Origin of the sequence: Acidovorax sp. JHL-9, assembly GCF_000426205.1 — a bacterium.
GTDB classification, from domain to species: domain Bacteria; phylum Pseudomonadota; class Gammaproteobacteria; order Burkholderiales; family Burkholderiaceae_C; genus Acidovorax; species Acidovorax soli.
The window spans coordinates 1-51,796 of record NZ_AUEX01000026.1 but is presented as its reverse complement, the minus strand read 5'-3'; the positions used below and the strand labels follow the sequence as shown (position 1 = coordinate 51,796).

Here is a 51,796-nt window from a genome sequence, read left to right as displayed (position 1 = left end):
GCCGCGCCCAGCTTGTCGGCCAGCGGGGTCATGACTTCGTCGAACTTTTCCTTGCTGCCCAGCGCCCGGCCTCCGGAGACGATGATCTTGGCGGCGGTCAGTTCGGGCCGGTCGCTCTTGGCGATTTCGCTGCCCATGAACTTGCTCTTGCCGGCATCGTTGGTGGCTGTGGTGGTTTCGACGGCGGCGCAGCCTCCGCTGGCAGCGGCGGCGTCAAAGCCGGTGGTGCGCACGGTGATGATCTTGATGCTGTCTGCGCTTTGCACGGTGGCGATGGCGTTGCCGGCGTAGATGGGGCGCTCGAAGGTGTCGGCAGCGATCACTTTGGTGATGTCGCTGATCTGGGCGACGTCGAGCTTGGCGGCCACGCGCGGGGCGACGTTCTTGCCGCCTGCGGTGGCGGGGAACAGGATGTGGCTGTAGTTGCTGGCGATGGCCAGCACTTGCGCTGCGACGTTTTCGGCCAGGCCGTGGGCCAGGCCTTCTGCGTCGTCATGGATGACCTTGGCGACGCCGGCAATCTGGCTGGCGGCTTGTGCGGCGGCGCCTGCGTTGTGGCCGGCCACCAGGATGTGGATGTCGCCACCGCAGGCGGCTGCGGCGGTGACGGTGTTGAGGGTGGCGCCCTTGATGGTGGCGTTGTCGTGTTCGGCAATAACGAGGGTGGTCATTTCTTGTGCTCCTTAGATGACTTTGGCTTCGTTCTTGAGTTTGTCGACCAGGGCGGCGACGTCGGCCACCTTGATGCCGGCTCCGCGTTTGGCGGGTTCGGCGACTTTCAGGGTCTTCAGGCGCGGGGCGACATCGACGCCGAGGTCTTCGGGTTTGACGGTGTCGAGCTGCTTTTTCTTGGCCTTCATGATGTTGGGCAAGGTGACGTAGCGCGGCTCGTTCAGGCGCAGGTCGGTGGTGATGACGGCGGGGAGCGTCAGGGCCAGGGTTTCCAGGCCGCCGTCCACTTCGCGGGTGACGCTGACCTTGTCGGCCGCAAGGTCGACCTTGCTGGCAAACGTGGCCTGGGGCAGGTCGGCCAGGGCTGCGAGCATCTGGCCGGTCTGGTTGGCGTCGTCGTCGATGGCTTGTTTGCCCAGGATGATGAGGCCCGGTTGTTCCTTGTCCACCAGGGCCTTGAGGAGTTTGGCCACGGCCAGGGGCTGCAGTTCTTCGTTCGTCTCCACCAGGATGGCGCGGTCGGCACCAATGGCCATGGCGGTGCGCAGGGTTTCCTGGCATTGCGCCACGCCGCAGCTGACGGCAATGACTTCAGCAACCAGGCCTTTTTCCTTCAGGCGCACCGCCTCTTCAACGGCAATTTCGTCAAACGGGTTCATGCTCATCTTCACGTTGGCAATGTCTACGCCCGTGCCGTCCGATTTGACGCGGACTTTCACGTTGTAGTCCACCACGCGTTTGACTGGGACCAGGACCTTCATTGCTGCGACTCCTCAATAGAGTTGGTTGAATTGACGTTTACGTTAAATGGAACATTCTATGCCGCACCGCAGCGAAATCGCTGCGACGGACAATGCAAAGGCATAAAAACGAACGATCGTGCTTTTATCGAATTATAGGCCAGGGAATCCACCCTTTGTCCAGCCCCTGTGTCACCTGCGGGTCGGGGCTCAGGCGACCGGGGTGGGGCGGGCCTCCGGCGCCGCGGGCCGGTCCTGTGGACTCAGGTGCACGACACGCTGCGGGAAAGGAATGTCGATCCGGTGCGCGCGCAGCGCCGCAAGAATGGCGCGGTTGATGTCCGAGCGCAGCCCCAGCGAGCCGTTTTCCGGGTCAGTGATCCAGAAGCCCACGGTGAACTCCAGGCCATCGACGCCAAAAGCCGACAGGGCCACCGCAGGCCCCGGCTCGCGCAGCACGCGCGGGTTGACCAGGGCCGCCTCGCCCAGCAGGCGCGTGACCAGATCGACATCGCTGTCGTAGGCCACGCTGACCACCGTGGACAGCCACACGCGCGGGTCGGCCAGCGAGAGGTTTTCCACCCGCTGCGTGATCAGCATCTCGTTGGGAACGATGGATTCGCGCCCCACGCCCGAACGGATGACCGTGTAGCGCCCCGTGATGTCGGTGATGCGGCCTTCGAAGCCATCGACGCGCACGTTGTCACCAATGCGCATGCTGCGCTCGGCCAGGATCACAAAGCCGCTCACATAGTTGGCCGCCAGCTTCTGCAGGCCAAAGCCGATGCCCACGCCCACGGCACCGCCCAGCACCGACAGGGCCGTGAGGTCGATGCCCACGGCAGACAGCGCCAGGATCAGGCCCAGAAACATCAGCAGGGCACGCGCGGCATTGCTGAACGCCTTGCGCACCGACAGCTCGCTGCCCGTGACCGAGCGCAGCAGGCGCGACTCGATCGCCGACGAGATCCACAGCGCCACGATCAGCACGGCGCAGGCCGTGACAACGCCTTCGATCATGGTGCGCACCGACAGCGTGGTGGCCCCCACCTTCCAGGTGATCTCGTCGAGTTGCTGCAGCACCAGCGGCAGCAGGCCCGTCACCCACAGCACCATGACCAGCCAGGCCAGCCAGGAAATGGTGCGCTCGATCGGGCGCACCCAGGTGGCCTGCGGAAAGGCCGCCTGCAGCACCTTGACCCCCACGCGGATCACCACCAGCGAGATCAGCACCGGAATGACCACCTTGAACGCTGCCAACGGCACCCATTGCGCCAGCACCGCCCGCGCCACATAACCGAGGCCCAGCAAGACCAGGGGGAACAGCACCCCATCCACCACCTTGCGGCCGAAAAGAACGGAGCGCTGCTCATTGCGGTGCAGCGCGCGGCGCACGGCAGACACCATGAGCCAGGCCAGCGCCACGCAAACGGCCAGCGTACCCAGCTCAATCAGAACAGTGGGCTGCGCAAAGGCCCGAAACCACTGCTGCACATCGTCGAAGATCGGCATGTCAGACTGCATGGGCATCAGGACTTCCAGGCGGGAGCACGTTTCTCGGCAAATGCCCGCGCACCCTCTTGCGCCGCCGCATCCATCATGTTGGCAGCCATGGCCTGGCCGGCCAGCTGGTAGGCCGCGTCCAGGCCCAGCTCGCGCTGCTGGTAGACCAACGCCTTGCCCATGGCCACGGCAGCGCGTGGTTTTTGCACAATGGATTGCACCAGTTTTTCCACCTCGTCATCCAGCGCCTCGGGCGCCACGACACGGTTCACCAGGCCCTGCGCGAGCGCCGTGGGGGCGTCGATGAAGTCGCCGGTAAGCAGCATTTCCATGGCGCGCTTGGCCGGCACATTGCGCACCAGCGGCACACTGGGTGTGGCACAGAACAGGCCGTAATGGATGCCGCTGGTGGCAAAGCTGGCATTGCTTGCCGCCACCGCCAGATCGCACTGCGCCACCAGCTGGCAACCCGCCGCGGTGGCCATGCCCTGCACCCGCGCAAGCACGGGCACCGGCAGCTTGTGGATGCTCAGCATCATGCGGCTGCATTGCGCAAAGAGCTGCTGGTACCAGGCCAGCTCGGGATGGGCCGCCATGTCCTTGAGATTGTGGCCGGCGCAAAACGCCTTGCCCGCGGCGGCCAGCACCACCACGCGGACGCTGTCATCCCGGGCCACGGCGTCCAGCGCCTGCTGCAGCGCGGCCAGCATCTCCGCGCCCAGCGCGTTGAAGCGTGCGGGGTCGTTCAGGGTCAGGGTCACCACGCCGCGCTTGTCGCGGGTGATCTGCAGCAGATCCATGGAATGCGTTGTCATGTCGATTTCCTCTCCTCGCTTAACGGGATGCGAAGGATAAAACTGGCGCGCGCTCAATCAGCGGACGCCGCGCAAGGGCCGCCCCGCCGCGCTGGCGCCGCCCCCCTTCCCGCCAGCGCAGCGCAGCGAGAGAAAGGGGAAGCCGCGCAGCGGCTCGGGGGGATGGTCACAAGTCCGCCAGCACACGCACATGGGCTTCCACGCTGCGCGCCAGGGGACCCATCACGTAGCCGCCCTCCAGGCACGAGACGATGCGGCCCTTGGCATAGCGCCGGGCGATGTCCATGATCCGGTGGGTGATCCAGGCGTAGTCGGCCTCGACCAGGCCCAGCTGGCCCATGTCGTCCTCGCGGTGGCCGTCAAAACCTGCGCTGATGAAGATCATCTCGGGCTTGAAGGCTTCCAGGCGCGGGATCCACATCATCTCGATGATTTCCCGGATATCCATGCCGCGCGTGTAGGCAGGCACCGGCACATTCACCATGTTGGGCGCCGGATTCTGGTCGCCGCTGTAGGGATAGAACGGGTGCTGGAAGATGCCCACCATGAGTGCACGCGGTTCGCCCGCCAGGATGTCTTCCGTGCCGTTGCCGTGGTGCACATCGAAGTCCACCACCGCCACGCGCTGCAGCTTGTAGCGCTGCAGTGCGTATTTGGCCGCCACCGCCACGTTGTTGAAAAAGCAGAAACCCATGGCCTTGTCGCGGCAGGCGTGGTGGCCTGGCGGGCGCACCGCGCAAAACGCGTTGCTGATTTCGCCGGCCATCACCGCATCGGTGGCGGCCAGGGCCGCGCCGGCGGCGCGCAACGCAGCCTTCCAGGTGTGCGCGTTGATCGAGGTGTCGGTATCGAGCTGCGAGTAGGCGGGGCCACCCGCCATCAGATCTTCGTTGAGCAGGTCCGACAGGCCACGCATGGCCGCCACATGGAGCCGGTTGTGCGCCAGCTCGATATCGGCCAGCGAAGCCTCGGGCGCTTCGTAGCGCTCCAGGGCATCGGCCACGCCGGTGATCAGCAGGCGGTCTTCGATGGCGTCCAGCCGCTCGGGGCATTCGGGATGCCCCGGCCCCATTTCGTGCTTCCGGCAATCGGGATGGGTGAAATAGCCTGTCTTGATCACAGTGAAATCCCCGTGTCGCTTTTTTCAGATAACGTGGCGCCATGCATGCACAGCTCAAAATCAAGTCTCTTCTGAACCAGCTTAACACGGTGATTGTGGGCAAAAGCGCCCAGGTACAGGACTGCGTGGCCTGCCTGCTGGCGGGCGGACATCTGCTCATCGAAGACGTGCCGGGCGTGGGCAAGACCACGCTGGCCCACGCGCTGGCGCGCACCTTTGGCCTGCAGTTCGCGCGCGTGCAGTTCACGGCCGACCTCATGCCCAGCGACCTCACGGGCGTGTCGGTGTACGAGCGCGGCAAGGAGGCCTTTGTCTTCCACCCCGGTCCGGTGTTCGCCCAGGTGCTGCTGGCCGACGAAATCAACCGTGCCAGCCCCAAGACGCAGAGCGCCCTGCTCGAAGCCATGGAAGAAAAGCAGGTGTCGGTGGAAGGCGAGACCCGCGCCCTGCCCCACCCGTTTTTCGTGATCGCCACGCAGAACCCGCACGACCAGCTGGGCACCTTTGCGCTGCCCGAGTCGCAGCTCGACCGCTTTCTGATGCGCATCTCCATCGGCTACCCCGACCGTGCCGCCGAGCGCCTGCTGCTGGCCGGCAGCGACCGGCGCGACCTGGTGGACAGCCTGCAGCCCCTGCTGGCGCAAGACGAGCTGGCGCAACTGCAGCGCCAGGTGCTGGCCGTGCACACCGCAGAGCCGCTGCTCAACTATGTCCAGGACCTGATTGCCGCCACCCGCACGGGCCGCTGGTTTCTGCAGGGGCTTTCGCCGCGCGCGGGCATTGCGCTGGTGCGCGCGGCCAAGGCCCAGGCGCTTATTGAAGGGCGCGACTATGTGGCGCCCGACGATGTGCAGGCCGTGCTGCCCCAGACCATTGCGCACCGCCTGGTGCCCGTGGGCGACGCGCGGCGCGGCGCGGTGGAGCAGGTGCGCGCCATGGTCGAGTCGGTGCCCCTGCCTTGAGCCTGCACGCCATGCCGCCCGCCTCCGCCGCAGATGCCCCTGCGCCCACGCTCGCCACGCCCTCCACACCCTCGCGCCTGGCCGGCCTGAACCCGCTGGCCCTGGCGCGGGCGCGCTTTCGGCGCTGGTGGGAGGCGCGCCTGCCGCTGTCCGACACCCTGGTCCTCACGCAGCGCAATGTGTACATCCTGCCCACCGGCGCGGGCTGGATGCTGGCCTGCACGCTGCTGGTGCTGTTGGTCGCGTCCATCAATTTCCAGCTCAACCTGGGTTACCTGCTGACCTTTCTGCTGGCCGGCAGCGCGGTGGCGGGCATGCACCTGAGCCACGCCACGCTGCGCGGCATCACGCTGCACCTGAAGGCGCCCGATGCGCACTTCCTGGGCGGCAGCACGGCGTTTGAAGTGCAGCTTTTCAGTGACCGGCGCACGCCGCGCCACGGCATTGCGCTGTCGGTGCACGGCGATGGCCAGCACACACACGACTGGGCGCTGACGGACGTGCCCGCGCAAGGCAGCGCCAGCGTGCAGGTGGCGTTCCGCCCCGCGCGCCGGGGCCTGCACCGCGTGCCCACCCTGGTGGCCGAAACCCGCTTTCCGCTGGGCACCTTCCGCGTCTGGAGCTACTGGCGCCCGGCCGCCCAGGTGCTGGTGTACCCCGCCCCCGAGGTGCCCGCGCCGCCGCTGCCGCCGGGCGCGCCGCGTGCCAGCGGCACGGGCAGCGCCAGCACCCAGGGCATTGGCGAATTCGACGGTGTGCGGGCCTACCGGCGCGGCGATCCGCTCAAGCTGGTGGTCTGGAAGAAGGCAGCCAAATCCCTGGCCACGGGCACGGACGACCTCGTCAGCCGCGACGCCCAGCAGGCCCAGCGCCACGAACTGTGGCTGGACCTGGCCCATGCCGCCCTGCCCGGCCACGAAGCGCGCATTTCGCGCCTGACGGCCTGGGTGCTGCAGGCCGACCGCCTGGGCATCGACTACGGCCTGCGCCTGCCAGGCGTGGAACTGGCCCCGGACACCGGCGCGGCCCACCGCCAGCGCTGCCTGGAGGCCCTGGCGCTGTGCTGACACCGGTTTTCAGAAAATACATCAAAACAGCCTGTAGCGCATATGGAAAAAGCGCTATCAGCTATTTCTTCAATCGCAAATGCCGGCAAGCTGTGCAGGCACCACGCCACACCCCATGACCCTGCGCCAGACCCTTGCCACCCTGCCACGCGACACGCGGGACACGCTGTTTCTGCTGCTGGTGATTGTCTGGGTGGTGGCCCCGCAAGTCGCCCACCTGCCGGTGTGGGCCAGCCTGATGGCGGGCGCCGTGCTGCTGTGGCGCGGCTGGCTGGCCTGGAGCGGCCGGCAGCTGCCGGGGCGCTGGGCCGTGGCCGGCTTGCTGGTGGTGGCGGTGGCCGGCACCCTGTTCACCCACCAAACCATCCTCGGGCGCGATGCCGGCGTGACGCTCATCGTGATGCTGCTGGCGCTCAAGACGCTGGAGCTGCATGCGCGGCGCGATGCCATGGTGGTCTTCTTCCTGGGCTTCTTCACGATGCTCAGCAACTTCTTTTTCTCGCAATCGCTGCCCACGGCCTTGGCCATGCTGGTGGCGCTGCTGGGGCTGCTCACGGCCCTGGTCAACGCCCACATGCCGGTAGGGCGCCCGCCGCTGGCGCACGCGTTTCGCCTGGCCGGCACCATGGCGCTGCTGGGCGCGCCCATCATGGCGGCGCTGTTCCTGCTGTTTCCGCGCATGGCGCCGCTGTGGGGCATGCCCAGCGACACCCTGGCCGGGCGCAGCGGGCTGTCGGGCGTGATGAAGGTGGGCAACATCGCCGCGCTGGCGCTCGACGACAGCGTGGCGCTGCGCGTGCGCTTCGACACCCCCGGCGGGGCCGCGCCGCCGCAGAGCGAGCTGTATTTCCGCGGGCCGGTGTTCTCCACCTTTGACGGCAGCGAGTGGCACCCCTTGTCGTACCGCGTGGGCACCCGATCGATGGAGCGCCCTGCCGCCCCGGCCCAGCTGCAGGTGCAGGGCGCCGCGCTGCGCTACGAGGTGACGCTGGAGCCCCACAAGCGCCCCTGGCTGCTGTTGCTGGACGCCGCGCGCGACAAGCCCGCCGTGGCCGGCATGGGCGCCTTCATGACGGACGACCTGCAATGGCTCACCAGCCGCCCGATCACCGACGTGACGCGCTACCGCGCCGAAAGCCACCCGCAGTTTCGCCACGGGCCCGACACCGCCACCCCCGCACTGCGCGCCTACACCGAGCTGCCCCCGGGCTTCAACCCGCGCACGCTGGCACTCGCCCAGGAACTGCGCCGCAACCCGCGCATGCCCCCCGACCCGGCCCGCGACGCCACGCCCGCGCTGATCGATGCCGCGCTCACCCGCCTGCGCACCGGCGGCTACCGCTACACGCTGGAGCCCGGCGTGTACGGCCAGCACACGGCCGACGAGTTCTGGTTCGATCGCAAGGAGGGTTTTTGCGAACACATCGCCTCGGCCTTCGTGGTGCTGATGCGCGCCATGGACATTCCGGCACGCATCGTCACCGGTTACCAGGGCGGCGAGCGCAACGCCGTGGACGGCTACTGGACCGTGCGCCAGAGCGATGCCCACGCCTGGGCCGAAGTGTGGATGGCCGGGCGCGGCTGGGTGCGCGTGGACCCGACCAGCGCCGTCGCCCCCGGGCGCACCGGCGCCTTCGAGCGCCTGCAGGCCCCGCCCGGTGCGCTGGCCACCGCCATGGGCACCATGATGAGCCCCGGCCTGGCGCAGAACCTGCGCGCCCTATGGGAGGCCGTGAACAACGGCTGGAACCAGTGGGTGCTCAACTACACGCAAAGCCGCCAGCTCAACCTGCTCAAGGCGCTGGGGTTTGAATCGCCCAGCTGGCAAGACCTCGCCACCGTGCTGGGCGCGCTGGTGGGGGTGGCCGCGCTGGGTGGCGCCGGCTGGACACTGTGGGAGCGCAGCCAGCACGACCCCTGGCTGCGCCTGCTGGCCCGCGCCCGCCAGCGCCTCGCCAGCAGTGGCTTGCCCCTGCCCGACACCCTGCCTCCCCGGGCCATGGCCGAACGGGTGCAGGCACAATTTGGCGATGCCGCGCAGGGCGTGGCCGGCTGGCTGCTGCGGCTGGAGCAATGGCGCTATGCCGCCCAGCCCGCTGCCACTGCCAGCCAGCTCCGCGCCCTGCGCCGCGAATTCCGAACCCTTTCCTGGCCCGCCCCCAACGCGCGCCAATGAATCCACCGACATGCTGAAAATCGTTCCAACCGCTATTTTGCTGATTACAGCTTGCGCCATACCTATCAGCGCCGCAGCCCAAAAACACCATCAATCCGGCAAAACCCGCAGCGCAGCCACCGCCCGCAGCGCTGCGACGAGCGGCAGCGTGGCCTACGCCACCCGCCCCGAGGCGCTGCAGTTTGCCGACGACCTGGCCGGGCGCCGCGACCTCGACCGCGAATGGGTGCGCCAGGCCATCGGGCAGGCCCGCTTTCTGCCCCAGGTGCCCCGGCTCATGCTGCCGCCCGCCAAAGGCACGGCCAAGAACTGGCGCGTGTACCGCAGCCGCTTCATCGACCCGGTGCGCATCCGCGCGGGCCTGCGCTTCTGGCAGGACAACGCCGAAACGCTGGCGCGGGCGGAGCGCGAATTCGGCGTGCCCGCCGCAACGATCGTCGGCATCATCGGCGTGGAGACCATCTACGGCCAGCAGATGGGCAACTTCCGGGTGATGGATGCGCTGGCCACGCTGGCTTTTGACTTCCCCGCCGCGCACCCGCGTGCCGCCGAGCGCACCGAGTTCTTCCAGCGTGAGCTGGAGCAGTTCCTGAGCCTCACGCACCGCACCAACGTGGACCCGTTCGAGCCGCGCGGCAGCTACGCCGGCGCCATGGGCCTGGGGCAGTTCATGCCGTCGAGCTGGGTGCGCTACGCCATTGATTTCGACGGCGATGGCCGCGTGGACCTGTTCAACAGCCCCGCCGACGCCATCGGCTCGGTGGCCAATTACTTCATCGCCCACGGCTGGAAGCCGGGCATGCCCACGCACTACAGCGTGCAGTTCGACCCCGACCCCGCCCGCGTGCAACTCGACGAGCTGCTGGCCCCCGACATCCTCCCGAGCTTCAGCGCCGCCAGCATGCAGGCCAAGGGCGCCGTGCTGGATGCCGCCGGCGCACAGCACACCGGGCCGCTGGCCCTGGTGGAACTGCAAAACGGCGACGATACGCCCAGCTATGTGGCAGGCACCGAAAACTTCTATGCCATCACCCGCTACAACTGGTCGAGCTACTACGCCATGGCGGTGATCGAACTGGGGCGCGAAGTGGCCGCAGCGCGGGCACGCTAAGCTGACCCACCTCTTTCAATCACCTACCGCATGCCTGCCAACCTCCCTTCGACGCCTGTTGCAGATGCCATCGTGCGCGTGCGCGGCCTCAGCAAAACCTACGCGGGCGGCTTCCAGGCGCTGAAGAACGTCAACCTGGATATTCACCGTGGCGAAATCTTTGCCCTGCTCGGCCCAAACGGCGCTGGCAAGACCACGCTGATCAGCATCATCTGCGGCATGACCAATGCCTCCGAGGGCAGCGTGACGGCCGACGGCTTTGATACCGTGCGCGACTACCGTGCCGCCCGCGCCGCCATCGGCCTGGTGCCGCAGGAGCTGCACACCGATTCATTTGAAACCGTCTGGGCCACAGTGAGCTTCAGCCGCGGGCTGTTTGGCAAGGCCCCCAACCCGGCGCTGATCGAAAAGATCCTGAAAGACCTGTCGCTGTGGGACAAGCGGGACACCAAGATCCTGGCGCTCTCGGGCGGCATGAAACGCCGCGTGCTGATCGCCAAGGCGCTGTCGCATGAGCCGAAAATCCTGTTCCTCGACGAACCCAGCGCCGGCGTGGACGTGGAGCTGCGCCACGACATGTGGCGCCTGGTGCGCGCGCTGCAGGGCGCCGGCACCACCATCATCCTGACCACGCACTACATCGAGGAAGCCGAAGACATGGCCGACCGCATTGGCGTGATCCGCCAGGGCGAACTGATCGTGGTGGAAGACAAAGACGTGCTGATGCGCAAGCTCGGCAAAAAGCAGCTGACCCTCACGCTGCAGCACCCCATGCAGCGCGTGCCCGATGCGCTGGCGCGCTGGCCCCTGGCCCTGTCGGCCGATGGCCATGCACTGACCTACAGCTTTGACACCCAGCAGGAAGACACCGGCATCGCTGCGCTGCTGCGCGCGCTGGGCGAGCACGGCATCGACTTCAAGGATCTGCATTCGTCCGAGAGCTCGCTCGAAGACATCTTCGTCAGCCTCGTCCACGAACGGAAAGCCAGCCAATGATGGGCCTGAACCTGCACGGCGTGCGCGCCATTTACCGCTTCGAGATGCACCGCGCCTTTCGCACCTGGGCGCAAAGCCTGATGGCGCCCGTGCTCTCCACGTCGCTGTATTTCATCGTCTTCGGCTCGGCCATCGGCTCGCGCATGGGCGACATTGGCGGCGTGGACTATGGCGCCTTCATCATCCCGGGCCTCTTGATGCTGTCGCTGCTCTCCGAGAGCATTTCCAATTCGGCCTTTGGCATCTACATGCCCAAGTGGTCGGGCACCATCTACGAACTGCTGAGCGCACCGGTCAACTGGGTCGAGGTGCTGCTGGGCTATGTGGGCGCCGCGGCCACCAAATCGCTGATGGTGGGCGCGCTGATTCTGGCCACGGCGCGGATTTTCGTGCCCTACGAAATCGCGCACCCGGTGTGGATGCTGGGCTTTCTGCTGCTCACGGCCATCACCTTTTGCCTGTTCGGTTTTCTCATCGGGCTGTGGGCCGACAGCTTCCAGAAGCTGCAGATCGTTCCGCTGCTGGTCATCACGCCGCTGACGTTCCTGGGCGGTGCGTTCTACAGCATCAGCATGCTGCCGCCGTTCTGGCAGACGGTCTCGCTGTTCAACCCGGTGGTCTATCTCATCAGCGGCCTGCGCTGGGCCTTCTATGGCGCGGCCGACGTGCACATGGGCGTGAGCGTGGGCATGACGCTGGTGTTCATGGCGGCGTGCCTGGGCCTGGTGTGGTGGGTCTTCAAGACAGGCTACCGGATTCGGCGCTGAGCGCTGGGGTGGGCGCCGCGCCAAGCGCAGCGGTGCGGCAGCAGCGCGCCGCCCACCGCGCAAGCGCTCTCAAAACCGCTGCATGCTGCAGCTGTGCGGTTGCTGCGCCCGGGCGGCGGGGATCTGCCGCACCACGCGAAAGCCGTAGCCTGAGCCTTCCACGTCGAACTTCACGCCGGGCGCGCCCTTTTTGTCCATCACGCCCACGGCCAGGGCCTGCTGGAACTGGTGGTCGGCCGCGCGCATGGTGCCGCCCTGGCCTGCCAGCTGCACGCTGGCTTTTTCCATCTGCCGGGCCACGGCCACCGCCTCGGTGCTGCCCGCGCGCTCGATGGACTGGGCCAGCGCCTCGACCATGAGCTGCATGCGCATGTGCACATAGTCGTCCTGCGGTTTGGGAAAGCGCGTGCGAAAGGACTGGTAGAACGCCTCGCTCTGCGCCCCCGGCACGTTGGGCAGCCAGTCGGCAACGGCCACCACCTTGCCCACGCCGGCTTCGCCCAGAGCGGCGGGCGCGCCCAGCGCGTTGCCATAGAAGGTGTAGAAGCTGCCGTCAAAGCCCACCTCGCGCGCGGCCTTGACCAGCAGCGTGAGATCGTTGCCCCAGTTGCCCGTGACCACGGCCTGCGCGCCGCTGGCCTTGATCTTGACGGCGTAGGGCGCAAAGTCCTTGACCCGGCCGATGGGGTGCAGCTCATCGCCCACCACGGCCACGTCGGGGCGCTGCGCGGCCAGCTGCCGCTTGGCCTCGCGCAGCACGGCCTGGCCAAAGCTGTAGTCCTGGCCGATGAGGTACACGCTTTTGAGCGCCTTGTCCTCGCGCACCACCTCCATCAAGGCAGCCATGCGCATGTCGGCATGGGCATCGAAGCGGAAATGCCAGAAGCTGCATTTCTCGTTGGTGAGGATGGGGTCGACCGCCGAGTAGTTGAGGAACAGCACGCGCTTGCCCGGCTCGCGCTCGTTGTGCTTGTTGATGGCCTCGATCAGCACCGCCGCCGTGGCCGACGAATTGCCCTGCAGGATGACCTGCGCGCCATCATCAATGGCCGCGCGCAGGGCCGACAGGGCCTCTTCGTTCTGGCCCTTGCTGTCGTAGCGCTCCAGCGCCAGCGGGCGGGCACCACCGGCCGCTGCGGGCAGTTGCACGCCGCCGCGCGCATTCACGCGCTCGACCGCCCAGTAGATGTTGCGAAAAACCGCCTCACCGGTGTTGGCAAAAGGGCCCGAGAGGCTTTCGATCAGGGCCATCTTGACGGGCCGGGCCTGCGCCACTGCCGCAGTGGATGCCGGGGCCTGCGCCCAGCCGGCAGACACCGGGGCCAGCGCGCCTGCCAAGGCGGCAAGCACGGCCCAAACGGATGGACGTAATGCCGCTGCGCCTGATTTCAAGCCCGCGGAGCGCAATTTATTCATGCCATTTTTTCCTTGAAATGCGGCGGGGCCGCACACACCTCTTTGGCATGCGGCGACCACGTCGAGAGCCGCGCAGTGTATAGGAGCCACCCCATGATTTTCGCCCCCGTGATCCGCCGCGCCGCCTACGCCAGTGCCCCCCGTTCTTCTGACCTGGCGCTGCAACGCTTCCTGATGGGCACTCTCGCAACCCCGGCCCGCACCAGCACCGCCGGCGTCACCGTGGCCCGCGATGACAAGGCCACCACGCTGCAACTGGACGTGCCCGGCCTGGCGCGCGAGCAATTGCAGATCCGCATCGACGGCAATGTGGTCCAGCTGCAAAGCGTGGAAGGCGCGCCCCGCCAGGTGCAGCGCGCCTGGGAGCTGGCCGATGCCATTGATGCCGCCGCCAGCACGGCCAAGCTGGAGAACGGCGTGCTCACGCTCACGCTGGTACGGCAGGTACCCGCCGACAAGTCAGTGCAGCTGGTCGTGCACTGAGCGGCGGCAAGGGGCAGCCTCCGGCTGCTCCCCATTCGACAAAAAAACGGTACGAATTAGCATCAAGCGGCGCGATCCATCACCGCGCCTGCGTCACTCGTGCCGCAGCGCATCAATCGGGTCCATGCGCGCCGCGCGGCGGGCCGGGAAGTAGCCGAACACCACCCCGATCCCGGCCGAGAACACGAACGACAGCAGGTTCACGCCGGGATTGAAGAGGTAGGGCACATCCATCAGGGCCGACAGGCCCACCGAGGCCCCCGTGGCCAGCACGATGCCGATCAGCCCGCCCAGGGCGGCCAGCACCACGGCCTCGATCAGGAACTGCAGCAGCACCTCGCGCTCCAGTGCGCCAATGGCCAGGCGCAGGCCGATCTCGCGGGTGCGCTCGGTCACGCTCACCAGCATGATGTTCATGATGCCGATGCCGCCCACCAGCAGGCTCACCGCGGCCACGGCGCCCAGCAGCATGGTCAGCACCTTGGTGGTACCCGAGAGCGTATCGGCCAGCTGCTTGGTATCGAGCACGTTGAAGTTGTCCTCGTCGGTATCCGACAGCTTGCGCAGCTCGCGCAGCAATTGCGTGAGGCTGGCCTTCACGCGCTCGGGGTCGCTGCCGTCCTGCATGGACACCAGCAGCGTGTTCACGCGCGTGTTGCCGGTCACGCGGCGCTGCAGCGTGCGCAGCGGCACCAGCACGGTGTCGTCCTGGTCGTTGCCAAAGGCGCCCTGCCCCTTGGAGGCCAGCACGCCCACCACCTCGCACGAAAACGCCTTCACCCGCAGCTGCTCACCCACGGCATCGCGTGTGCCATACAGCTCGCGGCGCACGGTTTCGCCAATCAGGCACACGGCGGCACCGGCGCGCAGCTCGGCATCCGTGAAAACACGCCCGGTGCGCACGGCCCAGTTGCCCGTTTCGAGCCAGGCATTGGTGCTGCCGATGATGCTGGTGGTCCAGTTGCGCCCGCCGGCCACCACGGTGGCACTGGTGCGCGCCTCGGGTGCCACGGCCAGGATGCCGCCAATCTGCTGGGCAATCACATCGGCATCGGTGTCCTTGAACGCGGGCGCCCCGGAACCACCGCCCGGGCCCATGCGCTGGCCGGGGCGGACCTGCAGCAGGTTGGTGCCCAGGCCCGAGATCTGGTTTTGCACCGCCATGGTGGCGCCATTGCCCAGCGTGACCATGGTGATGACGGCGCTGACGCCGATCACGATGCCCAGGATGGTGAGGAACGAGCGCAACAGGTTGCGCCGGATCGAGCGCAGCGCCAGAAGAAGGGTGTTCAAGAGCATCAGGCCACCTCCGCCTGCGCTGCACCTGGCACGAGGGCAGGCACGGGGGCGCGCAGGCCCACGGGGTGCGGGTTGGGCGCATCGCTGTCCACCCGGCCATCGACAAAGCGCACGATGCGCCGGGCATAGGCGGCCATGTCGGGCTCGTGGGTGACCATCAGCACGGTGATGCCCTGCTCGGCGTTGAGCCGCCACAGCAGTTCCATGATTTCCTGGCTGCGCTGGGTGTCGAGGTTGCCGGTGGGCTCGTCGGCCAGCAGCACGGCCGGCTCGGTGACGATGGCGCGCGCAATGGCCACGCGCTGCTGCTGGCCGCCCGAGAGCTCGGCGGGCGTGTGGTGCTCCCAGCCCTTGAGGCCCACGGCATCGAGCGCGCGGGCCGCGGCGGCGTGGCGGGCCGTGGTCGATTCGCCCCGGTACAGCAGGGGCAGCTCGACGTTTTCCTGCGCCGAGGTGCGCGCCAGCAGGTTGAAGCCCTGGAACACAAAGCCGAAATACTGCCGGCGCAGGCGCGCGCGCTCGTCGCGCGAAAGCGATTCCACATGCACGCCCTTGAACAGGTATTCGCCGGCAGTGGGCCGGTCCAGGCAGCCCAGGGTGTTCATGGCGGTGGATTTGCCGGAGCCGCTGGGGCCCATGATGGCCACGAAATCGCCCTGGGTGATGTCGAGATCCACCCCCTTGAGCGCCTGGAAGGCCAGCGCACCCTCGCCATACACCTTGGTCACGCCGCGCAGGCGGATCAGCGGCGGCGCATGGCCGGGCACCCGGCCGCCCTCCCCCTGGGCGTTGGCGGCCACGCTCATTTCGCGGCCCCGGCAGAGCGCTGGTCGGTGATGACGGCCATGCCCTCGGCCAGGCCTTCGCCGCTGACCTCGGTGCGACGGCCATCGCTGATGCCCACCTGCACCGCCACGGCCTGCGCGGCGCCATCCCGGAGCACCCACACCTGGCGGGTACGGCCCGCGCCGTCGGCCGCATCGCTACCGGCGCCCGCCCGGCGCGTGCCCGAGCGCGGCATGCGCGGCATCAGCTGCGACATGATGCCGCCCCCCGACGAGGCCGGCTGCGCCGCCGCGTTGGCCGCCACGGCGGGCGTGAAGCGCAGCGCCGTGTTGGGCACCAGCAGCACATCGTTGCGCTCGGTGGAGGTGATGGTGGCCGCGGCCGTCATGCCGGGGCGCAGGCTCAGGTCGGCGTTGTCCACCTCCAGCCAGGTGATGTAGGTGACCACGTTGTCGGTCTTGGTGGAGCCGAACGACACCCGCGTGACCTTGGCCGGATAACGGCGCGATGGGTAGGCACTGACCGTGAAGCTGGCCTTCTGGTCGAGCTTCACCGAACCCACGTCGGCCTCGTCCACGCTGACATCGAGCCGCAGCCGCGTGAGGTCTTCGGCCAGCGTGAACAACGTGACGGCCTGCAGCGAGGCGGCCACGGCGTTGCCAGGCTCGACCGAGCGGGTCAGCACCACACCGTCGATGGGCGAGCGGATCGAGGCCTTGGACAGGTTGGTGGTGTCGGTGGACAGCGCCGCCCGGGCGTCGTCCACCGAGGCACGGGCACTGGCCTCATCGGCGCGTGCCCGGTCGAGCGTGGCCCGGCCGGTGTCCAGCTCGGCGGCCGAGGGCACCTTGCCCCCCGACAGGCGCGCCACTTCCTCCAGCCGCGCAAAGCCGGCCTGTGCCTCTTGGGTGGTGGCCTGCGCCTGCGCCAGCCGCGCCTGCGCCGCCGCCAGCGAGGCGCGCGAGCGCAGCACCTGCGCATCGAGCTTGGCGGTGTCGAGTTCGACCAGCACCTGGCCCTTCCTGACCTGGTCGTTCACGTCCACCAGCACGTTTCTGACCGTGCCCGACAACTCGCTGCCAATGGTGACCGCCCGTGTCGGCTGCAAGGTGCCGTTGGCCGACACGTTGAGCGTGAGGTTGCCCCGGCGCACCTCTTCGGTCACATACACCGGGGCTGCGCTGGCGCTCTGGTGGCTCTGCCAGTAAACCAGGCCGCCACCCGCTGCCACCAGCACCGCCACCCCCAGCCACAGGCTGGAGCGCTGCCACCAGCGGCGCGGCTGGCCACCGCCGAGCAGCACCTGCAGATCGGCGGCAGTGGAAGGGCTGGCGGGGGATGCGTTCTTTTCAGAAGAGGTCATGGCCATCCATTGCGATGTGGGTTGGGAGGTGTCTGGTGCGGTGCCACCGCAGTTTGCGGGCGCGAGCGATAGGTGTGGAGGGGGGCTACTGCCAGCCACCGCCCAATGCCTTGTACAGCCGCACATGGTCGGCCGACACGCTGGCCACGGCGGCGGCCACGCTGTCCTGGGTGGACAGCAGCGTGCGCTGGGTCTCCAGCACCGATTGGAAGTCGATCAGGCCGCTGCTGTAGCGCTGGCGGGCCAGCAAGTCCGCATTGCCCGCGGCGTCGGCGGCGGCCTGCAGGCGCACCAGGCGCTCGCGGTCCCCTTGCAGAGCTGCCAGGGTGTCTTCGACATCCTTGAGCGCCGTGAGCACCGAGGCCTCATAGGCCAAGCGGGCCTGTGCCAGCGCCGCCTCCTGCACACGCACCTGGGCCCGCGCCGCACCACCGTCGAACACGGGCACCGACACACTGGCCAGCAAGGCGCTGACCACCGAGCCGCCATTGCCCAGGGCGCCCAGGGTGAGGGCGCGCAGGCCCAGATTGCCCGAGATGCTGAAGTCGGGGTAACGCGCGGCATCGGCTTGCGATACCCGGGCCAGCGCGGCGGCAATGCGCTGCTCGGCGGCGCGCACATCGGGCCGCTGGCGCAGGGTTTCAGCGGGGATGGCCAGTGCCAGGTCTTGCGCGGGCTGGGGCACGGCGGCGGGCGCTGCCAGCAGCGCATCGAGCGCCAGCGGGGCCTGCCCGGTCAGCACGGCCAGGTTGTGGCGCGACTGGGCCAGGCTCGATGCGAGCGCGGGAATCTGCGCGGCCGTCTGCTCGGCCGCCGCACGGGCCTGCTCGGCCACCAGCGAGGTGGTCAGCCCGGCCTGCAGGCGCCACTGGGTGATCTGCAGCGTCTCCTGCTGGCTCGCCAGGTTGCTGCGCGCTATGGCCAGCCGCTGCTGCAGGCCCCGCAGCTCGACGTAGTTCACGGCGGTTTCGGCGGCCAGCGACACCTGCACGTCAGCCAGGCTGGCCTCGGCGGCCTGGGCATCGGCCTGGCTGGCGTTCACGCCGCTGCGCAGACGGCCCAACACATCGGGCTCCCAACTGGCATCAAAACCCGCCTGGAAACTGTTGCCCGTGCTGTTCGAGGCCCGGCTGCGCTGCGCCGACGCCGACGCCCCGACGCTGGGCAGCAGGCCGGCGGCCTGCACATCCACCTGGGCACGCGCCTGCTGCAAGGCGGCTTGCGCGCTGCGCACGCTGGTGTTGGCCTGCAAGGCCTGCGTGACCAGCTGCGTGAGCTGCGGGTCGTTGAAGCGCTGCCACCATTGCGCCAGGGAGGTGGCGGGCAGGTCCGCAGCAGTTTGCGCGGACCATGCGGGTGGCACCGAGGTCTGCGGCAGCCGGCTGTCGGGTGGCGCCAGGCTGGCACAGCCGGCCAGCAGGGCCACGGCCGAGGTCAAGCACCAGGGTAAAACCGCGCCCATCCGGCGACAAAGGATGCGCTGCGCAGGGCGCGCCGCGGTGGCAACAGAAGGTTCATGCATGGCGAAGAGGCAGCGTGCAGGGCATGCCCCATTGTGCGGGTCAGTCATGTCCTGCCCGCTACAGCCAAGTGAAGCCCGGGTAAAGCTGCCGCCCGTTGCCGCCGAAAGCCCCCCCGCGAAGCGGCGCTGGTCAACGCCCCGGCAATTCAGCCCCCCAGGGCGTCCAGCGGCCAGCGGGGTTTGACGTCGAACGCATAGGCGCGGTTGGCCATCTGCTGGCCCGCCTGCAGCCGCATGGCAGCCGCCATGGCGATCATGGCGCCGTTGTCGGTGCACAGATGCAGCTCGGGGTAGTGCACGCGCACCTTGCCCTGCGCACAGGCCGCATTGAGCTGGGCGCGCAAATGCCGGTTGGCGCCCACGCCACCGGCCACCACCACACGCTTCAAGCCCGTCTGCTTCAGGGCCGTGAGCGTTTTTTTCACCAGCACTTCCACAATCGCCGCCTCGGTGCTGGCGGCCAGGTCGGGCTTGCGCGCTTCCAGCGCATCGCCGAGCTTCTTGGCCTGGGTGAGCACCGCGGTCTTGAGCCCGGCAAAGGAAAAATCAAGGTTGCCGCTGTGCAGCAAGGGGCGCGGCAGCTTGAAGGCCGCCGGGTCGCCCTGCTCGGCCAGGCGCGACAGCGCCGGCCCGCCGGGGTAGCCCAGGCCCATGAGCTTGGCCGACTTGTCAAACGCTTCGCCCGCCGCATCGTCGATGGTTTCGCCCAGCAGTTCGTAGCGGCCCACGCCGTCCACCCGCATGAGCTGCGTGTGGCCGCCCGACACCAGCAGGGCCACGAAGGGAAATTCCGGCGGATCGGCACTCAAAAAGGGCGACAGCAAATGCCCTTCCAGGTGGTGCACGCCCAGCACGGGCTTGTCGAGTGCGGCGCCCAGCGCGCAGGCCACGCCAGCGCCCACCAGCAGTGCACCGGCCAGGCCCGGCCCGCGGGTGTAGGCCACCACATCCACGTCGGCCAGGCGCTGGCCCGCTTCGGCCATGACGGCCTCGGTCAGTGGCAGCACGCGGCGGATATGGTCGCGGCTGGCCAGCTCGGGCACCACACCGCCATAGGCCTGGTGCATCTCGATCTGGCTGTGCAAGGCATGCGCCAGCAGGCTGGGCACGGCCACCCCGCCGGTGGAGCGGACCAGCGCCACGCCGGTTTCATCGCACGAAGATTCAATACCCAGGATCAGCAAGCTCATGCCCCGAGTGTAAAACCCGGCGCCTGCCCAGCCTGGTCCACCACCAACTCGCAGCCAACGCCCACAGCGTGCACCATCCCGGCGCACCAATATGTGGCGTAAATCTTGCTTATAACTACGGCATGACCGACGCCCTGCGCATTGTGGTGGTGGCCCCCGACCTGGCCATTGCCGATCCCGACGACGAACACGCCGCCACACAGGCCGAACGCTCGCGGGCGCTGCGCATTGGCCTGCTCGAAAACAACTTCAACCTCATTGCCACGCTGCCGGCCGATGTGTTTCTGGGCGAGCGGCTGGCCCAGCTGCAGCCCGACCTGATCATCGTGGACGCCGAAAGCGAGGCCCGCGACGCGCTGGAACATGTGGTGATGGCCACCCGCGACGCACGCCGCCCCATCGTCATGTTCACCAACGACGAGGACACCACGCATGTGAAAGACGCCGTGGCCGCCGGCGTGTCGGCCTACATCGTGGCCGGGCTGGCGCCCCAGCGCATCCGCCCCATCCTGGATGTGGCCATGGCGCGCTTTGCGCACGAGCAGGCACTGCGCACCGAACTGGCCGACGCCAGAACCGAGCTGCAGGACCGCAAGACCATCGACCGCGCCAAGGGCGTGCTGATGCAGCGCCAGGGCCTCACCGAACAGGCGGCCTACGAAAAGCTGCGCAAAACCGCCATGGACAAGGGCCTGAAGCTGGGCGAAGTGGCCAGGCGGATGCTCGACATGGTCGATTTGCTGGGCTGAGGCACCACCGTCCAGGCAAAAAAAACGCTGCCCGAAGGCAGCGCTTTGCATGTTGCGCAAAGATCGCGCGGGCGCGCTCAGAACGCTGGAACCACGGCCCCCTTGTACTTGTCCTGGATGAATTTCTTCACCTCGGCGCTGTGCAGGGCCTTGATCAGCTTGGCAATGCTGGCGTCGTTGGCACGGTCGGCGCGGGCCGCCACGATGTTGGTGTAGGGCGAGTCGGCACCTTCGATGAACAAGGCGTCCTTGGTGGGGTTGAGCTTGGCTTCGATCGCGTAGTTGGTGTTGATCAGGGCCAGGTCCACATCGGCCAGCGCGCGGGGCAGCAGCGGCGCTTCGAGTTCCTTGAACTTCAGCTTCTTGGGGTTCTTGACCACATCCAGCGGCGTGGGCGTGAGGCTCTTGGCATCCTTGAGCTCGATCAGCCCCTGCTTGGCCAGCAGGATCAGGGCGCGGCCACCGTTGGACGGATCGTTGGGAATCGCCACCGTGGCGCCGTCCTTGAGATCCTTCAGGTTCTTGATCTTGCTGGAATAGGCGCCGAAGGGCTCCACATGCACCTTGCCGCCCGGCACTTGCACCAGGCTGGTCTTGCGGTCCTTGTTGAAGCTGTCCAGGTAGGGCTGGTGCTGGAAGAAGTTGGCATCGAGCTGCTTGTCCTCCACGGCCATGTTGGGCTGCACATAGTCGCTGAACTCCTTGACCTGCAGGTCCACGCCCTGGGCCTTGAGCTGGGGCTTCACGAAATTCAGGATCTCGGCGTGCGGCACGGCCGTGGCGGCCACCTTCAATACATCGGCGGCATGGGCACTGACAGCCAGTGCGGCGAGGGCCAGTGCGGACAGGGTCTTCTTCAACATGAGGGGGCTCTTTCAATGGATGGATACACGGCAGGGCCCCAAAAATACGGGATAACCCTGAGCTGAACAGCAAGTGTAAACAGCCATGCCGCCGTAAGGCGGTTATTTAGCCATTTTTTGATATAAAAATGAGGTTTTATATACAAGGCAATCCGGTCGCGCCTCGTTTGCTCCGGAGATGCCTGACCGAATGCCGGGGCGTCCAAGAGCCCGATTTCGCCCCAAGCTTGCGGGCAAGCGCCTTGCGCGGCCATGAAAGATCGTGAACATGTTCCTAGACCAACCAGCCCGCAGGTTATGCCAGCTGCCGCGCGGCCGATGAAGGTGCGGGCCAGGCGGGTGGCATCCAGGTGATGCGAGGTCCCAGCCTGCGCGAAGATAGGCCTGCCGCCGCCGTCATCGGGGGCGAACTGCCGGCCTGACGCTTCTCAAGCTGGCTCATCTCCCTCTGCCGCGCCCTGCGCGGCATCGATGCGCTGCATGTTGTCCAGCAGCTTGAGCAGGTAGTGCAGGGTGTGGGTGATGTCATTCACCGAGAAACCCGCAAGCGCCTCTTCGTAGTAGTTGTGGATCTTGGGTTGGGCCTCCACGAGCCAAACCCTGCGACCCGATTCGGTCATCGTGACCAGACGGGAGCGCCGATCCCGTGGATCCGGCGCGGAAGCGATGTGCCCGTCGCGCTCCATGCGGCTGATCAGTCCTGACAGATTCTGCCGGCTCACCATCAGATAGCGGGCCAGATCGCCCACGCTCATCCCCTCGGCCACCTGCGGCCTCGACAAGGCGCCCAGCACGGCCCATTGCTGCGTCGTCAGGCCTTCGGATTCCACCGCTCTCGTGCCTGTTTTATGCAACATGTTTGCACATTGATAGAGCCGAAAGAAGACCCTGTTCGCCAGATCGGTACGGGTGTCGAGTGCTTTTTCCATAGGGAAAACCATAGTTTTTGAAAAAATCGGAATTCTGCTCTTGCATACGCAAGAAATAGATATGACAATATCTTTACTTAATTGCACGAACAATGCAAGGCGCATGCTCCCGACGATAGCAAGCTTGGCAATACATGGAGAACGATATGCAAAGATTTCAAAACAAGACCGTGGTGGTGACGGGTGGTGGTGGTGGAATCGGTGGCGCGACCTCGCGCCGCTTCGCGGCCGAAGGCGCCAAGGTCGCCGTGTACGACATGAACCTGGAGGCCGCCGAGAAGGTGGCCGCCGACATCCGCTCGGCGGGTGGCCAGGCCGCAGCGTTCCAGTGCAACATCACGGATCGCGCGCAGGTCGATGCGGCCGTGGCCGCAACGCAGGCACAGCTGGGCCCGATCGATGTGCTGGTGAACAACGCCGGCTGGGACATCTTCAAGCCCTTCGTGAAGACGGAGCCGGCAGAGTGGGACAAGCTGATCGCCATCAACCTGACCGGCGCACTGCACATGCTGCACGCTGTGCTGCCGGGCATGGCCGAACGCAAGTACGGCCGCATCGTGAACGTGGCGTCCGACGCCGCGCGCGGTGGCTCGTCGGGCGAAGCCGTGTACTCCGCCTGCAAGGGCGGCCTGGTGGCGCTCTCCAAGACGCTGGCGCGTGAGCATGCCCGCCAGGGCATCACCGTCAACGTGGTCTGCCCCGGTCCGACCGACACCGCCTTGCTGGCCGGCGTGGCCGAGGGTGCGCGCGACCCCGCCAAGCTGATCGAAGCCTTCAAGAGCGCCATTCCCCTGGGCCGCCTGGGCCAGGGCGACGACCTGGCCTCGGCCATCGCCTTCATGGGCAGCGACGACGCCAGCTTTGTCACCGGCCAGGTGCTGAGCGTTTCCGGCGGCCTGACGATGCACGGCTGACCCGCCAACCCTTTTACCCCCTTCCGTGGAGAACACCATGAATTTCGAAGACATCCTGTACGAAGTGCGCAACGGCGTGGCCTGGATCACCATCAACCGTGCCGACAAGATGAACGCCTTCCGGGGCCAGACCTGCGACGAGATCATCCGCGCGCTGAACAAGGCCGGGTACGACAAGTCCGTCGGCGCCATCGTGCTGGCCGGCGCCGGCGACCGGGCCTTCTGCACCGGCGGCGACCAGTCTGCCCACAACGGCAACTACGACGGCCGCGGCACCATCGGCCTGCCGATGGAAGAGCTGCACACCGCCATCCGCGACGTGCCCAAGCCCGTGATCGCCCGCGTGCAGGGCTTCGCCATCGGCGGCGGCAACGTGCTGGCCACGATCTGCGATCTGACCATCTGCTCCGACAAGGCGCAGTTCGGCCAGGTGGGCCCCAAGATGGGCTCGGTGGACCCCGGCTACGGCACGGCCTTCCTGGCCCGCGTGGTGGGCGAGAAGAAGGCGCGCGAGATCTGGTACCTCAACCGCCGTTACAGCGGCGAACAGGCCGTGGCCATGGGTCTGGCCAACTTCTGCTTCCCGCACGACCAGCTCGACGCCGAGGTGCAGAAGATCGGCGAGGAACTGTGCGAGCGCAGCCCCACCGCCCTGGCCATCGCCAAGCGCAGCTTCAACGCCGACACCGCCCACCAGGCCGGCATCGCGGGCCTGGGCATGTACGCGCTCAAGCTGTACTACGACACGGAAGAGTCGCGCGAAGGCGTCAACGCGCTCAAGGACAAGCGCAAGCCCGAGTTCCGCAAGTACTTCAAGTAACGGCCTGCGGGATCGACGCCATGCAAACCGATGTCAAGCAACCGCCCGAGGCCGTGTGGTGGCCCGACCGCGCCACGGTCGAAGGTGCCAACCTCACGCGCTTCATGCAGGCGCTCGGGGTCGACAGCTTCGAGGCGCTCAACGAGCGTGCCGCCGCCGATCCGGCCTGGTTCAACGACGCATTGATCCGTTTCCTCGACTACCGGTTTGAGCAGCCCTACGAACAGGTGCTGGACCTGGGCGAGGGGCTGCCCTTCGTGCAGTGGTGCGTGGGCGGCACCACCAATGTGGTGCTCAACTGCATCGACCGGCGCCGGGGCACGCCGCGCTACGCCCAGGAGGCGCTGGTCTGGGAGGGCGAAGACGGCACGGTGACCACCTGGACCTTTGCCGACCTCGACCGTGAAACCTGCCGTCTGGCCTGGGGCCTGCGCCAGCTGGGCCTGGGCCGGGGCGACGTGGTGGGCATGTACCTGCCGAACCTGCCGCAGGCCGCCGCGGCCATGCTGGCCGTGGCCAAGATCGGCGGCATCGTGCTGCCCATGTTTTCGGGCTTTGGCGCCGATGCCATTGCCCAACGACTGGCGGACGGCCAGGCCGCTGCGCTGATCACGGTGGATGGTTCGCTGCGGCGGGGCAAGCCGGTGGGCGCCAAGGCAGTCGCCGACGAGGCGTTGCAGCAGTGCCCGGGTGTGCGCCATGTGGTCGTACTGGGGCACTTGGCCACCGAACACGGCTGGCAATCGGGGCGCGACCACTGGTGGCACGCGCTGGTGGCCGGCGCCCCCGCCGACTGCGCGGCCGTGCCCACCGAGGCCATGCCTGCCGACGCCCCCTTCCTGCTGATGTTCACCTCGGGCACCACGGGCAAGCCCAAGGGCGTGGTGCACTCGCACTGCGGCTTCCCGGTCAAGACGGCACTGGACCTGTCGATCTGCATGGACCTCAAGCCCGAAGACCGCTTTTTGTGGATGTCGGACATGGGCTGGCTCGTGGGCCCGATCCTGGTGTTCGGCGGCCTGCTGGTGGGCTCCACGGTGGTGCTGGCCGAAGGCGCGCCCAACTACCCGCAGCCCGACCGCCTGTGGCGCCTCATCGAGCGCCACCGCGTCAGCTACCTGGGCCTGGCGCCCACGGTGGCGCGGCTGTCGATGTCGCTCGATGGCGCGGAGCTCGATGCCCTGGACCTCAGTTCGCTGCGCATCATCGTTTCCACCGGTGAACCCTGGACGCCCGAGGCCTGGCAGTGGACCTTCGAGCGCGTGGGCCAGAAAAAAGTCCCGCTGCTCAACTATTCCGGCGGCACCGAGGTGGGCGGCATCCTCACCGGCACGGTGATCCACCCGCTCAAGCCCTGTGCCTTTGCCGGCCCGGTGCCGGGCACGGGTGCCGACGTGATCGATGCGGAAGGCACCAGCGTCGGCCCCGGCGTGACGGGCGAGCTGGTGATGCGCAGCCCCAGCATCGGCCTGACGCGCGGGTTGTGGCACGACCGCGAGCGCTACCTGGAGAGCTACTGGTCGCGCCTGCCCGGGCTGTGGGTGCATGGCGACTTTGCCAGCCGCGACGCCGACGGCATGTGGTACGTGCACGGCCGCTCCGACGACACGCTCAAGATCGCCGGCAAACGGACTGGGCCCTCGGAAATCGAGGCGCTGCTGATGGCCACCGGCCTGGTCCAGGATGCCGCCGCCATCGGTGTGCCCGATGCGGTCAAGGGCACGGCGGTGGTCTGCCTCTGCGTGCCGCGCCCCGGCATCGACCCGGCGGGCGCGCTCAAGACCCTGTCGGCTGCCGTCGTGGCCGGTCTCGGCGGCGCCTTCCGTCCGGCCCAGGTGGTCCTGGTGGACGACCTGCCGCGCACCCGCAACATGAAGATGATGCGCCGCGTCGTGCGCGCCGCCTGGCTGGGCGACGAACCGGGCGACCTCAGCACCCTGGTCAACCCTGAATCGGTCCAGGCCATCCGCGCGGCGTTGGCCGCCCAGGGAGGCGCGTGATGCGCCGTGAGCACACACCGGCGAAGGCCCCCGCGCCAGCGCGGGCCTTCGCCGCACACCGCACCGCCCGGCCGGGTGGGCGGACACCGGCCTGAGTGCCGGCCAGCCATAACAACACAGGAGACACCATGACCACCCTCGCACCCCACCGCAGCCTGTGCTGCCTCGGACGCCGCACCCTGGCCCTCGGTGCCGCCGCATTTCTCGCCACGGCCGCGCTGCCGGCCGCCAGCCAGTCCGCTGCGTGGCCGTCCAAGCCCGTGCGCCTGGTGGTGGGCTTCGCCCCCGGTGGCGGCACCGACGTGATGGCCCGCGCCCTGGCGCAATCGCTCTCCGAATCCGTGGGCCAGACGTTCATTGTGGACAACAAGCCCGGCGTCAGCGGCACGCTGAGCGCCAGCGAGGTGTCGCGCGCCGCGCCCGACGGCTACACCTTCCTCGTGGCGCCGACCTCGGTGGAAACCGTCAACCCGCTGCTGTTCAAGTCCAACATCGTGCCCACGCGCGACCTGGCGCCCGTGATGGGCATCGGGCGCATGCAGATGTACCTGGTGGCGCGCCCGACGATGGATGCCAAGGACGTCAAGCAGCTCATCGACCTGGCGAAATCCCAGCCGGGCAAGCTCAACTACGCATCCTCGGGGCCCGGCACGCCGCCCCATCTGGCCGGCGAGCTGTTCAAGCAAAGTACCGGGACCTTCATCACGCACGTGCCCTACCGCGGCTCCGCACCGGCCCTGCAGGATGTGATGGCCAGCCAGGCCGATTTCGTCTTCGACCCGGGCATCGCCTTCCCCCACATCAAGGCCGGCAAGGTCAAGCTGCTGGCCGTGGCCAGCGACCGCAAGTCCCCGTTCTTCCCGGACGCGCCCACCTACGCCGACCTGGGCATCAAGAGCGCCAGCCTGGACATCTGGTTCGGCGTGTGGGCACCGAACAAGGTGCCCGTCGACATCACCGAGCGCCTGTCGCGCGAGATCACGAAGGCCCTGGCAGCGCCCGCGCTCAAAGAGCGCTTCCACAGCCTGGGCGCCGAGCCCACGCCGCTGGAAACGGCCCCGTTCCGCAGGCTGCTGGCCGACGAGGGCGCCACTCTGTCGACACTGATCAACGACCGCAAGATCGTCGCCGACTGAGCGCATCCGCCATTGCCATCAACGGCGCACGGCCCGGAACGGCGGCGCCATCCCTGGAGCCCCTGATGAACCCGAACCCCTATATCAACGAAGACCTGCAGGCGCTGGCCGAGACGGTGCGCCGCTTCGCGCAGGAAAAGGTCGCCCCCGGCTTCCAGGAGCGCGACCGCACCCGGGTGCTGGACCGTGCCCTGCTGCGCGAGATGGGCGAGCTCGGCTTCATCGTGCCCGAGTTGCCCGAGCAGTTCGGCGGCCTGGGCATGGGCTGCCTGGCGGCCGGCGTGATCCACGAGGAAATGGCGCGCGCCGACCTGAGCTTTTCTTACCTGAACCTGCTGGCCTCGCTGAACGCGCAGATCCTGTCCAAGTACGGCCAGCCCGAGGTGGTCAAGCCCTGGTTGCAGAAGCTCATCCAGGGCCAGGCCATCTGCGCCATCGCGCTGACCGAGCCGCGCGGCGGCTCGGACGCGGCCAACCTGCGCCTGCGCATCGAGCGCGCGGGCGATGACTACGTCATCAACGGCGAGAAGACCTCCATCTCGGCCGCCGACCAGGCCGACATCGCCGTGGTCTTCGGCCGCACCGGCACGCCCGAATCCGGCGCGCATGGCGTCACGGCCCTGCTGGTGCCGATGAACACCCCCGGCATCACCACCAACCGCTTCGATTGCCACGGCCAGCGCGCCATCGGGCGCGGCTCGATCTTCTTCGAGAACGTGCGCGTGCCAGTCAGCCACCGCCTGGGCGACGAGAACAAGGGCTTCGTGCAGGTGATGCACGGCTTTGATTTTTCGCGCTCGCTCATCGGCCTGCAATGCCTGGCCGTGGCGCGCGTGGCGCTGGACGAAACCTGGCAGTACATCACCGAGCGCCAGGCCTTCGGCCAGCCGCTCTCGGCCTTCCAGGGCGTGACGCACCCGCTCGCGCAGTACGACACCGAAGTGGAAGGCGCGCGCCTGTTGTGCCTGCAGGGCCTGTGGCTCAAGGACCAGGGCCTGCCCCACACCGCCGAGGCCGGCATGGCCAAGTGGTGGGGCCCCAAGCTGGCCTACGACGTGATCCACCAGTGCCTGCTGTGCTTCGGCCACGGCGGCTACGACCGCGGCCTGATGGAGCAGCGCCTGCGCGATGTGCTGGGCTTCCAGATCGGCGACGGCACGGCCCAGATCATGAAAACCATCATCGCCCGGACGCGGGCGGGACGCAAGAACGTACCCGCCTGAAGCTGCACACACAAAATCAAGGAGACAAACCATGCAATTCGACGCCGTACTGCTGCCCCCGCGCCGTGAGCGCATGCTCGCCCAGGGCCTCTGGCACGACCGCACCATCAACGATGACCTGGACGCCTGCGCCGCCACCTGCCCCGACAAGCTTGCGCTGACGGCATTGCGCGTGGAAACGGGAGAATTCCGGCGCTTCACCTACGCCGAGCTGGCGCGCATGACCGACCGCATCGCCGTAGGCCTCACGCGGCTGGGCGTGGGCCAGAACGACATCGTGGCCTGCCAGTTGCCCAACTGGTGGCAGTTCACGCTGACCTACCTGGCCTGCTCCCGCATCGGCGCGGTGATGAATCCGCTGATGCACATCTTCCGCGAGCGCGAGCTGTCGTTCATGCTGAAGCATGGCGAAGCCAAGGTCATGATCGCACCCAAGACCTTCCGCGGCTTCGATTTCGAAAAGATGGTCACCGACCTGCAGCCCAGCCTGCCGCACCTGCAGCACCTGGTGGTGGTGGACGGCACCGGCGCCAACAGCTTCGAGGCGCTGCTGAGCGGCCCGGAATGGGAGCAGGCGCCTGACGCGCGGAACCGCCTCACGCGCAACCGCCCAGGCCCGGACGACATCACGCAGCTCATCTACACCTCGGGCACCACGGGCGAGCCCAAAGGCGTGATGCACTCGGCCAACACGGTGATGGCCAACATCGTCCCCTACGCCCAGCGCCTGCACCTGGATGCCAAGGACATCATCCTCATGGCCTCGCCCATGGCGCACCAGACTGGCTTCATGTACGGACTGATCATGCCCGTCATGCTCAAGGCCAGCGTGGTGCTGCAGGACATCTGGGAGCCCAAGAAGGCGATCGAACTGGTCCAGAAGGAAGGCGTGACCTTCACCATGGCCTCCACACCGTTCCTCACCGACCTGGCCAAGACCGTCACCGAGACGGGCCAGGGCGTGCCCACGCTGCGCACCTTCCTGTGCGCCGGCGCGCCCATCCCCGGTCCGCTGGTGGAGCAGGCCCGCGTCGCGCTGGGAGCCAAGATCGTGTCCGCCTGGGGCATGACGGAGAACGGCGCCGTCACGTTGACCCAGCTCGACGACGAGGACGAGCGCTCCTTCTCCACCGACGGCTGCCCGCTGCCCGGCGTGGAGGTCAAGGTGGTCGATGTGGATGGCAATGACCTGCCCGTGGGCGAGACCGGCCGGCTGATGCTGCGCTCGTGCTCCAACTTCGGCGGCTACCTGCACCGCGCGCACCTCAACGGGACCGACGCCAAAGACTGGTTCGACACCGGCGACCTGGCACGCATAGACGCGCGAGGCTACATCCGCATCACCGGCCGCAGCAAGGACGTGATCATCCGCGGCGGCGAGAACATCCCGGTGGTGGAGATCGAGTCGCTGCTCTACCGCCACCCCGCCGTGGCCATGGCCGCCATCGTGGCCTACCCCGACGAGCGCCTGGGCGAGCGCGCCTGCGCCGTGGTGGTGCCCAAGCCGGGCCAGACCTTCGACCTGTCTACCATGGTGGAGTACCTCAAGGACCAGAAGGTGGCCCTGCAGTACATCCCCGAGCGGCTGGAAGTGATCGACACCATGCCGGCCACGCCGTCCGGAAAAATCCAGAAGTTCAAGCTGCGCGAGCTGATGCGCACCCCCGGCTGACCACGCCGCCACACCGGAGACAGCGCATGACGGACGATAGCCCGATCCGCGTGGAAACGCACGGCCGCGTGGGCCTGATCACCCTGCACCGGCCCCAGCAGCTCAACGCCCTGAACGACGCACTGATGGACGAACTGGGCGCGGCACTCCTGGCCTTCGATGCCGACCCCGGCATCGGCGCCATCGTCATCACGGGGAGCAGCAAGGCCTTTGCCGCCGGGGCCGACATCGAGGCCATGGCCGACTGGACGTTCATGGACGTCACCCAGGGCAACTTCATCACGCGCAACTGGGAAACCATCCGCGCCGTCCGAAAACCCGTGATCGCCGCCGTGGCGGGCTACGCCATGGGCGGCGGTTGCGAGCTGGCGCTGGCCTGCGACATCGTCGTGGCGGCCGATTCGGCGCGCTTTGCCCTGCCCGAGATCAAGCTCGCCATGCTGCCCGGCGCCGGCGGCACGCAGCGCCTGCCGCGCGCCATCGGCAAGGCCAAGGCCATGGACATGTGCCTGTCGGCGCGCATGCTCGACGCCCAGGAGGCCGACCGCTACGGCCTGGTTTCGCGCGTGGTGCCCGACGCCGAACTGCTGGAGCGCAGCCTGGCGCTGGCGGCGCAGATCGCGGCGTTCTCGCTGCCCGCGCTGGCGGCCATCAAGGAGTCGGTGAACCGTGCCTGGGAAAGCCCGCTGACCGAGGGCATCCTGTTCGAGCGCCGCGCGCTGTACAGCCGCTTCGCGAGCAGCGATGCGCACGAGGGCATGCACGCCTTCCTGGACAAGCGCAAGCCGGACTTCCAGCACCGCTGAGGTGCCCCGGTAGTTTGCCAGGCGCTTCATCGCTCCAGGCCAATGAATATAAGAATTTCAAGCTATTAACAACATAGCAATAGACGGGTAGCCGGTGGCCACAACGTGGATCCGAGCACCCGCACAGGAGACAAGAACATGTTGACGATCAATCTTTTCAACGGATTGGTGTACGGCGCCCTGCTCATCGTGATGAGCTCGGGACTGGCGCTGATCTACGGCCTGCGCCGCGTGGTGAACTTTGCCCACGGCGCGCTCTACATGCTGGGCGCCTACCTTGGCTACTCGGTGGCCCAGCACGGCAACTTTTGGTTGGCGTTGCTGGTGGCGCCCGCCATCATGGCGGTGGTGGGCGTGCTGCTCGACCGCTATGGCTTTCGCCTGCTGCAGGACCGCGAGCCGCTCAACGTGATGCTGGTGACCTTCGGCCTGCTGCTCATCCTGGAGGACCTGGTGGTCTTCATCTGGGGCAAAGCCAACCTGTCCCTGTTCACACCCGATCTGCTCAACTTCTCGGTCAACCTGCTGGGCAACGAGGTGCCGGCCTACCGGCTCGGCGTGATCGCAGTGGGCGCGGCAGTGGCCCTGGGACTGACGCTCTGGCTGCGCTTTTCCCGCGCGGGCCTGTTCGTGCGCGCGGCCAGCACCGACCCGGTGACCACCTCCATGCAGGGCGTCAACACCGATGCGCTGAGCGCCGCCGTGGTGGGCCTGGGCAGCGCGCTGGCCGGCCTGGCCGGCGTGGTGGCGGGGCCCTTCCTGTCGCTGTCGCCGCACATGAGTTCGGACGTGCTGATCGACTCCTTCGTGGTCGTGGTCATCGGCGGCCTGGGCTCGCTGGCCGGCGCCTTCATCGCGGCACTGCTGCTTGGAATGATGCAGGCCGTGGGGGCGGTGTACCTGCCGGAAGTGTCGGTGCTGCTGCCCTTCCTCTTCATGATCGCCATCCTGGTCTGGAAGCCCTCCGGGCTGGCCGGCAACCGTACCTGAAAGCCGAGGAAAGCAACCATGGGACCCATCCGCTCCGGCTTCTTCACGCTCCTGGCCCTGCTGGCCGGAGCGGCCATCATGCTGCTGACCACGTCCAGCAGCCTCCTGGGCATGTTCACCCAAGCCATCATCTACGCCATCTTCGCCCTGGGCGTGGGCGTGCTGCTCAAGCAGAACGGCCTGGTCAGCTTTGGCCATGCGCTGTTCTTCGGCGCGGCGGGCTATGGCATGGGCGTCGTCCTGGCACTCGACTGGATGCCGGCCGAATGGGCCATGCTGGCCGTGCTGCTGGCCATCGGCGTGCTGGCCTTCCTCATCGGCCTGGTCATCGTCCGGGTGCCGGGCATTGCGTTCGGCATGCTGACCCTGGCCATCGGCCAGATGGCCTACCTGCTCGCCTCGCGCGCACGGGGCCTGACCGGCGGCGCCGACGGCATGAGCGTCCACTGGCCCGCCACCCTGTTCGGCCTGCCGCAGTCGCTGCTGCTCAAGCCGGCCACGCTGTTCATGATCGCCTGGGTGCTGATGGTGCTGGTGACCGTGGCGCTGCTGCTGATCCTGCGCACCCGCTTTGGCGCCATCACCGAGGCCATTCGCGACAACGAGGAACGCGCCCGCTTCATTGGCTTCACCACCACCGTGCCGCGCGCCCTGGTGTATGCGCTGTCGGCCGTGGTCTCGGGCATCGCTGGGCTGCTGTCGGTGTTCAACACCGGCTTCGTCTCACCGGAAAACCTGCACTGGAGCGTCTCGGCCATCACCCTGCTGATGGTCGTGGTGGGCGGCTTCAAGAAGGTCCAGGGCCCCATCGTGGGCGCCATCCTGTACTTCCTGTTCAAGGACCTGCTGGGCGAGTGGGCCACCCACTCCATGGCGCTGTTCGGTGCGGTGCTGATCGCGGTGATCGTGTTCTCGCCCGACGGCATCACCGGCGCGCTGGAGCGCCTGCGCCAGCGCCTGCGCTATGGCCCCCTGAAGAAAGGCAGCCACCCATGACCACCACATACGTTCTCCAGGCCGAGGACGTGGCCATCCACTACGGCGGAGTGAAGGCGCTCGACGGCGTCGCGCTGACGCTGGAGAAAGGCCAGATCCGCGGCCTCATCGGCCCCAACGGCGCGGGCAAGTCCACCGTCATCGACGCCATCACCGGCCGCAGGCGCCTCACGCGCGGCAAGGTGCTGCTCGATGGCGAGGACGTGAGCCAGCTGGGCGCCGTCGAGCGCCGCCAGCGCGGCCTCTCGCGCAGCTTCCAGCGCACCAGCATCTTCGGCGGTATGCCGGTGCGCAAGCAGGTGGAGCTGGCGTCCTACAAGATGGGCGTGGCCGACCCCGGCGCCGATGCCGATGCCGTGCTCCAGGAGCTGGACCTGGCCCGCCTGAGCCATGCCATCGCCGAGGACCTGGGCTACGGCGAGCAGCGCCGCCTGGACCTGGCCCTGGCCCTGGTGGGTCGGCCCAAGCTGCTCATGCTCGACGAGCCCATGGCCGGCCTGTCGGTGAAGGAGTCGCACGACCTGGCGCGCCATCTGAAGGCGCTGACCTCGCGCTGGGAAGTCTCGGTGCTGCTGGTGGAGCACGACATGGACGTGGTGTTCGGCATCTCGGACGCCGTCACCGTGTTTGAACTCGGTCGCGTCATCGCCTGTGGCGAGCCGGCGGCCGTGCGCGCCGATCCACGCGTGCGCGAAGCCTACCTGGGGAGTGCCGCATGAGCGTCTTGCTGAACCTGCATGGCGCCCACGCCTTCTATGGCGCGGCCCATATCCTGCACGGCCTGGACCTGCATGTGAATACCGGCGAGCGCGTGGCGCTGATCGGCCGCAACGGCGTGGGCAAGACCACGGTGGTCAACACCATCCTGGGGCTGGCCCAGCTGCGCGCCGGGGAGATCCAGTTCGGCGGCGTGACGGTCCAGCGTCCCCGGCCCTACATCGCCGCCCAGCACGGCATCGTCGTCGTGCCGCAGGGGCGGCGCATCGTGGCCAACCTGACGGTGGAGGAGAACCTGCTCCTGGGCGCCGCCACGGGCCGCAAGGGGCCGTGGAACGTGTCTGCAATCTACAAGCTCTTCCCCATCCTGCAGGAGCGCGCCCACACGCCGGGCACGGCGCTGTCGGGCGGACAGCAGCAGATGCTGGCCGTAGGCCGCGCGCTGATGGCCGACCCCGACCTGATCCTGCTCGACGAGCCCACCGAAGGCCTGGCGCCCGTCATCGTGGACCAGCTTGCCGACATCTTCAACCGGGTGGCCAGCCAAGGCACGGCCCTGCTCCTGATCGAGCAGAACATGAGCCTGGTGGTGCGCGTGGCGCAGCGCTACCTGGCCATGGCCAAGGGCACGGTGGTGGCCGAGGGCCCGGTGGAGAACTCCCGCGAGTGCCTCAAGGACATCGAACGGCACGTGATGGTGTAACGCAGACAACAACGGCCGCCGGACCTTCTCCGGTACTTTTTTTCAGGAGACAAGCATGTTCAAGACTACAAGAATGCACCAAATGCTCGCCGCAGCCGCGCTGCTGGCCGCACTGCCCCTGGGCGCCGCGGCCCAGGCCAGGGACCCCATCAAGATCGGCCTTGTGTCGACCAAGTCGGGCGCCTATTCAGCCATGGGTGCGCATGTCATCAGCGGCGTCAAGTTTGCCGTGGACGAGGCCAACGCCAAGGGCGGCGTGGACGGCCGCAAGATCCTCCTGGCCGAGGGCGACGATGAAAGCACACCCGACGCCGGCCGCCGCGCCGCCGAGAAGCTGGCACGCGAAGGCCACAACCTGCTGATCGGCCCCATCGCCTCGTCGATCTCGCTGGCCATCAGCCAGAACCTGGCGCGCTGGGACGCGGCGCTGATCGGCACCATCTCCAAGGCAGACCGCCTGACCACGGACGCCTGCAATGCCCGCTTCATCCGCACCAACCACTCCGACGCCATGGACCTGGCGATGATCGGCGAGTGGGCCAAGACCATCAAGGGCAACAATTTCGCCATCATGGCGGCCGACTACGTCTGGGGCCACGATTCGGCCAAGGCCTTCGAATCGACCATCAACGCCCAGGGCAAGAAGGTGTCGCTCAAGCTCTTCGTGCCCATGGGCACCAAGGACTACGCGCCCTACATCCAGCAGCTCAAGGCCGCCAATGTCGATGCCATCTGGGTGGCCGAAGTGGCGGGCGCCATCCCCTTCCTCAAGCAGGCCACCGACTTTGGCCTGAAGACGCCGATGATCGGCCATGCCGTGGTGTCCGACTTCATCATCAACGCCACCGGCAAGCTGATGGAGGGCATGCCGGGCAACGTGGGCTACACGCCCGACGTCGATTCCACGGCGTCCAAGGCCTTCGTGGCGGCCTTCAAGGCCAAGCACAACCGCCTGCCGTCCGACACCGAAGCCCAGGCCTACAACGGCGCCATGGTGCTGTTCCAGGGCGTGACACTGGCCAAGAGCGTCAAGCCCGAAGACGTGACCAAGGCCCTGCGCGGCGCCACCGTGGACACGCTGTACGGCAAGGCCACCGTGCGCGCGGCCGACAACCAGATGCTCATTCCCAACTACGTCGCCCGCGTGAAGATGGCCGACGGCGTGCTGCGCCCTGTGATCGAGCAGAGCTATCCCGCTTCGATCGCGCCCGCCGCCTCTGCGCTCTGCAAGATGTAAGCAAATCACCCGCCCCACAAAAACAACCAAGGAGATCCCATGCAACGCACCCCCCTGTCACTCGCCAGCACCCTGGCCCTGTGCTGCACCCTGGCTGCCCCCGCGCACGCCCAGAGCGACGTCACCCTCTACGGGCTGATCGACGCAGGCGTCGAGCACCTCAACCACACCAGCGCCGGCGGCGGCATCACGCGCATGCCCAGCATCGCCGGCTCCGCCGCCTCGCGCTGGGGCCTGCGTGGCAGCGAAGACCTGGGCGGCGGCCTGAAGACCGTGTTCACGCTGGAATCGGGTTTCGCCCCGGACAACGGCAGCTTGCAGCAAGGTGGACGCGCCTTCGGTCGCCAGGCCTTCGTCGGCCTGTCCGGCGGCTGGGGCACGGTGTCGCTGGGGCGCCAATACTCCATGCTGCTCCCCGGCTCGGCCAACACCGACATCTTCCTGGCGCAGATCTACGGGGCGGGCGCGTTCGACACCTACCTGGCCGGCCCGCGCCTGGATAACTCCATCGCCTACCTCGGCAAGTTCAGCAGCGTCACGCTGGGCGCGCTCTACAGCCTGGGCAAGGATGCGCAGACCTGCCCGGGCGAGCGCGGCCGGGGCAGCGAGTGCCGCGCCTGGTCCGCCGTGCTGAAGTACGACGCGCCCACCTGGGGCGTGGGCACCTGGATCGACGAGCAGCGGGGCCTGGACGGCAGCCGCGAAACGCCCGCCACCGCCGACCTGAGCGGCAAGAAGGACCAGCGCCTGGCCCTGAGCGGCTACACCCTGCTCGGCCAGACCAAGCTGACAGCCAACTACATGCAGCGCAAGAACGACGCGGCGTTGAATGCGTACCGCAAGAGCAACCTGTGGTCGCTGGGCGTGGCCCACCCGGTCACGCAGGCCATCACGCTGGAGGCTCAGTACTACCACTTCGACTACAAGGACAGCGCCGACGGCGGCAAGATGCTGGCGCTGCGCGGCACCTATGCCTTCTCCAAGCGCACGACCGCCTACGCCACGGTGGGCGCCCTGCGCAACGACGGCAACGCGCGCTTCTCGCCCTCGGTGGGCGTGAGCAACACCGCGCTGGCGCCCGTCGCGGGCCAGAACCAGACCGGCCTGATGGTCGGTCTGCGCCACGCCTTCTAAGCCCGTGCCCCGGGGCGGCGCTGCGCAGACACGTGCTCCGCCTCGTTCCCCAAGGAAGTGACGGCACTCCCCCACCCACCTACCCACGAAGGAGACAAGTATGTCCCTGCATTCCCGCCATCTCGCCATCGCGCTCGGCCTGGCTGGCCTGATGAGCCTGCCCACCCAGGCACAGGACAAGATTCGCATCGGCTTTCTGACCGACATGTCCAGCGCCTACGCCGATCTGGACGGCAAGAACGGCGCCATGGCCATCCAGATGGCCATCGACGACTTCGGCGGCAAGGTCAACGGCCTGCCCATCGAACTCCTCAGCGCCGACCACCAGAACAAGGCCGACATCGCCGCCTCCAAGGCGCGTGAGTGGATGGACACCCAGAACATCAGCATGCTCGTGGGTGGCACCAACTCGGCCGCCGCCCTGGCCATGGCCAAGCTCGCGCAGGAAAAGAAGCGCGTGTTCATCGCCAACGGCCCCGGAACCTCGGCGCTGACTAACGAGCAGTGCTCGCCCTACACCATCCACTACGCCTGGGACACCACGGCCTTGGCCAAGGGCACGGCGGGCGCACTGCTCAAGCAGGGCTACAAGAACTGGTTCTTCCTTGCCGCCGACTACGCCTTCGGCGAGGCCCTGCAGCGCGACGCGACGAGCGTGATCAAGGCCAACAACGGCCAGGTCATAGGTGGCGTCAAGCACCCGCTGGGTGCCGCGGATTTCTCGTCCTTCCTGGTGCAGGCGCAGAACTCCAAGGCGCAGATCCTGGGCATCGCCAACGGTGGCAGCGACATGATCAACGCGCTCAAGGCCTCGCGCGAGTTCAGCATCGGCAAGAGCATGAAGGTCGCCAGCCTGATGCTGTTCCTGGTGGACGTGCACAGCATGGGCCTGAAGAATGCCGAGGGCCTGCTGTTCACCACCAGCTGGGACTGGAGCCTCGACGATGAGAGCCGCCAGTTCGGCCGCCGCTTCTTCGAGAAGGCCAGGCGCATGCCCACCGACATCCAGGCGGCCAACTACTCGGCCACCATGCAATGGCTCAAGGCAGTGCAGGCCCTCAAGACCACGGATGCCGACAAGGTCATGGATTGGTTCAAGAAGACCCCGCTCAAGGACTTCTACGCCCAGGGCCATGTGCGCCCCGATGGCCGCTATGTGCACAACATGTACCTCATGCAGGTCAAGGCGCCCGCCGAATCGACCATGCCCTGGGACTATGTGAAGCGGATCGCCACCATGCCGGGCGAAGAGGTCTTCACCACCAAGGCGGAATCACGCTGCGCTCTGTGGAAGTAATCCGCAAGCCTGCCTGTTCTGCCGCAACACCACACCAACAGACAGCATGAGTCTCAGCAACAAAACAGCCCTGGTGACAGGCTCCACCAGCGGCATCGGCCTGGGTATCGCCAAGGCCCTGGCCCAACAGGGCGCCAACCTGCTCATGAACGGCTTTGGCGACGTGCAGGCCGCCATGCAGGAAGTGGCGGCACCGGGCGGCCGGGTTGAACACCATCCTGCCGATCTGGCCAGGCCTTCGGATATCGCCGATCTGATGCGCTTCGCCAGCGACCGGTTCGGCAGGGTGGACATCCTGGTGAACAACGCCGGCATCCAGCATGTCGCTCCCCTGGAGGATTTCCGCGCCGAACACTGGGACGCCATTCTGGCGGTCAACCTGAGCGCGGCCTTCCACACCACTCGGCTCGCCTTGCCCGCCATGCGGGCCGCGAACTGGGGCCGCATCATCAACATCGCCTCGGTGCATGCCCTGGTAGCTTCGGTGAACAAGGCGGCCTATGTCGCGGCGAAGCACGGCATCGTCGGGCTGACCAAGACCACTGCGCTGGAGACCGCGACCTCGGGCATCACCTGCAACGCGATCTGCCCGGGCTGGGTGCGCACGCCGCTGGCGCTCAAGCAGGTGCAGGACAGGGCCCAGGCGCTGGGCATTGACGAGCAGGAGGCCACCCGCATGTGCCTGGGTGAAAAGGAGCCTTCCATGCAGTTCACGACGACCGAGGACATCGGGCAACTGGCCCTGTTCTTCTGCTCTCCCGCAGCGGCCAATGTGCGTGGCGTGGCCTGGGCCATGGACGGCGGCTGGACCGCGCAGTAAGGGGCGCCATGCTGGATCTCTCGCTCAAGGGCACAGACCTCACGCCATTCAGCGCCGGGGTGGACTGCGACCGCCTGCGCTTGTTCGCCCTGGTGACCGGTGAGGAAAACCCGTTGTTCTGGGACGAGGCCGCGGCACAGGCCCGTGGCTACCCTTCTCTGCCGCTGCCCCCCACCTTCCTGTTCTGCCTGGAAATGGCAGGTCCCCGGCCGATGGAGGTGTACGAGCGCCTGCGGGTCAACTATGCGCATGTGTTGCACGGGGAGCAGCACTTCGCCTACCACCGCCTGGCCTTTGCGGGGGAAACGCTGCACTTCAAGCCGCGCATTGTCGATCTCTATGAAAAAAAAGACGGCGCCCTAGGCTTCATCGTCTGGGAGACCCGTGTCGAGGCCCGCGACGGCGCGCCCGTGGCCGATCTGCGCAGCGTGATGATCGTCCGCCCGCCGCAGCCCCAAAGCGGGCACCCCGCCCCGCGCGCCACCGCTCCCGCTGCGGAGCCCGGCCTGCCCGGCCTGGCGGCAGGCCCCATCACCCGGCACCAGTTGGGTCTGTATGCCGGTGCATCGGGGGACTACAACCCGCTGCACATCGACATGGACTATGCACGCCAGGCCGGCATGCCCGATGTCTTCGCGCACGGCATGCTGTCGGCCGCATACCTGGCGCGTGTGCTCACCCGCTGGGCGGAGCCTGCGGCGCTGCGGCGCTTCAGCGTACGTTTTGAAGCCATCACCCACATCGGTGACGAAGTGCATTGCCAGGCCCGCGCAACCGGCCACTGCATCGAGCACGGTGAACCCTGCCTGACCCTGGCATTGACCGCACGCAACCAGGCGGACGAGACCAAGCTCACCGGCACTGCGGTGGTCGCCGCCGCAGCGCGGAGCGCCCCCTGATTTTCAGCTTGCCATGCCCAGCACCGTGCCCCCCTCTACCGCCGACATCCTCTGGACGCCCGGCCCCGAGCCACTGCAGTCCAGCCGCCTGGTGCAATACCAGGACTGGCTGGCGCAGGAAAAAGGCGTTACCACCCACGATTACGCCGGGCTGTGGCGCTGGTCGGTCGAACACCGGGATGAATTCTGGCAGTCGATCTGGAGCTATTTCGACATCCAGGCCGATGGCGAACGCGAGCCCGCGCTGGGCCGGCGCAGCATGCCGGGCGCCGAGTGGTGTCCCAAGGTCCGGGTGAATTTTGCCGAGCATGTGTTCCTCCGTGCCATGTCCCAGCAACCGGCCGTGATCGCACGCAGCGAGGATGTGCCGCTGCAGCACATTGCCTGGGCCGAGCTGGAGCGCGCCACCGCAGCACTGGCGGCCACGCTGCGCGGCTGGGGCGTGGGGCCGGGCGACCGTGTGGCGAGCTACATGCCCAACCGCCCCGAAACGGTGATCGCATTTCTGGCCTGCGCCAGCATCGGCGCCGTATGGTCCAGCTGCGCGCCCGACATGGGGGCGCCTGTCGTGCTGGACCGCCTGCGCCAGATCGAGCCCAAGGTACTGTTCGCCGTGGACAGCTACCGCTACAACGGCAAGCCGTACGACCGTACCCGGGAAGTCGCGCAATTGCTGGCCGAGTTGCCCAGTGTCGAGCATGTCGTGCAGGTGGATGGGCCGCTGGCGCAGGAGCGCGCGGTCGATTGGCGCCAGCGCACGGGCTGGCAGGCGACCGTGGCCCGGGATGCCTCACCCCGTTACGAGCGCCTGCCTTTCAGCCACCCGCTGTGGATTCTCTACTCCTCGGGCACCACGGGGCTGCCCAAGGCGATGGTGCACGGCCATGGCGGCATCCTGCTCACGCACTTAAAGGAAATGGCGCTGCATAACGACCTGCGGCCCGGCGAGCGTCTGTTGTTCCTGGGCAGCACGGGCTGGGCCGTGTGGAACCTGCTGGTGGGTGCCCTGGTCACGGGCGCCTCCATCGTGCTGTACGACGGCCATCCCTCCTGGCCCAGCGGCGATGCCCTTTGGCGCTTCATCGACGAGCAGGAAGTCGCGATGTTCGGCACGGGGGCGGCCGTGCTCCTCGCCCACAAGAAGGACGGGCTGCAGCCCCGGGATTACGCGCCGCTGAAGAAGCTGCGCACCATCCTCTCCACGGGATCGCCCTGCCGGTGCATGCCGGAGATATCCAGTGCGCGGAGCTGGGCGTGGCCGCCTACGCCTTCAATGAACGGGGACAGGCGGTGATCAACGAGGTGGGCGAACTGGTGATCACCCAGCCGATGCCGTCGATGCCGCTGTATTTCTGGAACGACCTCGACGGGCGGCGCTACCGCGAGAGCTACTTTGAGGTATACCCTGGGGTATGGTGCCACGGCGACTGGATTCGTTTCACGACCTATGGCAGCTCGGTGATCTATGGCCGCTCCGACAGCACCATCAACCGCTACGGCGTCCGCATCGGCACGGCGGAAATCTACCGGGTGGTGGAGGAACTCCCCGAGGTGCTTGACAGCCTGGTCGTGGACCTGGAGTACCTGGGGCGCCCCTCCTTCATGCCCTTGTTCGTCGTGTTGCAGCCGGGCGTGGCCTTGGACGCCCCGCTGACCGAGCGCATCCGGCAGCAGATCCGCACCAAGGCATCGGGCCGCCATGTGCCCGATGCGGTGGTCCAGGTGGGTGAGATTCCGCGCACGCTGAGCGGCAAGAAGATGGAAGTGCCGATGCGCAAACTGCTGCTGGGCGCCCTCCTGTCCCAGGTGGCCAGCCCGGACGCCATGCAGAACCCCCACAGCCTGGACTTCTTCGCCACGTACGCCAAGGCGCTGGACCTCGGCGGCCCGGGCGGGACGGCGCTTTGATCTTGAACGGTACTTCACGAGGACAGACCAGACCATGAAAGCAGCATTCATTACCGGCCATGGCGGCAACGAAGTCGTCGAGGTGCGCGAGCACCGCCTGCCCGAGCGCGCGCCCGGCGAGGTGCTCGTGCGCGTGCAGGCCGCCACCCTCAACCAGGTAGATCTGTACATGCGCAACAGTGGCGCCGGCATCACGCACCGCCTGCCGCAGATCCTGGGCCTCGACGCGGCCGGTGTGGTGGACGCCTGCGACGCCAGCGATCCGCTGCTGCGCCCGGGCCAGGAGGTGGTCATTCACCCCGGCGTGGGCTGTGGCCGTTGCGAGTTCTGCCAGCACGGCGACAGCGCACTGTGCACGCGCATCCAGTTCCTGGGCGAGCACCGCGATGGCACGTTCGCCCAATGGATTCAGGTGCCGGCGACACAGGTGTTTCCCAAGCCCGCCCACCTGACTTTTGCAGAGGCGGCCGCCCTCGGTGTCAACCACCTCACAGCCTGGCGCATGCTGTTTTCCAAGGCGCGCCTGCAGCCCTGGGAAACGGTGCTGGTTTTCGGTATCGGCGGCGGCGTCTCGTTGGCCGCCCTGCAACTGGCCAAGGCTATCGGCGCGCGCGTGATCGTGACCTCGCGCGACGACGCCAAACTCGAACGCGCCCTGGCGATGGGGGCCGATCACGGAATCAACAGCCAGACCCAGGATGTGGCGAAGCAGGCCATGGCCCTTACTGACGGTCGGGGAGTGGACGTGGTGTTCGAGAACACGGGTGCTGCCACCTGGCCATCGGCCATGAAATCGCTGGTGCGCGGCGGCCGACTCGTCACCTGCGGCGCCACCACAGGAGACCAACCCGGTGCCGACCTGCGCCGCCTCTTCGTGCGCCAGTTACAGATCTTCGGCTCCAGCCTGGGAAGCTATGGGGAGTTCCACGACATGCTCGGCTTCGTGGATCGCACCAGCCTGCGCCCGCTGATCGACAGCACTTATGCGCTGGACGATATCCACGCTGCACTCAACCAGTTGGAGTCTGGTGCGCAATTCGGCAAAGTGGCCCTGCGCATCAACGGCCATGATGCACATCACGAGTAAGAACGCATGGACGCGGGCGACGGCCTTGCCAGCCTTGCGGCGATGTTTGAGCATTTCGTTGCCGCGCCAGCGCGCAGGCGTGCGGCCGGCGAAACCTTTGCCATACTGGCGTCTCAGGGCGACTTCCCCTTGCCGGGTATTCCCGGGTACCCGAGGGCGCCTCTTTCAAGTGAGGGAGCAGCATTGGAAATGCGCTCCCCTCCGGGGTTGAGCCCAGGCTGCCCGGCCCTTAGCCCCTCGTATTTGCAGTGACTGGTTTGGAATGAGTAAAAGAGAAACCGCTCACAACACTAGCCTCCACTCGCCGCATGAGGTTTGGCGCCGTATGGCATCACTCGACTGTGGTTTACGTCCACCTCCAGTGGTCGACCAATGAACGGAAATGCGCGCTGCTGACACTGCTCGCGCTCGCATACCTTACAGCCCATGCCGATGGGCGTTGCGGCATAAGGATCGCTCAGGTCTAAACCCTTGCTGTAAACCAAGCGGGTGGCGTGATGCACGTCACACCCCAGTCCAATCGAGAAGGTCTGTCGAGGCGTGCCATAACCTACCCCGCCGCGCGAGACTGTGCGGGCTATCCACAGGTAACTACGCCCGTCGGGCATGCGTGCGAGTTGCGGAAGGATTCGCTCGGGCTGCGCAAAGGCCTCGTATACATTCCAGAGCGGACAGGTGCCGCCTGTGCGACTGAAGTGGAAATTCGTGGCTGACTGGCGCTTGGAAATATTGCCGGCCCGGTCAACGCGCACGAAAAAAAATGGGATGCCAGGAGCCTCGGCACGCTGAAGTGTGCTGAGGCGGTGGCAGACGGTCTCAAAACCTACGCCAAACTTTTGGCCCAGCAATTCGATGTCGTAGCGTAAGGTCTCCGCTGCGTGCAGAAAACGGCCATACGGCAACACCAGCGCGCCTGCAAAGTAGTTGGCCAACCCAATCTGCGCGAGCTGGCGTGCCGCAGGATCGCCCTCCAGAGTGACGTCTGTCGTGAGTTTTTCGAAAAGCGGCCCATGCTCTAAAAGCGCCAACTGGGTGGCCATCTGAAATGCTTGCTGACTTCGCTCGAGTACGCTCGCGAGGCGGAGTATTCGCATTTCGCTGTCGTATCGACGCTTGCTAGTCGCATCGTCGTCCACAGTCAGTACACGTACACCGTGTGTATGTACCAGCCGCTGAATGAGCCAGTCAATAAGTGCCATGCCACTTTGCTGCATCTGGGTCGCCAGTGTCTCAGCCGCGCGGTCTACAGGATCGAAATAGTTCTTGTGTGCAAAAAAGAAGTCGCGTACTGCCTCGAATGGCATCGTACGTCGTGGCACATTGCCTGAGCGATCATCACCAAACGTTGCAGCCATAGCGTCAAGCTGCTCCGAGGCTTCCACCCCCCTTCTGTAGAGCGCCAACAAAGCCCTTCCCAACTTGGGCATCTGCGCCGCGACCTCGCGGATTTCGGTCAACGCCACAGGCTCTGGGGCATCAGCCAACGCCTCTTGCATGCCTGCCACGAGCCGCGACTCCTCGTCCTCAGAGAACTGTTGTACGTCGACTCCAAGCGTGCGATGGATCTTCAACAGTACAGATACCGTGAGTGGTCGCTGGTTCTGCTCAAGTTGGTTGAGGTAGCTCGGTGACAGCCCAAGAGCGTGGGCCATAGCGATCTGCGATAGGCCGCGTTCAGCGCGCATCGAACGCAGGCGGACTCCCATGAAGGTTTTTTTCATGGCGTATTTTCAATTAAATAATTCGCAAAATTCGCAATTATTAAATTTTTCATTGGCATGAATTCACTCTTTTAGGACTGGAGCGGGATCCATATTTTGCGTAAATTGCGAATTATGACAAGCCTAAACGGAAGCGCCGAGATGCATGCAATGGTCCTGCCATCCCATGCCAACCACCATCACACTTTGTTTGCGGGTCAGGCATTGCGTTGGTTGGCCCAGGCGGCTTTCCTCGCCGCCCGCAACCGAGCACAACGTGAAGTGGTGGTGGCTGCAGTGAGCGGTGTCGACTTCCGCATGCCGGTGCCTGTGGGTCACAGCCTCATGCTGCGCGCCCATGTGAGTCGTGTAGGCCGCACTTCTATGACCGTGTACGTCCGTGGTCTGAGTCAAGCGCCTGGTGCGCCGACTGACGAAGCCCTGCAGGCCGTGTTTGAAATGGTCGCCGTTGACGCAGCCGGTCGCCCCCACCCCATTGATCCACTTTCGCATCATCAGGAGACACCATGAGCACCACCGAAACTACGGGTTTCAAGCCAAAGAAGTCTGTTGCGCTGTCGGGCGTTACTGCAGGCAACACCGCACTGTGCACGGTCGGCCGTACCGGCAATGACTTGCACTATCGGGGCTACGACATTCTCGACATCGCCGAGGTTTGCGAGTTCGAAGAGGTCGCGCACCTTTTAGTTCACGGGAAGCTGCCCACACGAGCAGAGCTCAAGGCTTACAAGGCGCGTCTCAAAGCCCTTCGCGGCCTACCGGCCAGTGTGAAGGACGCACTCGAGAAACTGCCGGCCGGTGCTCACCCCATGGACGTGATGCGTACCGGTGTGTCGACCCTGGGCTGCGTGCTGCCCGAGAAAGATGATCACAATCTTCCCGGCGCGCGTGATATTGCTGACCGGCTCATGGCTTCTCTGGGTTCAATGCTGCTTTACTGGTATCACTTCAGTACGCAAGGCAAACGCATCGACGTGGAAACCGATGACGAATCAATTGGCGGTCACTTCCTACATCTGCTGCATGGCGAGACGCCTCCGGAGAGCTGGGTGCGTGCAATGCATACCTCACTGAACCTTTACGCTGAGCATGAATTCAACGCGTCTACTTTCACGGCGCGCGTCATCGCTGGAACGGGTAGTGACATGTACTCGTGCATCGCGGGTGCTATCGGCGCCCTGCGCGGCCCTAAGCATGGCGGCGCTAACGAAGTTGCGTTCGAAATCCAGAAGCGCTATGACAACCCGGACGAAGCCGAAGCTGACATTCGTGCCCGCGTTGAGCGCAAAGAAGTCGTCATCGGGTTCGGCCATCCGGTTTACACCGTGAGCGATCCACGCAACGTGGTTATCAAGCGTGTGGCGAAACGACTGTCAGATGGAGCTGGCTCCACCAAGATGTATGACATTGCGGAGCGGCTGGAGTCGGTGATGCTGGAAGTCAAGCAGATGTTCCCTAATCTCGACTGGTTCAGCGCCGTGAGCTATCACATGATGGGAGTTCCGACCGCTATGTTCACGCCACTGTTCGTGATCGCACGCACCAGTGGCTGGGCCGCTCACGTGGTGGAGCAGCGAGTTGACAACAAGATCATCAGACCCAGTGCGAACTACACCGGCCCAGAGGATCTCGACTTCGTTCCTATCGAGAGCCGCAAGTAATCACGGGAAGAGTCATCAACACCCAATCTCATGAATACTAAATACCGCAAAAAGCTGCCGGGAACGCAATGGAACTACATGGATGCGCGCGAGGCGGTTGAGACATTACGAACTGGTGCCTGGGCAGGGCTGCCCTATACCGCGCGCGTACATGCCGAAAACCTTGTGCGGCGGGCAGATCCGGCACGACTGGACAACTATCTTCTGCAACTGATTGAACGCAAGCGTGAGATCGACTTCCCATGGTATCCCGTGCGTGTGGTCTGTCACGACATTCTTGGGCAAACGGCGCTGGTGGACCTAGCTGGCCTGCGCGATGCTATCGCCAAGGAAGGCGGCGACCCAGCTCAGGTGAACCCTGTGGTACCTGTTCAATTGATCGTGGATCACTCCCTGGCCGTGGAGTGCGGTGGCTTCGACCCCAATGCTTTCGCTAAAAACCGCGCTATCGAGGATCGCCGTAATGAGGATCGCTTCCACTTCATTGAATGGACGAAGAAGGCCTTCGCCAACGTGGACGTGATCCCCGCAGGCAACGGCATCATGCACCAGATCAACCTGGAGAAGATGTCACCCGTGGTCCACGTGCAAGATGGCGTGGCATTTCCCGACACCTGCGTGGGGACCGACAGCCACACCCCACACGTAGATGCGCTGGGCGTGATCGCCATCGGCGTGGGTGGTCTGGAGGCCGAAAACGTGATGCTAGGCCGCGCCTCCTGGATGCGCCTGCCCAGCATCGCAGGCGTAGAGCTCAAGGGCCGCCGGCAACCTGGCATCACCGCGACCGACATCGTGCTAGCCCTGACCGAATTCCTGCGCAAGGAAAAGGTAGTGGGCGCGTACGTCGAGTTCTATGGCGAAGGCGCCGAGAGCCTGTCCATTGGCGACCGGGCCACCATTTCGAACATGTGCCCTGAATACGGCGCCACCGCTGCACTGTTCTCTATCGACGAACAGACTTTGGAATACCTGCGTCTGACAGGCCGTGAGGAGAACCAGGTGCAGTTAGTGGAAACCTATGCCAAGACAGCCGGCCTCTGGGTCGACAGCCTGCGCAATGTGCAGTACGAGCGCGTACTGAAGTTCGACCTCTCGACCGTCGTGCGCAACATGGCTGGCCCCTCGAATCCGCACCGTCGCCTGCCGATCTCGGCGTTGGTGGATCGAGGCATTGCCGGTGCCATCAAGCTCGAAATGGCCCGCGCCGATGAGGCCGAGGGCCGGATGCCCGACGGCGCCGTGATCATCGCCGCCATCACCAGCTGCACCAACACCAGCAATCCGCGCAACGTAATCGCCGCCGCGCTGCTGGCGCGCAATGCGAACCGGCTGGGCCTCACGCGCAAGCCCTGGGTCAAGACATCGCTTGCGCCCGGTTCCAAGGCGGTGAAACTGTACTTGAAGGAAGCAGGGCTGTTAGGCGATCTGGAGGCATTGGGATTTGGCATCGTCGCCTTCGCCTGCACCACCTGCAACGGAATGAGCGGCGCGCTCGATTCCAAGATTCAGCAGGAAATCATCGACCGTGGTCTATACACCACCGCCGTGCTCTCGGGCAACCGTAACTTCGACGGGCGCATCCACCCCTATGCCAAGCAGGCATTTCTGGCCTCGCCGCCGCTGGTGGTGGCCTATGCCATCGCTGGCACGGTGCGCTTCGACATCGAGAACGATGTCCTGACGATTGTGGACGGCAAGGAAATCCGCCTGAAAGACATCTGGCCCAGCGATGAAGAGATCGACACCGTGGTCCAGGCCGCAGTCAAACCCGCGCAATACCGCGCCGTGTATGAGCCGATGTTCGCCCTGCGGGTGGACGATGGTGAACGTGTGGCTCCTCAATACGACTGGCGTCCAATGTCCACCTATATCCGCCGTCCTCCGTACTGGGATACGGAAGGCGTCGGCGCCCTGGCTGCCTTTCCCCGCACACTCAGGGGCATGCGTCCGCTGGCCCTGCTGCCGGACAACATCACCACGGACCACCTTTCCCCCTCCAACGCTATTCTTATGGACAGCGCGGCTGGTGAGTACCTGCACAAAATGGGTCTGCCCGAGGAGGACTTCAACTCCTACGCCACGCACCGTGGTGACCACCTGACGGCCATGCGCGCCACCTTCGCCAACCCGCAGCTCATCAACGAGATGGTCGTGGTGGATGGCAAGGTGCAGAAAGGCTCCCTTGCCCGTGTGGAGCCCGATGGACAGGTGGTACGTATGTGGGAAGCCATTGAGACCTACCTGAACCGCCGTCAGCCGTTGATCATCATTGCTGGCGCTGACTATGGCCAAGGCTCTAGCCGAGACTGGGCGGCCAAAGGTGTTCGCCTGGCGGGCGTCGAGGTGGTGGTTGCCGAGAGCTTCGAGCGCATCCACCGCACCAACCTGATCGGCATGGGGGTGTTGCCGCTGGAATTTCAGCCCGGCACCACCCGGATGACGCTTGGACTTCACGGTACGGAAACCTTTGACGTCAAAGGAGAGCGCACACCGCGTTCGGAGCTAACGTTGGTGATTCATCGCAAGAGTGGCGAGACGGTGCAGGTGCCAGTGAACTGCCGGCTCGATACTGCCGAAGAGGTCTCTGTCTATGAGGCTGGGGGTGTTTTGCAACGTTTCGCGCAGGACTTCCTTGCGGAGAAAAGGGCTGCATGATGGTCGCTTCACCACAAATCAGAATTCCAGCCACCTACATGCGTGGAGGGACCAGCAAGGGTGTTTTTTTTCGTCTTGAAGACCTGCCATCCGCAACGCAGCAAGCGGGTCCTGCACGAGACCGCTTGTTCCAGCGCGTCATCGGCAGTCCGGACCCCTATGCTGCACAAATCGACGGCATGGGCAGCGCCACGTCTAGCACCAGTAAGTGTGTGATTCTTTCGAAAAGCAGACGCCCTGGGCACGACGTGGACTACCTCTATGGTCAAGTTGCCATTGATAAAAACATTGTTGATTGGAGCGGCAACTGCGGCAACTTGTCGACAGCGGCCGGCGCGTTCGCAATCCATGCGGGCTATGTCGAAGCGATGCCGCGCGATGGCATCTGCACTGTGCGTATCTGGCAGGCCAACATCGGCAAAACCATCGTAGCTCATGTTCCGGTTCTCAACGGGCAAGTCCAGGAGACAGGGGACTTTGAACTCGACGGCGTGACCTTCCCAGCAGCAGAGATCGTGCTCGAGTTCATGGAACCAGCAGACGATACCGATGGTGACGGTGGCATGTTCCCAACGGGGCAGGTAGTGGACGAATTGGAAGTGCCGGGCATCGAAATGCTCCAGGCTACGTTGATCAACTCGGGCATTCCCACAATCTTCGTCAATGCCGCTGACATTGGCTACACCGGTACCGAGCTGCGCGAGTCCATCAACGGCGATACCACTGCGTTGGCGCGCCTCGAGTCCATCCGCGTGGCAGGCGCATTGCGCATGGGTCTTATCCACACGGCCGAGGAGGCCACGACTCGGCAGCACACACCCAAAATCGCCTTCGTGGCTCCTCCGGCCGACTATACCGCGTCGAGTGGCAAGCGTGTGCGAGCTCAGGATGTGGACATTCTCGTTCGCGCGCTCTCCATGGGTAAGTTGCACCACGCCATGATGGGCACGGTATCGGTCGCCATTGCCACTGCGGCCGCTGTGCCGGGCACGCTGGTGAATCTTGCGGCTGGCGGTGGCGCGCGCCACAGCGTGCGCTTTGGCCACCCTTCTGGCCAGCTGCGCGTCGGCGCCGAGGCGAACCTGGTTGACGGTCAATGGACCGTTACCAAGGCCGTCATGAGCCGCAGTGCGCGCATCCTCATGGAAGGCTGGGTGCGCGTGCCCAATGACAGTTTCTGAATTTAGATTGTGATAACTTAATGTCCACCCGCAAGCAACTCAAATCCCTTGTCGAGGCCCGCCGCGGCGTACTGGTACCCGGCGCGTTCAACGCACTGTCTGCGAAGGTCGTGGAAGACCTGGGCTTCGAGGCCCTCTACGTTACCGGTGCCGGAGTTACCAACATGTGGTTCGGTATGCCCGATCAAGGCTTCATGGGTCTTTCAGAGATCGCCAACCACACAGCCCGCATACGTGATGCGGTGAGCCTGCCACTCATAGTAGATGCCGACACAGGCTTCGGGAACGCGCTCAACGTGTACCACACCGTACGCACGCTGGAAAGAGCCGGTGCCGACTGCATTCAGTTGGAAGACCAGGTTTCACCCAAGCGCTGCGGTCATTTCTCGGGCAAGGAAGTTATCTCGACGGAAGAGGCGGTGAGCAAGATCAAGGCCGCTGTGGATGCACGACGCGATCCGGATTTCCTCGTAATGGCGCGCACCGACGCGGCAGCTACGCACGGCTTTGAGGCTGCCGTAGAGCGAGCGCAAAAATTTGCAGAGGCAGGCGCGGATATCCTTTTTGTAGAGGCCGTAACCAAGGCCGAGGAGGTACGTGCACTGCCCCAACGCTTGGCCAAGCCGCAGCTGATGAACATGGTCATAGGCGGCAAGACCCCTATGTTCGGCGCCGAGGAGCTTGGCCGACTGGGCTACGGTATCGTGCTTTACGCCAACGCTGCGTTACAGGGCGCAGTGCATGGCATGCAAAAGACGCTCGCCACCCTAAGAGACGACAAGCAAGTACTTGAAAGCAGCGGCTTGGTCACCTCGTTCACCGAGCGTCAGCGCCTAGTCGGTAAGCCAGACTGGGACGAGCTAGAGAAACGCTACACCTGAGAATGAGATAGCGTTCTTGCCAGGAGCACGAAGGCTTGTACGTAATCGGTGTTCATGTCCAACTCGCGTACGCCAAGGTAGATCTGCTTGGCAATCCCTTGTGGTCCTAGACGCACAGGCTTCACGGGCATCTTGCACGCGTACTCTTCGACAAGCCAGCGTGGAAGCGCGGCGACGCCGCGCCCGCTGGCTACCATCTGCAACATGATGTCGGTGGTCTCGATGGTCTTATGCCGGCGTGGACTCACACCAGCAGGCGATAGGAACTGGGTGTAAACATCCAGCCGATCCGGCGAGACCGGGTAGGTAATTAAAACCTCATTTAACAGGTCACGGGGGGTGATATGCGGTGCGCTGGCCAGAGCATGGTCGCAGGCCACCACAAGCACTTGTTCGTAGTCGAACACAGGCTCGAAGTGCAATCCGGGCTTGAACAAGGGGTCAGGCGTGACCAGCATGTCAATCTCATGAGCCTGTCAGAAAGTTTGTGTGTGAGGCATAGCATGTCAACAAGGAGCATGAATGCCACGCAAGACGAAGACCACCGCATCAGCGGACAAGGCGGCGCAGCCGCAATTCTCAGCCGAGCTGCTTGAGCAACTCATTCCCGGGCCAGTCACGCCAGCCGAGCTTGAGGGCATCTTCCAGCAGTTCAAGAAGTCGGTGCTTGAGCGCGCGCTGGGCGCGGAGATGAGTCACCACCTGGGCTACGCCCCCGGCCAGGCCAAGCCCGAAGGGGCTGCGGCCAATCACCGCAACGGCAAGAGCGCCAAGACCGTGCTGACCGACGCCGGCGCTCTGCGCAT

At 66.0% G+C, this 51,796-nt stretch carries 45 protein-coding genes and 2 pseudogenes; 32 read left to right on the top strand and 15 right to left on the bottom strand.

All coding sequences use genetic code 11. The features are described 5' to 3' along the window. The 5 genes from K225_RS0115380 to K225_RS0115360 form a co-directional block, all read right to left on the bottom strand. Positions 1-671: electron transfer flavoprotein subunit alpha/FixB family protein (locus K225_RS0115380; protein WP_026437238.1), on the bottom strand; the 671-nt coding region annotated here is incomplete at its 3' end. A gap of 12 nt (positions 672-683) precedes the next feature. Next, positions 684-1,433: an electron transfer flavoprotein subunit beta/FixA family protein gene (locus tag K225_RS0115375; protein ID WP_026437237.1), complete on the bottom strand. Its 750-nt coding sequence runs from the start codon at positions 1,431-1,433 to the stop codon at positions 684-686. A gap of 189 nt (positions 1,434-1,622) precedes the next feature. Continuing rightward, the gene (locus K225_RS0115370) at positions 1,623-2,942 is read right to left on the bottom strand and encodes a mechanosensitive ion channel family protein (protein ID WP_026437236.1); all 1,320 of its coding nucleotides are present in this window, start codon (positions 2,940-2,942) and stop codon (positions 1,623-1,625) included. Beyond that, a complete protein-coding gene (locus K225_RS0115365; protein ID WP_034712938.1) occupies positions 2,942-3,730 on the bottom strand; it encodes an enoyl-CoA hydratase in 789 nt (262 codons plus the stop codon). Before K225_RS0115365 ends, K225_RS0115370 begins: the two co-directional genes overlap by 1 nt. Positions 3,731-3,896: 166 nt before the next feature. After that, positions 3,897-4,850: a histone deacetylase family protein gene (locus K225_RS0115360; RefSeq protein WP_026437234.1), complete on the bottom strand. Its 954-nt coding sequence runs from the start codon at positions 4,848-4,850 to the stop codon at positions 3,897-3,899. A gap of 41 nt (positions 4,851-4,891) precedes the next feature. On the opposite strand from K225_RS0115360, the gene K225_RS0115355 reads away from it, so the two are divergent. From K225_RS0115355 to K225_RS0115330, 6 genes are all read left to right on the top strand, one after another. After that, positions 4,892-5,812 carry a MoxR family ATPase gene (locus K225_RS0115355; RefSeq protein ID WP_026437233.1) on the top strand — a complete coding sequence of 307 codons (921 nt, stop codon included), beginning with the start codon at positions 4,892-4,894 and terminating at the stop codon, positions 5,810-5,812. A gap of 11 nt (positions 5,813-5,823) precedes the next feature. Next, positions 5,824-6,879 (top strand): DUF58 domain-containing protein, encoded by a 1,056-nt coding sequence (locus tag K225_RS0115350; protein WP_026437232.1) that lies wholly within the window; start codon positions 5,824-5,826, stop codon positions 6,877-6,879. Between the two features lie 115 nt (positions 6,880-6,994). Continuing rightward, positions 6,995-9,055, top strand: coding sequence for a DUF3488 and transglutaminase-like domain-containing protein (locus K225_RS0115345; RefSeq protein WP_026437231.1), 2,061 nt, complete (start codon positions 6,995-6,997; stop codon positions 9,053-9,055). 10 nt (positions 9,056-9,065) lie between these two features. Continuing rightward, positions 9,066-10,166: a lytic murein transglycosylase B gene (gene mltB, locus K225_RS0115340; RefSeq protein WP_026437230.1), complete on the top strand. Its 1,101-nt coding sequence runs from the start codon at positions 9,066-9,068 to the stop codon at positions 10,164-10,166. Between the two features lie 30 nt (positions 10,167-10,196). Next, the gene (locus tag K225_RS0115335) at positions 10,197-11,162 is read left to right on the top strand and encodes an ABC transporter ATP-binding protein (protein WP_026437229.1); all 966 of its coding nucleotides are present in this window, start codon (positions 10,197-10,199) and stop codon (positions 11,160-11,162) included. 5 nt (positions 11,163-11,167) lie between these two features. Continuing rightward, positions 11,168-11,929 carry an ABC transporter permease gene (locus K225_RS0115330; RefSeq protein ID WP_026437228.1) on the top strand — a complete coding sequence of 254 codons (762 nt, stop codon included), beginning with the start codon at positions 11,168-11,170 and terminating at the stop codon, positions 11,927-11,929. A gap of 69 nt (positions 11,930-11,998) precedes the next feature. Here the strand turns inward: K225_RS0115330 and K225_RS0115325 are convergent, their stop codons facing one another. Continuing rightward, a complete protein-coding gene (locus K225_RS0115325) occupies positions 11,999-13,345 on the bottom strand; it encodes a branched-chain amino acid ABC transporter substrate-binding protein (RefSeq protein WP_026437227.1) in 1,347 nt (448 codons plus the stop codon). Between the two features lie 93 nt (positions 13,346-13,438). Between K225_RS0115325 and K225_RS0115320 the strand changes: the two genes are divergently transcribed. After that, positions 13,439-13,828 carry an Hsp20/alpha crystallin family protein gene (locus K225_RS0115320; RefSeq protein ID WP_026437226.1) on the top strand — a complete coding sequence of 130 codons (390 nt, stop codon included), beginning with the start codon at positions 13,439-13,441 and terminating at the stop codon, positions 13,826-13,828. A 93-nt stretch (positions 13,829-13,921) separates the two neighbouring features. Here the strand turns inward: K225_RS0115320 and K225_RS0115315 are convergent, their stop codons facing one another. The 5 genes from K225_RS0115315 to tsaD form a co-directional block, all read right to left on the bottom strand. Next, a complete protein-coding gene (locus tag K225_RS0115315; protein ID WP_026437225.1) occupies positions 13,922-15,127 on the bottom strand; it encodes an ABC transporter permease in 1,206 nt (401 codons plus the stop codon). Continuing rightward, positions 15,127-15,933 (bottom strand): ABC transporter ATP-binding protein, encoded by an 807-nt coding sequence (locus tag K225_RS0115310; RefSeq protein ID WP_051249000.1) that lies wholly within the window; start codon positions 15,931-15,933, stop codon positions 15,127-15,129. The genes K225_RS0115315 and K225_RS0115310 overlap by 1 nt, the downstream gene beginning before the upstream one ends. Beyond that, positions 15,930-17,276 (bottom strand): efflux RND transporter periplasmic adaptor subunit, encoded by a 1,347-nt coding sequence (locus K225_RS0115305; protein WP_026437223.1) that lies wholly within the window; start codon positions 17,274-17,276, stop codon positions 15,930-15,932. The genes K225_RS0115310 and K225_RS0115305 overlap by 4 nt, the downstream gene beginning before the upstream one ends. Positions 17,277-17,361: 85 nt before the next feature. Then, complete coding sequence (locus K225_RS0115300; protein ID WP_051248998.1) at positions 17,362-18,738, bottom strand: efflux transporter outer membrane subunit; 1,377 nt, start codon at positions 18,736-18,738, stop codon at positions 17,362-17,364. 206 nt (positions 18,739-18,944) lie between these two features. Continuing rightward, positions 18,945-19,988, bottom strand: a complete 1,044-nt coding sequence (gene tsaD / locus K225_RS0115295) for a tRNA (adenosine(37)-N6)-threonylcarbamoyltransferase complex transferase subunit TsaD (protein ID WP_026437221.1) — start codon at positions 19,986-19,988, stop codon at positions 18,945-18,947. Positions 19,989-20,110: 122 nt separating this feature from the next. Between tsaD and K225_RS0115290 the strand changes: the two genes are divergently transcribed. Continuing rightward, positions 20,111-20,737, top strand: coding sequence for an ANTAR domain-containing response regulator (locus tag K225_RS0115290; protein ID WP_026437220.1), 627 nt, complete (start codon positions 20,111-20,113; stop codon positions 20,735-20,737). 77 nt (positions 20,738-20,814) lie between these two features. Here K225_RS0115290 and K225_RS0115285 read toward each other — a convergent pair whose 3' ends face one another. Further along, positions 20,815-21,600: a MetQ/NlpA family ABC transporter substrate-binding protein gene (locus tag K225_RS0115285; protein ID WP_026437219.1), complete on the bottom strand. Its 786-nt coding sequence runs from the start codon at positions 21,598-21,600 to the stop codon at positions 20,815-20,817. Positions 21,601-22,028: 428 nt separating this feature from the next. Next, positions 22,029-22,541, bottom strand: a complete 513-nt coding sequence (locus K225_RS0115280) for a MarR family winged helix-turn-helix transcriptional regulator (RefSeq protein ID WP_026437218.1) — start codon at positions 22,539-22,541, stop codon at positions 22,029-22,031. Between the two features lie 134 nt (positions 22,542-22,675). Here K225_RS0115280 and badH point away from each other — a divergent pair, with 134 nt between their 5' ends. The 18 genes and pseudogenes from badH (at position 22,676) to K225_RS0115185 (ending at position 42,888) form a co-directional block, all read left to right on the top strand. After that, positions 22,676-23,443, top strand: coding sequence for a 2-hydroxycyclohexanecarboxyl-CoA dehydrogenase (gene badH / locus K225_RS0115275; protein WP_026437217.1), 768 nt, complete (start codon positions 22,676-22,678; stop codon positions 23,441-23,443). Positions 23,444-23,480: 37 nt separating this feature from the next. Further along, positions 23,481-24,263 carry a 2-ketocyclohexanecarboxyl-CoA hydrolase gene (gene badI / locus K225_RS0115270; protein ID WP_026437216.1) on the top strand — a complete coding sequence of 261 codons (783 nt, stop codon included), beginning with the start codon at positions 23,481-23,483 and terminating at the stop codon, positions 24,261-24,263. Positions 24,264-24,283: 20 nt separating this feature from the next. Continuing rightward, complete coding sequence (locus K225_RS0115265; RefSeq protein ID WP_026437215.1) at positions 24,284-26,263, top strand: AMP-binding protein; 1,980 nt, start codon at positions 24,284-24,286, stop codon at positions 26,261-26,263. 128 nt (positions 26,264-26,391) lie between these two features. Further along, complete coding sequence (locus K225_RS0115260) at positions 26,392-27,399, top strand: tripartite tricarboxylate transporter substrate binding protein (RefSeq protein ID WP_051248996.1); 1,008 nt, start codon at positions 26,392-26,394, stop codon at positions 27,397-27,399. A gap of 65 nt (positions 27,400-27,464) precedes the next feature. Next, entirely contained in the window at positions 27,465-28,622 is a 1,158-nt protein-coding gene (gene aliB / locus K225_RS0115255; RefSeq protein WP_026437213.1) for a cyclohexanecarboxyl-CoA dehydrogenase, read from the top strand. A gap of 31 nt (positions 28,623-28,653) precedes the next feature. Beyond that, positions 28,654-30,294 carry a cyclohexanecarboxylate-CoA ligase gene (aliA, locus tag K225_RS0115250; RefSeq protein ID WP_026437212.1) on the top strand — a complete coding sequence of 547 codons (1,641 nt, stop codon included), beginning with the start codon at positions 28,654-28,656 and terminating at the stop codon, positions 30,292-30,294. A 26-nt stretch (positions 30,295-30,320) separates the two neighbouring features. Beyond that, entirely contained in the window at positions 30,321-31,100 is a 780-nt protein-coding gene (locus tag K225_RS0115245) for an enoyl-CoA hydratase (RefSeq protein WP_026437211.1), read from the top strand. 138 nt (positions 31,101-31,238) lie between these two features. After that, positions 31,239-32,090, top strand: a complete 852-nt coding sequence (locus K225_RS0115240; protein ID WP_026437210.1) for a branched-chain amino acid ABC transporter permease — start codon at positions 31,239-31,241, stop codon at positions 32,088-32,090. Positions 32,091-32,108: 18 nt separating this feature from the next. Continuing rightward, complete coding sequence (locus tag K225_RS0115235; protein WP_026437209.1) at positions 32,109-33,086, top strand: branched-chain amino acid ABC transporter permease; 978 nt, start codon at positions 32,109-32,111, stop codon at positions 33,084-33,086. Further along, on the top strand, positions 33,083-33,805 hold the full coding sequence (locus K225_RS0115230; RefSeq protein WP_026437208.1) for an ABC transporter ATP-binding protein: 723 nt from the start codon (positions 33,083-33,085) through the stop codon (positions 33,803-33,805). The genes K225_RS0115235 and K225_RS0115230 overlap by 4 nt, the downstream gene beginning before the upstream one ends. Then, on the top strand, positions 33,802-34,506 hold the full coding sequence (locus K225_RS0115225; protein WP_026437207.1) for an ABC transporter ATP-binding protein: 705 nt from the start codon (positions 33,802-33,804) through the stop codon (positions 34,504-34,506). The genes K225_RS0115230 and K225_RS0115225 overlap by 4 nt, the downstream gene beginning before the upstream one ends. A gap of 82 nt (positions 34,507-34,588) precedes the next feature. After that, positions 34,589-35,743 (top strand): ABC transporter substrate-binding protein, encoded by a 1,155-nt coding sequence (locus K225_RS0115220; protein ID WP_238323246.1) that lies wholly within the window; start codon positions 34,589-34,591, stop codon positions 35,741-35,743. A gap of 39 nt (positions 35,744-35,782) precedes the next feature. After that, positions 35,783-36,877, top strand: coding sequence for a porin (locus tag K225_RS0115215; protein WP_026437205.1), 1,095 nt, complete (start codon positions 35,783-35,785; stop codon positions 36,875-36,877). A 100-nt stretch (positions 36,878-36,977) separates the two neighbouring features. Further along, positions 36,978-38,174 (top strand): ABC transporter substrate-binding protein, encoded by a 1,197-nt coding sequence (locus K225_RS0115210; protein ID WP_026437204.1) that lies wholly within the window; start codon positions 36,978-36,980, stop codon positions 38,172-38,174. A gap of 46 nt (positions 38,175-38,220) precedes the next feature. Further along, positions 38,221-38,994: a 3-hydroxybutyrate dehydrogenase gene (locus K225_RS0115205; protein WP_026437203.1), complete on the top strand. Its 774-nt coding sequence runs from the start codon at positions 38,221-38,223 to the stop codon at positions 38,992-38,994. Between the two features lie 8 nt (positions 38,995-39,002). Continuing rightward, positions 39,003-39,893 carry a MaoC family dehydratase N-terminal domain-containing protein gene (locus K225_RS22815; protein WP_369794867.1) on the top strand — a complete coding sequence of 297 codons (891 nt, stop codon included), beginning with the start codon at positions 39,003-39,005 and terminating at the stop codon, positions 39,891-39,893. A 13-nt stretch (positions 39,894-39,906) separates the two neighbouring features. Then, positions 39,907-41,801 (top strand): annotated as a pseudogene (locus K225_RS20945) (acetoacetate--CoA ligase). 34 nt (positions 41,802-41,835) lie between these two features. Beyond that, complete coding sequence (locus tag K225_RS0115185; protein ID WP_026437202.1) at positions 41,836-42,888, top strand: zinc-binding dehydrogenase; 1,053 nt, start codon at positions 41,836-41,838, stop codon at positions 42,886-42,888. Between the two features lie 290 nt (positions 42,889-43,178). On the opposite strand, the gene K225_RS0115180 is transcribed toward K225_RS0115185, so the two are convergent. Then, positions 43,179-44,609, bottom strand: a complete 1,431-nt coding sequence (locus tag K225_RS0115180) for a short-chain fatty acyl-CoA regulator family protein (protein WP_026437201.1) — start codon at positions 44,607-44,609, stop codon at positions 43,179-43,181. Positions 44,610-44,723: 114 nt separating this feature from the next. Here K225_RS0115180 and K225_RS21825 point away from each other — a divergent pair, with 114 nt between their 5' ends. The 5 genes from K225_RS21825 to K225_RS0115155 are packed head-to-tail and all read left to right on the top strand — an operon-like array spanning position 44,724 to position 50,990. Further along, on the top strand, positions 44,724-45,119 hold the full coding sequence (locus K225_RS21825; protein WP_081679706.1) for an acyl-CoA thioesterase: 396 nt from the start codon (positions 44,724-44,726) through the stop codon (positions 45,117-45,119). Then, the gene (prpC, locus tag K225_RS0115170; protein WP_026437199.1) at positions 45,116-46,270 is read left to right on the top strand and encodes a 2-methylcitrate synthase; all 1,155 of its coding nucleotides are present in this window, start codon (positions 45,116-45,118) and stop codon (positions 46,268-46,270) included. Before K225_RS21825 ends, prpC begins: the two co-directional genes overlap by 4 nt. Positions 46,271-46,300: 30 nt before the next feature. Further along, the gene (gene acnD, locus K225_RS0115165) at positions 46,301-48,928 is read left to right on the top strand and encodes a Fe/S-dependent 2-methylisocitrate dehydratase AcnD (RefSeq protein WP_026437198.1); all 2,628 of its coding nucleotides are present in this window, start codon (positions 46,301-46,303) and stop codon (positions 48,926-48,928) included. Continuing rightward, positions 48,928-50,109, top strand: coding sequence for a 2-methylaconitate cis-trans isomerase PrpF (gene prpF, locus K225_RS0115160; RefSeq protein WP_026437197.1), 1,182 nt, complete (start codon positions 48,928-48,930; stop codon positions 50,107-50,109). The genes acnD and prpF overlap by 1 nt, the downstream gene beginning before the upstream one ends. 20 nt (positions 50,110-50,129) lie before the next feature. Beyond that, a complete protein-coding gene (locus K225_RS0115155) occupies positions 50,130-50,990 on the top strand; it encodes an oxaloacetate decarboxylase (RefSeq protein WP_026437196.1) in 861 nt (286 codons plus the stop codon). Here the strand turns inward: K225_RS0115155 and K225_RS20940 are convergent. Further along, positions 50,981-51,460: pseudogene (locus tag K225_RS20940) on the bottom strand (LysR substrate-binding domain-containing protein); the annotation flags it as partial. The gene K225_RS0115155 and the pseudogene K225_RS20940 sit on opposite strands and share 10 nt — an antisense overlap. 52 nt (positions 51,461-51,512) lie before the next feature. On the opposite strand from K225_RS20940, the gene K225_RS20935 reads away from it, so the two are divergent. Beyond that, positions 51,513-51,796 (top strand): transposase (locus tag K225_RS20935; RefSeq protein WP_034712810.1); only part of this gene is annotated, 284 nt, incomplete at its 3' end.

What these genes read in the sequence shown, in the direction of transcription:
- K225_RS0115310 (WP_051249000.1), bottom strand. Translation starts at nt 15,933, where the DNA reads ATGAGCGTGGCCGCCAACGCCCAGGGGGAGGGCGGCCGGGTGCCCGGC.
- K225_RS0115335 (WP_026437229.1), top strand. Translation starts at nt 10,197, where the DNA reads ATGCCTGCCAACCTCCCTTCGACGCCTGTTGCAGATGCCATCGTGCGC.
- K225_RS0115210 (WP_026437204.1), top strand. Translation starts at nt 36,978, where the DNA reads ATGTCCCTGCATTCCCGCCATCTCGCCATCGCGCTCGGCCTGGCTGGC.
- prpF (WP_026437197.1), top strand. Translation starts at nt 48,928, where the DNA reads ATGGTCGCTTCACCACAAATCAGAATTCCAGCCACCTACATGCGTGGA.
- K225_RS0115300 (WP_051248998.1), bottom strand. Translation starts at nt 18,738, where the DNA reads ATGGGCGCGGTTTTACCCTGGTGCTTGACCTCGGCCGTGGCCCTGCTG.
- K225_RS0115320 (WP_026437226.1), top strand. Translation starts at nt 13,439, where the DNA reads ATGATTTTCGCCCCCGTGATCCGCCGCGCCGCCTACGCCAGTGCCCCC.
- prpC (WP_026437199.1), top strand. Translation starts at nt 45,116, where the DNA reads ATGAGCACCACCGAAACTACGGGTTTCAAGCCAAAGAAGTCTGTTGCG.
- K225_RS0115325 (WP_026437227.1), bottom strand. Translation starts at nt 13,345, where the DNA reads ATGAATAAATTGCGCTCCGCGGGCTTGAAATCAGGCGCAGCGGCATTA.
- K225_RS0115285 (WP_026437219.1), bottom strand. Translation starts at nt 21,600, where the DNA reads ATGTTGAAGAAGACCCTGTCCGCACTGGCCCTCGCCGCACTGGCTGTC.
- K225_RS0115235 (WP_026437209.1), top strand. Translation starts at nt 32,109, where the DNA reads ATGGGACCCATCCGCTCCGGCTTCTTCACGCTCCTGGCCCTGCTGGCC.
- K225_RS0115345 (WP_026437231.1), top strand. Translation starts at nt 6,995, where the DNA reads ATGACCCTGCGCCAGACCCTTGCCACCCTGCCACGCGACACGCGGGAC.
- K225_RS0115315 (WP_026437225.1), bottom strand. Translation starts at nt 15,127, where the DNA reads ATGCTCTTGAACACCCTTCTTCTGGCGCTGCGCTCGATCCGGCGCAAC.
- K225_RS0115180 (WP_026437201.1), bottom strand. Translation starts at nt 44,609, where the DNA reads ATGAAAAAAACCTTCATGGGAGTCCGCCTGCGTTCGATGCGCGCTGAA.
- K225_RS0115215 (WP_026437205.1), top strand. Translation starts at nt 35,783, where the DNA reads ATGCAACGCACCCCCCTGTCACTCGCCAGCACCCTGGCCCTGTGCTGC.
- K225_RS21825 (WP_081679706.1), top strand. Translation starts at nt 44,724, where the DNA reads ATGACAAGCCTAAACGGAAGCGCCGAGATGCATGCAATGGTCCTGCCA.
- badH (WP_026437217.1), top strand. Translation starts at nt 22,676, where the DNA reads ATGCAAAGATTTCAAAACAAGACCGTGGTGGTGACGGGTGGTGGTGGT.
- K225_RS0115260 (WP_051248996.1), top strand. Translation starts at nt 26,392, where the DNA reads ATGACCACCCTCGCACCCCACCGCAGCCTGTGCTGCCTCGGACGCCGC.
- K225_RS0115230 (WP_026437208.1), top strand. Translation starts at nt 33,083, where the DNA reads ATGACCACCACATACGTTCTCCAGGCCGAGGACGTGGCCATCCACTAC.
- tsaD (WP_026437221.1), bottom strand. Translation starts at nt 19,988, where the DNA reads ATGAGCTTGCTGATCCTGGGTATTGAATCTTCGTGCGATGAAACCGGC.
- K225_RS0115205 (WP_026437203.1), top strand. Translation starts at nt 38,221, where the DNA reads ATGAGTCTCAGCAACAAAACAGCCCTGGTGACAGGCTCCACCAGCGGC.
- K225_RS0115225 (WP_026437207.1), top strand. Translation starts at nt 33,802, where the DNA reads ATGAGCGTCTTGCTGAACCTGCATGGCGCCCACGCCTTCTATGGCGCG.
- K225_RS0115220 (WP_238323246.1), top strand. Translation starts at nt 34,589, where the DNA reads ATGCTCGCCGCAGCCGCGCTGCTGGCCGCACTGCCCCTGGGCGCCGCG.
- K225_RS0115265 (WP_026437215.1), top strand. Translation starts at nt 24,284, where the DNA reads ATGCAAACCGATGTCAAGCAACCGCCCGAGGCCGTGTGGTGGCCCGAC.
- K225_RS0115245 (WP_026437211.1), top strand. Translation starts at nt 30,321, where the DNA reads ATGACGGACGATAGCCCGATCCGCGTGGAAACGCACGGCCGCGTGGGC.
- K225_RS0115155 (WP_026437196.1), top strand. Translation starts at nt 50,130, where the DNA reads ATGTCCACCCGCAAGCAACTCAAATCCCTTGTCGAGGCCCGCCGCGGC.
- badI (WP_026437216.1), top strand. Translation starts at nt 23,481, where the DNA reads ATGAATTTCGAAGACATCCTGTACGAAGTGCGCAACGGCGTGGCCTGG.
- aliA (WP_026437212.1), top strand. Translation starts at nt 28,654, where the DNA reads ATGCAATTCGACGCCGTACTGCTGCCCCCGCGCCGTGAGCGCATGCTC.
- K225_RS0115280 (WP_026437218.1), bottom strand. Translation starts at nt 22,541, where the DNA reads ATGGTTTTCCCTATGGAAAAAGCACTCGACACCCGTACCGATCTGGCG.
- aliB (WP_026437213.1), top strand. Translation starts at nt 27,465, where the DNA reads ATGAACCCGAACCCCTATATCAACGAAGACCTGCAGGCGCTGGCCGAG.
- K225_RS0115305 (WP_026437223.1), bottom strand. Translation starts at nt 17,276, where the DNA reads ATGACCTCTTCTGAAAAGAACGCATCCCCCGCCAGCCCTTCCACTGCC.
- K225_RS0115350 (WP_026437232.1), top strand. Translation starts at nt 5,824, where the DNA reads ATGCCGCCCGCCTCCGCCGCAGATGCCCCTGCGCCCACGCTCGCCACG.
- K225_RS0115355 (WP_026437233.1), top strand. Translation starts at nt 4,892, where the DNA reads ATGCATGCACAGCTCAAAATCAAGTCTCTTCTGAACCAGCTTAACACG.
- K225_RS22815 (WP_369794867.1), top strand. Translation starts at nt 39,003, where the DNA reads ATGCTGGATCTCTCGCTCAAGGGCACAGACCTCACGCCATTCAGCGCC.
- K225_RS0115240 (WP_026437210.1), top strand. Translation starts at nt 31,239, where the DNA reads ATGTTGACGATCAATCTTTTCAACGGATTGGTGTACGGCGCCCTGCTC.
- mltB (WP_026437230.1), top strand. Translation starts at nt 9,066, where the DNA reads ATGCTGAAAATCGTTCCAACCGCTATTTTGCTGATTACAGCTTGCGCC.
- acnD (WP_026437198.1), top strand. Translation starts at nt 46,301, where the DNA reads ATGAATACTAAATACCGCAAAAAGCTGCCGGGAACGCAATGGAACTAC.
- K225_RS0115375 (WP_026437237.1), bottom strand. Translation starts at nt 1,433, where the DNA reads ATGAAGGTCCTGGTCCCAGTCAAACGCGTGGTGGACTACAACGTGAAA.
- K225_RS0115290 (WP_026437220.1), top strand. Translation starts at nt 20,111, where the DNA reads ATGACCGACGCCCTGCGCATTGTGGTGGTGGCCCCCGACCTGGCCATT.
- K225_RS0115365 (WP_034712938.1), bottom strand. Translation starts at nt 3,730, where the DNA reads ATGACAACGCATTCCATGGATCTGCTGCAGATCACCCGCGACAAGCGC.
- K225_RS0115185 (WP_026437202.1), top strand. Translation starts at nt 41,836, where the DNA reads ATGAAAGCAGCATTCATTACCGGCCATGGCGGCAACGAAGTCGTCGAG.
- K225_RS0115370 (WP_026437236.1), bottom strand. Translation starts at nt 2,942, where the DNA reads ATGCCCATGCAGTCTGACATGCCGATCTTCGACGATGTGCAGCAGTGG.